At 63.9% G+C, this 50,747-nt stretch carries 74 protein-coding genes and 2 tRNA genes (2 of these 76 only partly in view); 26 read left to right on the forward strand and 50 right to left on the reverse strand.

Annotated elements, in window-relative coordinates:
• Positions 1-670, forward strand: partial view of an SDR family NAD(P)-dependent oxidoreductase gene (locus tag ACOOHP_RS05890; RefSeq protein ID WP_420465528.1) — the 3' portion only. Its footprint begins 179 nt before the window's first position; the window shows 670 of its 849 coding nt (coding positions 180-849); its start codon lies beyond the left edge, outside the window; its stop codon occupies positions 668-670.
• 25 nt (positions 671-695) lie between these two features.
• On the opposite strand, the gene ACOOHP_RS05895 is transcribed toward ACOOHP_RS05890, so the two are convergent.
• The 8 genes from ACOOHP_RS05895 to ACOOHP_RS05930 form a co-directional block, all read right to left on the reverse strand.
• Positions 696-1,367, reverse strand: a complete 672-nt coding sequence (locus ACOOHP_RS05895; RefSeq protein WP_420465529.1) for a transglutaminase-like domain-containing protein — start codon at positions 1,365-1,367, stop codon at positions 696-698.
• Complete coding sequence (locus ACOOHP_RS05900; RefSeq protein ID WP_420465530.1) at positions 1,364-2,338, reverse strand: pseudouridine synthase; 975 nt, start codon at positions 2,336-2,338, stop codon at positions 1,364-1,366. The genes ACOOHP_RS05895 and ACOOHP_RS05900 overlap by 4 nt, the downstream gene beginning before the upstream one ends.
• A complete protein-coding gene (locus ACOOHP_RS05905) occupies positions 2,338-2,544 on the reverse strand; it encodes a SlyX family protein (protein ID WP_420465531.1) in 207 nt (68 codons plus the stop codon). Before ACOOHP_RS05905 ends, ACOOHP_RS05900 begins: the two co-directional genes overlap by 1 nt.
• Positions 2,541-3,203 carry a LysE family transporter gene (locus ACOOHP_RS05910; protein ID WP_420465532.1) on the reverse strand — a complete coding sequence of 221 codons (663 nt, stop codon included), beginning with the start codon at positions 3,201-3,203 and terminating at the stop codon, positions 2,541-2,543. Before ACOOHP_RS05910 ends, ACOOHP_RS05905 begins: the two co-directional genes overlap by 4 nt.
• A 61-nt stretch (positions 3,204-3,264) precedes the next feature.
• Positions 3,265-5,088, reverse strand: coding sequence for a hypothetical protein (locus tag ACOOHP_RS05915; RefSeq protein ID WP_420465533.1), 1,824 nt, complete (start codon positions 5,086-5,088; stop codon positions 3,265-3,267).
• A gap of 110 nt (positions 5,089-5,198) precedes the next feature.
• Complete coding sequence (locus ACOOHP_RS05920) at positions 5,199-5,462, reverse strand: YcgL domain-containing protein (protein WP_420465534.1); 264 nt, start codon at positions 5,460-5,462, stop codon at positions 5,199-5,201.
• Positions 5,459-6,265 carry an ion transporter gene (locus ACOOHP_RS05925; protein WP_420465535.1) on the reverse strand — a complete coding sequence of 269 codons (807 nt, stop codon included), beginning with the start codon at positions 6,263-6,265 and terminating at the stop codon, positions 5,459-5,461. The genes ACOOHP_RS05920 and ACOOHP_RS05925 overlap by 4 nt, the downstream gene beginning before the upstream one ends.
• 108 nt (positions 6,266-6,373) lie before the next feature.
• On the reverse strand, positions 6,374-6,592 hold the full coding sequence (locus tag ACOOHP_RS05930; protein WP_420465536.1) for a hypothetical protein: 219 nt from the start codon (positions 6,590-6,592) through the stop codon (positions 6,374-6,376).
• Positions 6,593-6,613: 21 nt separating this feature from the next.
• On the opposite strand from ACOOHP_RS05930, the gene bamE reads away from it, so the two are divergent.
• Both bamE and ACOOHP_RS05940 read left to right on the forward strand, forming a co-directional pair.
• On the forward strand, positions 6,614-6,904 hold the full coding sequence (gene bamE / locus ACOOHP_RS05935) for an outer membrane protein assembly factor BamE domain-containing protein (RefSeq protein ID WP_420465537.1): 291 nt from the start codon (positions 6,614-6,616) through the stop codon (positions 6,902-6,904).
• Positions 6,905-6,974: 70 nt separating this feature from the next.
• Complete coding sequence (locus ACOOHP_RS05940; protein WP_420465538.1) at positions 6,975-8,327, forward strand: MBL fold metallo-hydrolase; 1,353 nt, start codon at positions 6,975-6,977, stop codon at positions 8,325-8,327.
• A gap of 377 nt (positions 8,328-8,704) precedes the next feature.
• On the opposite strand, the gene ACOOHP_RS05945 is transcribed toward ACOOHP_RS05940, so the two are convergent.
• The 3 genes from ACOOHP_RS05945 to purM are packed head-to-tail and all read right to left on the reverse strand — an operon-like array spanning position 8,705 to position 11,179.
• Positions 8,705-9,463 carry a DUF3108 domain-containing protein gene (locus ACOOHP_RS05945; RefSeq protein WP_420465539.1) on the reverse strand — a complete coding sequence of 253 codons (759 nt, stop codon included), beginning with the start codon at positions 9,461-9,463 and terminating at the stop codon, positions 8,705-8,707.
• Positions 9,460-10,158 (reverse strand): phosphoribosylglycinamide formyltransferase, encoded by a 699-nt coding sequence (gene purN, locus ACOOHP_RS05950; protein ID WP_420465540.1) that lies wholly within the window; start codon positions 10,156-10,158, stop codon positions 9,460-9,462. The genes ACOOHP_RS05945 and purN overlap by 4 nt, the downstream gene beginning before the upstream one ends.
• Entirely contained in the window at positions 10,151-11,179 is a 1,029-nt protein-coding gene (gene purM, locus ACOOHP_RS05955) for a phosphoribosylformylglycinamidine cyclo-ligase (RefSeq protein ID WP_420465541.1), read from the reverse strand. Before purM ends, purN begins: the two co-directional genes overlap by 8 nt.
• A gap of 182 nt (positions 11,180-11,361) precedes the next feature.
• On the opposite strand from purM, the gene ACOOHP_RS05960 reads away from it, so the two are divergent.
• Genes ACOOHP_RS05960 through ACOOHP_RS05970 form a run of 3 tightly spaced genes read left to right on the forward strand, consistent with a single transcriptional unit; the run spans position 11,362 to position 13,899 of the window.
• A complete protein-coding gene (locus ACOOHP_RS05960) occupies positions 11,362-12,012 on the forward strand; it encodes a DUF2066 domain-containing protein (protein ID WP_420465542.1) in 651 nt (216 codons plus the stop codon).
• On the forward strand, positions 11,993-13,177 hold the full coding sequence (locus tag ACOOHP_RS05965; protein ID WP_420465543.1) for an AI-2E family transporter: 1,185 nt from the start codon (positions 11,993-11,995) through the stop codon (positions 13,175-13,177). Before ACOOHP_RS05960 ends, ACOOHP_RS05965 begins: the two co-directional genes overlap by 20 nt.
• Entirely contained in the window at positions 13,174-13,899 is a 726-nt protein-coding gene (locus ACOOHP_RS05970) for an HdaA/DnaA family protein (RefSeq protein ID WP_420465544.1), read from the forward strand. Before ACOOHP_RS05965 ends, ACOOHP_RS05970 begins: the two co-directional genes overlap by 4 nt.
• On the opposite strand, the gene ACOOHP_RS05975 is transcribed toward ACOOHP_RS05970, so the two are convergent.
• Both ACOOHP_RS05975 and wrbA read right to left on the reverse strand, forming a co-directional pair.
• Complete coding sequence (locus ACOOHP_RS05975) at positions 13,796-14,176, reverse strand: DUF2069 domain-containing protein (RefSeq protein WP_420465545.1); 381 nt, start codon at positions 14,174-14,176, stop codon at positions 13,796-13,798. The genes ACOOHP_RS05970 and ACOOHP_RS05975 overlap by 104 nt on opposite strands.
• Positions 14,173-14,787: an NAD(P)H:quinone oxidoreductase gene (wrbA, locus tag ACOOHP_RS05980; RefSeq protein WP_420465546.1), complete on the reverse strand. Its 615-nt coding sequence runs from the start codon at positions 14,785-14,787 to the stop codon at positions 14,173-14,175. The genes ACOOHP_RS05975 and wrbA overlap by 4 nt, the downstream gene beginning before the upstream one ends.
• 231 nt (positions 14,788-15,018) lie before the next feature.
• Between wrbA and ACOOHP_RS05985 the strand changes: the two genes are divergently transcribed.
• Both ACOOHP_RS05985 and ACOOHP_RS05990 read left to right on the forward strand, forming a co-directional pair.
• Complete coding sequence (locus ACOOHP_RS05985; protein WP_420465547.1) at positions 15,019-16,287, forward strand: TCR/Tet family MFS transporter; 1,269 nt, start codon at positions 15,019-15,021, stop codon at positions 16,285-16,287.
• A gap of 223 nt (positions 16,288-16,510) precedes the next feature.
• The gene (locus ACOOHP_RS05990) at positions 16,511-17,161 is read left to right on the forward strand and encodes a LysM peptidoglycan-binding domain-containing protein (RefSeq protein WP_420465548.1); all 651 of its coding nucleotides are present in this window, start codon (positions 16,511-16,513) and stop codon (positions 17,159-17,161) included.
• Positions 17,162-17,168: 7 nt separating this feature from the next.
• Here the strand turns inward: ACOOHP_RS05990 and ACOOHP_RS05995 are convergent, their stop codons facing one another.
• From ACOOHP_RS05995 to ACOOHP_RS06015, 5 genes are all read right to left on the reverse strand, one after another.
• The gene (locus ACOOHP_RS05995) at positions 17,169-17,708 is read right to left on the reverse strand and encodes a lytic transglycosylase domain-containing protein (protein WP_420466951.1); all 540 of its coding nucleotides are present in this window, start codon (positions 17,706-17,708) and stop codon (positions 17,169-17,171) included.
• Positions 17,709-18,068: 360 nt separating this feature from the next.
• Positions 18,069-19,769, reverse strand: coding sequence for a proline--tRNA ligase (locus tag ACOOHP_RS06000; RefSeq protein WP_420465549.1), 1,701 nt, complete (start codon positions 19,767-19,769; stop codon positions 18,069-18,071).
• Positions 19,770-19,854: 85 nt separating this feature from the next.
• Positions 19,855-21,522, reverse strand: coding sequence for a cytochrome b5 domain-containing protein (locus ACOOHP_RS06005; protein ID WP_420465550.1), 1,668 nt, complete (start codon positions 21,520-21,522; stop codon positions 19,855-19,857).
• Positions 21,523-21,765: 243 nt separating this feature from the next.
• Positions 21,766-22,182: an MAPEG family protein gene (locus tag ACOOHP_RS06010; RefSeq protein WP_420465551.1), complete on the reverse strand. Its 417-nt coding sequence runs from the start codon at positions 22,180-22,182 to the stop codon at positions 21,766-21,768.
• A 197-nt stretch (positions 22,183-22,379) separates the two neighbouring features.
• On the reverse strand, positions 22,380-24,533 hold the full coding sequence (locus tag ACOOHP_RS06015; protein ID WP_420465552.1) for a PhoX family protein: 2,154 nt from the start codon (positions 24,531-24,533) through the stop codon (positions 22,380-22,382).
• Between the two features lie 155 nt (positions 24,534-24,688).
• On the opposite strand from ACOOHP_RS06015, the gene uvrC reads away from it, so the two are divergent.
• From uvrC to ACOOHP_RS06035, 4 genes are all read left to right on the forward strand, one after another.
• A complete protein-coding gene (uvrC, locus tag ACOOHP_RS06020) occupies positions 24,689-26,746 on the forward strand; it encodes an excinuclease ABC subunit UvrC (protein ID WP_420465553.1) in 2,058 nt (685 codons plus the stop codon).
• Between the two features lie 63 nt (positions 26,747-26,809).
• Positions 26,810-27,376, forward strand: a complete 567-nt coding sequence (gene pgsA / locus ACOOHP_RS06025; RefSeq protein WP_420465554.1) for a CDP-diacylglycerol--glycerol-3-phosphate 3-phosphatidyltransferase — start codon at positions 26,810-26,812, stop codon at positions 27,374-27,376.
• A gap of 84 nt (positions 27,377-27,460) precedes the next feature.
• Positions 27,461-27,536, forward strand: a tRNA-Gly gene (locus ACOOHP_RS06030).
• 80 nt (positions 27,537-27,616) lie between these two features.
• Positions 27,617-27,690 (forward strand) — tRNA-Cys (locus tag ACOOHP_RS06035).
• Between the two features lie 58 nt (positions 27,691-27,748).
• Here ACOOHP_RS06035 and ACOOHP_RS06040 read toward each other — a convergent pair.
• The 31 genes from ACOOHP_RS06040 to ACOOHP_RS06190 all read right to left on the reverse strand — a co-directional run bounded on the left by ACOOHP_RS06040 (position 27,749) and on the right by ACOOHP_RS06190 (position 43,575).
• Positions 27,749-28,735 carry a tyrosine-type recombinase/integrase gene (locus ACOOHP_RS06040; protein WP_420465555.1) on the reverse strand — a complete coding sequence of 329 codons (987 nt, stop codon included), beginning with the start codon at positions 28,733-28,735 and terminating at the stop codon, positions 27,749-27,751.
• Positions 28,735-28,962 carry a DUF4224 domain-containing protein gene (locus ACOOHP_RS06045; RefSeq protein WP_420465556.1) on the reverse strand — a complete coding sequence of 76 codons (228 nt, stop codon included), beginning with the start codon at positions 28,960-28,962 and terminating at the stop codon, positions 28,735-28,737. The genes ACOOHP_RS06040 and ACOOHP_RS06045 overlap by 1 nt, the downstream gene beginning before the upstream one ends.
• A complete protein-coding gene (locus ACOOHP_RS06050; RefSeq protein ID WP_420465557.1) occupies positions 28,959-29,216 on the reverse strand; it encodes a hypothetical protein in 258 nt (85 codons plus the stop codon). The genes ACOOHP_RS06045 and ACOOHP_RS06050 overlap by 4 nt, the downstream gene beginning before the upstream one ends.
• Positions 29,213-29,524, reverse strand: coding sequence for a hypothetical protein (locus ACOOHP_RS06055; protein ID WP_420465558.1), 312 nt, complete (start codon positions 29,522-29,524; stop codon positions 29,213-29,215). The genes ACOOHP_RS06050 and ACOOHP_RS06055 overlap by 4 nt, the downstream gene beginning before the upstream one ends.
• The gene (locus ACOOHP_RS06060) at positions 29,521-29,754 is read right to left on the reverse strand and encodes a hypothetical protein (protein WP_420465559.1); all 234 of its coding nucleotides are present in this window, start codon (positions 29,752-29,754) and stop codon (positions 29,521-29,523) included. Before ACOOHP_RS06060 ends, ACOOHP_RS06055 begins: the two co-directional genes overlap by 4 nt.
• Position 29,755: 1 nt before the next feature.
• A complete protein-coding gene (locus tag ACOOHP_RS06065) occupies positions 29,756-29,980 on the reverse strand; it encodes a hypothetical protein (protein WP_420465560.1) in 225 nt (74 codons plus the stop codon).
• A gap of 358 nt (positions 29,981-30,338) precedes the next feature.
• Positions 30,339-30,641: a hypothetical protein gene (locus ACOOHP_RS06070; protein ID WP_420465561.1), complete on the reverse strand. Its 303-nt coding sequence runs from the start codon at positions 30,639-30,641 to the stop codon at positions 30,339-30,341.
• Positions 30,638-31,318 (reverse strand): hypothetical protein, encoded by a 681-nt coding sequence (locus tag ACOOHP_RS06075; protein WP_420465562.1) that lies wholly within the window; start codon positions 31,316-31,318, stop codon positions 30,638-30,640. Before ACOOHP_RS06075 ends, ACOOHP_RS06070 begins: the two co-directional genes overlap by 4 nt.
• On the reverse strand, positions 31,315-31,455 hold the full coding sequence (locus ACOOHP_RS06080) for a hypothetical protein (protein ID WP_420465563.1): 141 nt from the start codon (positions 31,453-31,455) through the stop codon (positions 31,315-31,317). The genes ACOOHP_RS06075 and ACOOHP_RS06080 overlap by 4 nt, the downstream gene beginning before the upstream one ends.
• Complete coding sequence (locus tag ACOOHP_RS06085; protein ID WP_420465564.1) at positions 31,452-32,120, reverse strand: hypothetical protein; 669 nt, start codon at positions 32,118-32,120, stop codon at positions 31,452-31,454. The genes ACOOHP_RS06080 and ACOOHP_RS06085 overlap by 4 nt, the downstream gene beginning before the upstream one ends.
• Positions 32,121-32,149: 29 nt before the next feature.
• A complete protein-coding gene (locus ACOOHP_RS06090) occupies positions 32,150-32,626 on the reverse strand; it encodes a deoxycytidylate deaminase (RefSeq protein WP_420465565.1) in 477 nt (158 codons plus the stop codon).
• A 67-nt stretch (positions 32,627-32,693) separates the two neighbouring features.
• The gene (locus ACOOHP_RS06095) at positions 32,694-33,581 is read right to left on the reverse strand and encodes a DNA-methyltransferase (RefSeq protein ID WP_420465566.1); all 888 of its coding nucleotides are present in this window, start codon (positions 33,579-33,581) and stop codon (positions 32,694-32,696) included.
• Positions 33,560-34,942, reverse strand: coding sequence for a helicase-related protein (locus ACOOHP_RS06100; protein WP_420465567.1), 1,383 nt, complete (start codon positions 34,940-34,942; stop codon positions 33,560-33,562). The genes ACOOHP_RS06095 and ACOOHP_RS06100 overlap by 22 nt, the downstream gene beginning before the upstream one ends.
• The gene (locus ACOOHP_RS06105; RefSeq protein WP_420465568.1) at positions 34,942-35,355 is read right to left on the reverse strand and encodes a single-stranded DNA-binding protein; all 414 of its coding nucleotides are present in this window, start codon (positions 35,353-35,355) and stop codon (positions 34,942-34,944) included. The genes ACOOHP_RS06100 and ACOOHP_RS06105 overlap by 1 nt, the downstream gene beginning before the upstream one ends.
• Positions 35,355-35,975, reverse strand: coding sequence for a lambda exonuclease family protein (locus ACOOHP_RS06110; protein WP_420465569.1), 621 nt, complete (start codon positions 35,973-35,975; stop codon positions 35,355-35,357). The genes ACOOHP_RS06105 and ACOOHP_RS06110 overlap by 1 nt, the downstream gene beginning before the upstream one ends.
• Positions 35,968-36,579, reverse strand: coding sequence for an ERF family protein (locus ACOOHP_RS06115; RefSeq protein ID WP_420465570.1), 612 nt, complete (start codon positions 36,577-36,579; stop codon positions 35,968-35,970). Before ACOOHP_RS06115 ends, ACOOHP_RS06110 begins: the two co-directional genes overlap by 8 nt.
• On the reverse strand, positions 36,576-36,824 hold the full coding sequence (locus ACOOHP_RS06120) for a hypothetical protein (RefSeq protein WP_420465571.1): 249 nt from the start codon (positions 36,822-36,824) through the stop codon (positions 36,576-36,578). The genes ACOOHP_RS06115 and ACOOHP_RS06120 overlap by 4 nt, the downstream gene beginning before the upstream one ends.
• An 85-nt stretch (positions 36,825-36,909) precedes the next feature.
• Entirely contained in the window at positions 36,910-37,077 is a 168-nt protein-coding gene (locus ACOOHP_RS06125) for a hypothetical protein (RefSeq protein WP_420465572.1), read from the reverse strand.
• Positions 37,074-37,445 (reverse strand): hypothetical protein, encoded by a 372-nt coding sequence (locus ACOOHP_RS06130; RefSeq protein ID WP_420465573.1) that lies wholly within the window; start codon positions 37,443-37,445, stop codon positions 37,074-37,076. Before ACOOHP_RS06130 ends, ACOOHP_RS06125 begins: the two co-directional genes overlap by 4 nt.
• Positions 37,442-37,579 carry a hypothetical protein gene (locus ACOOHP_RS06135; RefSeq protein ID WP_420465574.1) on the reverse strand — a complete coding sequence of 46 codons (138 nt, stop codon included), beginning with the start codon at positions 37,577-37,579 and terminating at the stop codon, positions 37,442-37,444. The genes ACOOHP_RS06130 and ACOOHP_RS06135 overlap by 4 nt, the downstream gene beginning before the upstream one ends.
• On the reverse strand, positions 37,576-37,950 hold the full coding sequence (locus ACOOHP_RS06140; RefSeq protein WP_420465575.1) for a hypothetical protein: 375 nt from the start codon (positions 37,948-37,950) through the stop codon (positions 37,576-37,578). Before ACOOHP_RS06140 ends, ACOOHP_RS06135 begins: the two co-directional genes overlap by 4 nt.
• Entirely contained in the window at positions 37,947-38,264 is a 318-nt protein-coding gene (locus ACOOHP_RS06145) for a hypothetical protein (RefSeq protein ID WP_420465576.1), read from the reverse strand. The genes ACOOHP_RS06140 and ACOOHP_RS06145 overlap by 4 nt, the downstream gene beginning before the upstream one ends.
• The gene (locus tag ACOOHP_RS06150; protein ID WP_420465577.1) at positions 38,261-38,449 is read right to left on the reverse strand and encodes a hypothetical protein; all 189 of its coding nucleotides are present in this window, start codon (positions 38,447-38,449) and stop codon (positions 38,261-38,263) included. Before ACOOHP_RS06150 ends, ACOOHP_RS06145 begins: the two co-directional genes overlap by 4 nt.
• On the reverse strand, positions 38,446-38,745 hold the full coding sequence (locus ACOOHP_RS06155; RefSeq protein WP_420465578.1) for a hypothetical protein: 300 nt from the start codon (positions 38,743-38,745) through the stop codon (positions 38,446-38,448). The genes ACOOHP_RS06150 and ACOOHP_RS06155 overlap by 4 nt, the downstream gene beginning before the upstream one ends.
• Entirely contained in the window at positions 38,742-39,647 is a 906-nt protein-coding gene (locus ACOOHP_RS06160) for a pentapeptide repeat-containing protein (protein WP_420465579.1), read from the reverse strand. The genes ACOOHP_RS06155 and ACOOHP_RS06160 overlap by 4 nt, the downstream gene beginning before the upstream one ends.
• 2 nt (positions 39,648-39,649) lie before the next feature.
• Positions 39,650-39,847, reverse strand: a complete 198-nt coding sequence (locus ACOOHP_RS06165) for a hypothetical protein (protein ID WP_420465580.1) — start codon at positions 39,845-39,847, stop codon at positions 39,650-39,652.
• A 194-nt stretch (positions 39,848-40,041) separates the two neighbouring features.
• Positions 40,042-40,926 carry a hypothetical protein gene (locus ACOOHP_RS06170; protein WP_420465581.1) on the reverse strand — a complete coding sequence of 295 codons (885 nt, stop codon included), beginning with the start codon at positions 40,924-40,926 and terminating at the stop codon, positions 40,042-40,044.
• Between the two features lie 163 nt (positions 40,927-41,089).
• Complete coding sequence (locus ACOOHP_RS06175) at positions 41,090-41,491, reverse strand: hypothetical protein (RefSeq protein WP_420465582.1); 402 nt, start codon at positions 41,489-41,491, stop codon at positions 41,090-41,092.
• Between the two features lie 3 nt (positions 41,492-41,494).
• Positions 41,495-41,983 carry a hypothetical protein gene (locus ACOOHP_RS06180; protein ID WP_420465583.1) on the reverse strand — a complete coding sequence of 163 codons (489 nt, stop codon included), beginning with the start codon at positions 41,981-41,983 and terminating at the stop codon, positions 41,495-41,497.
• Positions 41,984-42,021: 38 nt separating this feature from the next.
• Positions 42,022-42,747 (reverse strand): hypothetical protein, encoded by a 726-nt coding sequence (locus ACOOHP_RS06185; protein ID WP_420465584.1) that lies wholly within the window; start codon positions 42,745-42,747, stop codon positions 42,022-42,024.
• A 36-nt stretch (positions 42,748-42,783) separates the two neighbouring features.
• A complete protein-coding gene (locus ACOOHP_RS06190) occupies positions 42,784-43,575 on the reverse strand; it encodes a S24 family peptidase (RefSeq protein ID WP_420465585.1) in 792 nt (263 codons plus the stop codon).
• On the opposite strand from ACOOHP_RS06190, the gene ACOOHP_RS06195 reads away from it, so the two are divergent.
• Entirely contained in the window at positions 43,574-43,795 is a 222-nt protein-coding gene (locus ACOOHP_RS06195; protein ID WP_420465586.1) for a transcriptional regulator, read from the forward strand. The two genes, ACOOHP_RS06190 and ACOOHP_RS06195, sit on opposite strands and share 2 nt — an antisense overlap.
• Before the next feature lies 1 nt (position 43,796).
• Positions 43,797-44,090, forward strand: a complete 294-nt coding sequence (locus tag ACOOHP_RS06200) for a hypothetical protein (RefSeq protein WP_420465587.1) — start codon at positions 43,797-43,799, stop codon at positions 44,088-44,090.
• On the opposite strand, the gene ACOOHP_RS06205 is transcribed toward ACOOHP_RS06200, so the two are convergent.
• Positions 44,062-44,301: a hypothetical protein gene (locus tag ACOOHP_RS06205; RefSeq protein ID WP_420465588.1), complete on the reverse strand. Its 240-nt coding sequence runs from the start codon at positions 44,299-44,301 to the stop codon at positions 44,062-44,064. The genes ACOOHP_RS06200 and ACOOHP_RS06205 overlap by 29 nt on opposite strands.
• A gap of 271 nt (positions 44,302-44,572) precedes the next feature.
• On the opposite strand from ACOOHP_RS06205, the gene ACOOHP_RS06210 reads away from it, so the two are divergent.
• The 12 genes in view from ACOOHP_RS06210 to ACOOHP_RS06265 are tightly spaced (at most 33 nt apart) and all read left to right on the forward strand, a layout consistent with a single transcriptional unit that may run on beyond the window.
• Positions 44,573-44,983 (forward strand): hypothetical protein, encoded by a 411-nt coding sequence (locus tag ACOOHP_RS06210; RefSeq protein ID WP_420465589.1) that lies wholly within the window; start codon positions 44,573-44,575, stop codon positions 44,981-44,983.
• Positions 44,980-45,204 (forward strand): hypothetical protein, encoded by a 225-nt coding sequence (locus tag ACOOHP_RS06215; RefSeq protein ID WP_420465590.1) that lies wholly within the window; start codon positions 44,980-44,982, stop codon positions 45,202-45,204. Before ACOOHP_RS06210 ends, ACOOHP_RS06215 begins: the two co-directional genes overlap by 4 nt.
• A complete protein-coding gene (locus ACOOHP_RS06220; RefSeq protein WP_420465591.1) occupies positions 45,197-46,078 on the forward strand; it encodes a DNA cytosine methyltransferase in 882 nt (293 codons plus the stop codon). The genes ACOOHP_RS06215 and ACOOHP_RS06220 overlap by 8 nt, the downstream gene beginning before the upstream one ends.
• 6 nt (positions 46,079-46,084) lie before the next feature.
• A complete protein-coding gene (locus ACOOHP_RS06225) occupies positions 46,085-46,300 on the forward strand; it encodes a hypothetical protein (protein ID WP_420465592.1) in 216 nt (71 codons plus the stop codon).
• A complete protein-coding gene (locus ACOOHP_RS06230; protein ID WP_420465593.1) occupies positions 46,300-47,154 on the forward strand; it encodes a hypothetical protein in 855 nt (284 codons plus the stop codon). The genes ACOOHP_RS06225 and ACOOHP_RS06230 overlap by 1 nt, the downstream gene beginning before the upstream one ends.
• Positions 47,151-48,581, forward strand: a complete 1,431-nt coding sequence (dnaB, locus tag ACOOHP_RS06235; RefSeq protein ID WP_420465594.1) for a replicative DNA helicase — start codon at positions 47,151-47,153, stop codon at positions 48,579-48,581. Before ACOOHP_RS06230 ends, dnaB begins: the two co-directional genes overlap by 4 nt.
• Positions 48,578-49,210 carry a recombination protein NinB gene (locus ACOOHP_RS06240; protein ID WP_420465595.1) on the forward strand — a complete coding sequence of 211 codons (633 nt, stop codon included), beginning with the start codon at positions 48,578-48,580 and terminating at the stop codon, positions 49,208-49,210. Before dnaB ends, ACOOHP_RS06240 begins: the two co-directional genes overlap by 4 nt.
• Positions 49,207-49,416, forward strand: coding sequence for a hypothetical protein (locus ACOOHP_RS06245; protein ID WP_420465596.1), 210 nt, complete (start codon positions 49,207-49,209; stop codon positions 49,414-49,416). Before ACOOHP_RS06240 ends, ACOOHP_RS06245 begins: the two co-directional genes overlap by 4 nt.
• A 33-nt stretch (positions 49,417-49,449) precedes the next feature.
• On the forward strand, positions 49,450-49,971 hold the full coding sequence (locus ACOOHP_RS06250) for a DUF1643 domain-containing protein (protein ID WP_420465597.1): 522 nt from the start codon (positions 49,450-49,452) through the stop codon (positions 49,969-49,971).
• Positions 49,961-50,257: a hypothetical protein gene (locus ACOOHP_RS06255; protein ID WP_420465598.1), complete on the forward strand. Its 297-nt coding sequence runs from the start codon at positions 49,961-49,963 to the stop codon at positions 50,255-50,257. The genes ACOOHP_RS06250 and ACOOHP_RS06255 overlap by 11 nt, the downstream gene beginning before the upstream one ends.
• A gap of 4 nt (positions 50,258-50,261) precedes the next feature.
• On the forward strand, positions 50,262-50,546 hold the full coding sequence (locus ACOOHP_RS06260; protein WP_420465599.1) for a hypothetical protein: 285 nt from the start codon (positions 50,262-50,264) through the stop codon (positions 50,544-50,546).
• On the forward strand, positions 50,543-50,747 hold the 5' portion of the coding sequence (locus ACOOHP_RS06265) for a hypothetical protein (protein ID WP_420465600.1). It continues 56 nt past the right edge of the window; the window shows 205 of its 261 coding nt (coding positions 1-205); its start codon is at positions 50,543-50,545; its stop codon lies beyond the right edge, outside the window. The genes ACOOHP_RS06260 and ACOOHP_RS06265 overlap by 4 nt, the downstream gene beginning before the upstream one ends.

Raw genomic sequence — 50,747 nt, forward strand, 5'->3', positions numbered from 1 at the left:
GCAGAAGCTGGACGTGGCCGACCGTGCCGCGGTGCATGCCTGGGCCGAGCAGGTGGTGGCCGATCACGGCCGTGTGAATCTGATCTTCAACAATGCCGGCGTGGCGCACGGCTCCACCATCGAAGCGGCGACTTACGAAGATTTCGAGTGGATCATGGGCATCAATTTCTGGGGCGTGGTGCACGGGACCAAGGCCTTTCTGCCCCATCTGCGCGCCTCCGGCGAGGGCCACGTGATCAACGTCTCCAGCGTGTTCGGCATCATCGGTGTGCCCACCCAGGGCACCTACAACGCGACCAAGTTCGCAGTGCGCGGCTTCACAGAAGCCTTGCGCCAGGAACTGGATATCCAACGCGGCCCGGTCAGCGCCACCAGCGTGCATCCCGGCGGCATCAAGACCAACATTGCCAACGCCGCGCGCTTCGATCGCAGCGCTGAATCGATCACCGGGCAGAGCCAGGAAAAGAGCAAGAAAGAATTCGAGAAGATGTTCAGGACCACGCCGGATCAGGCCGCGCAGGTCATTCTCAAGGCGGTCGAGAAAAATTCGCGTCGCGTGCTGATCGGCCCGGATGCCTACTTCATCGATGCCATGCAGCGGCTACTGCCTTCGGGCTATCAGCGGATCGTGGCCGGCATGACCCGGCGCAAGCCGAAGGACCGGGGCTGAGCGCGCCATCGGGGGCGCTGCACGTTCAGGATTTGGCCGCTGTTTCCCGCGCCACGTCCTGGTCGAAGTTGCCCTGGTCCAGCTTGGCCATGTGGGGGTAGTGCCGCGCAAACGCGTCCTGGATGTCAGCCAGCGGCACGTCGTCAAATTCGCCGCGCAGTTGCAGGTATTCCATGTGCCGCTGCCCCGCCAGGTCGTAAGGGTGGTAGATGGAATCCTCCAGGCCGTCGAATTCCAGCGGCTTGAGCCCGAACTTCTCGCACAGCGACAGGTTGAACGCGGGAGTTGCCTTGACCCAGTGGCCGTTGAGACCGATCGCGGTGTAGCCGTGGTAATAGAACACGTCGGTCTGCATGGTCTGGCGCATGCGCTCGGTCGACAAATGATTGCGTACGTCGGCATAGCCCAGTCGCGCCGGTATGCCCATGCTGCGACAGGCCGCGGCGAGCAGCACGGCCTTGTTCACACACCAGCCGCGGCCGGAATGCAGCACGGTGCTCGCCTTGAGGCCGTCGATGCTCAGATCAAGCAGATAAGGGTCGTAACGGATGTCGTCGCGCACCGCGTAGTACAGGCGCACCGCACGCCGGCGCGGATCGCTTTCCGCGCCCGTGGCACTGGCGGCAAACGCTCGGATATCGTCGCGGTCCGACTCGATGAAGGCAGTGGAACGCAGGGCGGCGTCAGGGTCGTTCATGATTGATTCCGGTGGTCGATGCATGTGGCGGCGTTCTCGTTCGGATCGGTCGCGGCTTCGTGCAATGCAGGCGAATCCGCCTGCAGCGTCAGCCGGCGCCGGCTTTCGAACACCCTGCGCTCGCCGCTCAAGGGGTCGTTAAAAGCCAGTCCGCGCGCCAGTAGCATCAGCGGATGGTGAGGATCGTCGGGCGCCTCTTCAAGGTTCACCGGATACAGCGGGTCGTTGAGGATGCCGGCGCCCAGGGCGGCCATGTGTACGCGCAACTGATGCTTGCGACCGGTCACTGGACGCAAGCGATAGTGGGCCAAGGCGCCCCACACCTGCAGGCATTCGATAAGCGTCCGGCTGTTGGGAGTGCCGTCGGCTTCACGCATGCGGAAGAACGGCTCGCCGGGCAGCAGCCGGCTGCAACGCTCGACGGGAAAGTCCTGTCCCGGCATTGCTGGTGCCAGCGCCTCGTAGGTCTTGTCGATGCACCGCTGCGCAAACAGCGACTGGTAACGGCCGCGTGTGGCGGGGTCGGCCGAAAACATCACCAAGCCGCTGGTAGCGCGATCGATGCGATGCAAGGGCGCCAGATCGGCCAGCGCGTAGCGTCGCCGCAGCCTTGCCAGCAGGGTCTGCTCCAGATATCTTCCGGCTGGCGCCACCGGCAGAAACGGCGGTTTGTCGACGATCAGCAAGTGCCGGTCGCGGTGGACTTCGTGCACCTCGCCGGGGATGTCAGGCTCGCGGTCCAGCTCGCGGAAATAGCGAACGGTCATGCCGACGCGATAGGCGCTGCCGGCGTCCAGCAAGCTGCCGCTGGCGTCGAGCACGCGGCCGCGCAGCAGACGGGAGGCCCATTCCTGGCGGCCGACGCCGGGGAAACGCTCGCACAGGAACTCGAACACCGTGCTCCAGGGCCCGGGCGGCAACTGCACCTGGCTGGCACCGACGCCATCCGGCGTCACGGCTGCGGTGGCCATCAGTAATGTGGCGGAACTTCGTCAGCCGGCGTGCTCTTGAAGGTGTCGGCAGACGCGTTGCGGACACGATCCGCGAGCTGGAGGCACAGGGCTTTCAGGCTGTCGATCTGCTGCTGCTGGGCGGCCACCGTATCGCTGAGCACGCGCAGGGTCTCGTCCTGATAGGCGTAACGGGTTTCGAGTTCGATGATTCGTTCTTCCATCATGGTGTCAGCATAGCGGTCTCCGCGCCGCCCATTCGGGCGTTGAGCAGTACGGCCAGGGCGAGCGCGATGAGCACCAGGCCCATGGCATGGTCGATGTGATGACTGATCGCCCCCAGACGACGGCGCAGGGCGGGATGTCCAACGGTACAGGCCAGGAACGAAAACCAGGCCACGGTCGCCAGCACCAGCCACAGGCTCAGACCCAGCCGCAGCCACACCGGCGTGTCGACGGTGATGACGCTGGAACACAGCGCCACGAAAAACAGCAGTGCCTTGACGTTGAGCAGGTTGGTGGCCAGGCCGATTCCGTAGTGCCGCCATGCACCCCGCTTGTTCAGGTGTGCAGTCAGCGGATCGGTGGTCTGTGCCGGGCGCGTACGCAGCGCCTGCACACCCATCCACAACAGGAACGCCGCGCCGCCGTAGCGCAGCAGCGGCAGCAGGCCGGGCAGATTTTCCACCGCCCAGCCCAGGCCGAACATGCCCCAGGCGACATGAAACACGATGCCACTGCCGATGCCGCAGGCAGTCAGCACTCCCCCGGTGCGACCGTGAGCGAGGGTCTGACGCATCACCACCGCAAAGTCGGGGCCGGGACTGGCGACGCCTAACGCGTGCGCCAGCGCCACCGCAGCGAACAGGGTCCAGGGATCGGTCATCGCGCACGTCGTGCAGGGGGACCACCATTGTGGCGTCCCGTGTATGCAGTCGCCGCGGGACCTATTCCGGCGACGTAGCAGCCGAAGCGGCCGGCTCGGCCGGCGCCGGCTCCGCGGGCACCTGAGGCGCCGCAGCAGGCGCCGTCGGGATCGCTGCTGCGGTGGCCTCGACCGCCACGCCCGGCTCCGACGGCGACAGGCTTGGATCAGCCGCGGGCGACGAAGACGGTGTCGTCTGCTCTTGCGGCTCGGCCGCTGGCGGTGCCTCCGTCGCCGCAGCAGAAATAGCGGCCGTGGTCGGCGTCCCGGGCGGCGGTTCCGGCGCGGGCGGCTCGCGCAGCCGTGCCACTTCGGCGCTGAGCATCTGGCGGCAGCTCATGCAGGCGCTGCGGGCGAAAAGATCGCTGAGACGCTCGGCCTGACCATCGAAAGTGTCGTCGGATTCCAGGATGCGCTCGGCGATGCGCTCGTAGGCCGGCAGCAGCATCTGCTGCAGCTGACCGTCCAGGCTGCGCAAGCTTTCCAGGCTGTCGGCATCCAGAGCACGCAGCTCCGGTACGGTCATGACCTGGCGCAGTTGCGCCAGCTCGCGCTCCGCCTTGCGCAGCACCGGCGCTTCCGGCGCGGCGTTGGCGGCCAGTTCCGCAGTCCATTCCGGATAGGACTGCGCGCGTTCGAACAAAGCGGTGCTGTGGTCCCAGATGGCGGCGTATTGCGACTGCCCGCGTACCGCGGCGGCGCGCACACAGGCCTCGATCTGACTCGCCCGCTCGCTGAAGTGCTTGACCCAGAACGCGTCGTCGGCGCTCGGCAGCAGCGCCGACTGCTGCGCGAACTGCAGCAGTCGGCCCGCGCGACGCCAGCTCGGGGTGTCGTCCTGCGCGCGACGCGCCTGCAGCAGCAGCTCGCCGCGCGCCAGCAGATAGCGCTCGTATTCGGTCTGGCGACGCGCAAGCTGGCCTGACGCCAGCAGCGCCCGGTAATCGGCCCAGACGCGCTCGTCGGCCTCGCAGGACACCGCGCTGCCGATGAAATCCTTGATCGACCGGAAATCCGTGACGTCCAGCTCGAAGCGCACATAGGCCTGTGCCGGCAGCCAGGGCTTGCCGTCGGCCTCGCACAACCCGGAGGGGGAATGGGCGCGCTCGCAGCGGCGCAAATTGGGCGCCGCGGCCTCGAATTCGATGGTGTTGGGGTTGAGCATCACCACGAACTGGCGTCCGTGCAGGGCGTCCAGCCCCTGGTCCGAGCGCAGGCCCAGCAGCGTTTTTTCCTCCCAGTTCTTTTTTTCGGTCTTGATCTCGTCGCTGAGCAGCTCGCCCAGTTTGGAACTGAGGCCGGACACCACCTGACCGCCCGGCACGAACCCCATGCCGAACTTGAGCATCGGCTCGCCGGTGGCGATTTCGAGCAGATTGGTGACCCACTTGGCCTTGTCCGCGGGCACGCCGCGCACCACGATCTGCAGATGCGGCGACTTCGACAGCGACTCGGGGTCCACCAGCAGCCCCTCGCTGAGCAGGGCGTTGTCCACCACCGAACTGACGGTCTTGCCGGCCTGCACGTCGTAGAGAAGCACCGGAATTTCGGGATCGGCGTCGGCGGCAAAGCTGGCCACCGTGCCTTTGCCGAAGCGCGCCGAGATCAGCAGCATGGCTGGACGGTCCGCCCCTTCGCCGAAATCGATGGTATGACCCTTGGCGTCGAGGTTGGAGCTGACGAAGATGCGCAGATAGCCGTCCGCAAACTTGGACGACAGATTCTCAACCGGATCCTGGGCCACTGGTGTGGCCACCGGTTTGACGAAGCGCCCTTGTTTGGCGCCGCACGCAGCGACGGCCCCGGCAACGGTCAGGGCAAGCAGGCAGCGGAGCAGGGTGGACATAGAGCGCGGTGGCATTCGAACGCCGCTTGGACCGTGCGGCGAGTCGGGAGTTTTGACAACAGACATCTTAGGCTAGCCGCAAACGGCAGGACGTTTGCTGAACGCGAGAGTCAGTCGCCGAAATGCAGATGCGCTTCGACCTGTCCGTTGGGCGGCAGTTGCAGGAACCAGCCGCAGGCTTGCAGTTGCGCCAGTACCGCCTGGGCGTCCACGCGGGCCAGCCGTCGCCGGGGCTGCAGGTCAAGTCGCATCACCTGCGTCAGCCGACCGGCACGCTGCAGCAGCCCAGCCGGCAGCTGCGCGGGATCCAGGTCCTCGCGCAGGTACAGGTACATCTCCGCCTGCCTGGCGCAGCGGTAGATCAGGCAATTCATGGTATGGGCGATTTCGCAGGCCGCTTGCGCCGGCTCTGGTGTTCGCGCTCGTTGGCCTGCACGGTCGCGCGAATCTGCTGCAGGTTTTCGCGCAGCACGTCGGCGATCAATTCATCGGTGCGCGGGTCCTGCAGCACCTGCTCGATCACGCGCATGACGGCGTTGATGGTGGCCAGGGTGAGGTCCTTGGCAAACGGCAATCGTGCTAGCCGGCCGGCCTGCGGGTCTTCGCGCAACTTCTCGACGATCATGGCGCGCAGTTGCGGCTGGTTCTCCTGCAAGGCGCGCGAAATGTTGTGTGCGTAGTGACCCTTGACCAACACCTCCTGCACCTCATCCAGTACCGCCACCGTCACTGCCGAACTGATCGATTCGACGATGGCGTTCTTGAAGCGGTTCACCAGACGGTAGGTGAACTCATCGCCCAGCGCGCGATCCGCCGCCCGCCCGAACCGCGCCAGCAACAGCACGATGCGGACCACCCGAAACAGGCGGAATGCCCGCAGTGCCGGCTCCTGCAGCGGAATCATGCCCAGCACTTCGTACCAGTTGCGTTTGACGTGATCGCCGGTCCAGCCGGCCGCGCGCCACCGCCAGATGAACTCCACGGCGAAGATCGCGCAGATCACGTAGTCGGCCAGCACGATCAGGTGTCGGGTGGGTTCGTCCACCTCGGCCCACATCTCCCAGGCCAGCAATCCCACCGAGATCAGGGCCAGCACCAACATCAGCCAGTCGACCGGTCCGACGCGGCCGGCCGCGCCGGACATTTCCTGGCGAATTGAAAGGAGCGGGGCGGCCATGGGCGCGCAGATAAGCAAGCGCGCCGGCCACGGTCAAGCGGCATCGACCGACGACGGCGTGCTGGCGGGCTTGCGTAGGGCGCGGTGTCGACCGCATTAACAACCGGTTCAGTGCTGCGCGAATGTAATGCGGGCGATTGCTGATCCTTCTTTCCGGAACCCTGTCATGAAGCCATGTAAATCGGTGGTTGCGTTCATCTGGTCCGATTCCGCAATGGCGTTGCCGGCACCTTCGCGGCGACGGTCCGCACGGTCGCGGCTCGGCAAGCCGCTGGTGCGCGCGTTCGTCGCGGCGCCCTGTCCCACCATCGGCAGCGAGCGCAACAAGAGCGATTAAGGGTGAACCCGGTGCTGCGCATTTTTGTCCGTTACGCGCTGCTGGCGCCATTGGCAGCCATCGTCCTTATCGCGGCCTGCACTTCGGTCAACACCAAGAACTACCAGCGCATCGAAACCGGCATGACCCGCGAACAGGTCTATTCCATCATCGGCAAGCCCGACCAGATCAACGGCGGCGGCATCGACGAACTCTGGGTGTCGGCGGAAACCTGGCGCGGTCGCAACCAGACCATACACGTGGTGTTCGGCGGCGACAGTGTGGCGGTGAAATCGATACGGCTGGGCGACGCCGCAGATTGATTTCTGTCGATCCGCGTCAGGGTTGGCGCGGCAGCGTTACACTGCCTGCTTCATTCAGGCCGAGTTCTCCATGGACCTGCCGATTCGCGAAGCCGTCACCGTGGTGCTTGAATGCGGTGACGATATTTTCATGGTGCGTCGACAACCGGGACTGGCCTCGTTCCCCGGCTACTGGGCGTTTCCGGGCGGCAAGGTCGATCCGGACGACGCGCTGCCGCCGCCTCGAGCTGGCGCACTGTTCCAGGGATTCGAAACGCGCCTGCTGGAAGCGCTGGCACGCGAGCTGCGCGAAGAAGTGGGTTTTGATCTGGATCACGCCGCCGCCGGCGGTGAAGTGACGGCGCTGCATCTTTTCGGCACCGCGCTCACGCCGGCGATCGTGCCGGCCCGCTTCAACACGTGGTTTTATCGCGTGCATCTGCGCAATCGGCCGCAGATCGTGCTGGACACCGGCGAGGTTGATCGCGGCCGCTGGGCGACACCGGCGACCCTGGCGCAGGAATACGCAGAGGGCCGCTTGCTGCTGGCGCCGCCGACGATCGCGGCGATCCGCCTGCTGGCCGCTGGCGGCGGCCGTCAGCCGGGCCTGATCGCGCTGGATACGCATCACGAGCAGCGCCTGCCGCTCATCGAATCCATCGCGGGGCTGCGCCTGATTCCCGTGCGTTCCAACACCCTGCCGCCTGCCATCCACACTAACTGCTTTGTGCTGGGCGACGAGGGGACTCACCGCGTGCTGGTCGATCCGTCGCCATGGAACGATGACGAACTCGACGCCCTTTACGAGCGAGTGCGCGGCATGGGAATCGGCGAAGTGTTTCTGACCCATCACCATCCCGATCACCACGAGCGCGCCGATGTGCTGGCACGCCGGCTCGGCGTCGGTGTGGCGCTCAGCGCCGACACCAGTGAGCGGATCGCGGAGTTTTATCCGCCCTTTTTCGAAGGCTTGACCCAGCGCATCGTCGGCGACGGCGAAGAGATCGTGCGCTGGCTGGGGCGCCCGGTACGCGCGCTGGCGGTGCCGGGACACGACCAGGGTCAGCTGGCGCTGATGCCGGATGACCGGGCCTGGTGCATCGTCGGCGATCTGATCCAGGGCATCGGGACGGTGGTCATCCACAAGCCTGAGGGCAACATGCGCGCTTATTTCGACTCTCTGCAGCGCATCATCGATCTGGACCCCAAGGTCATCGTGCCTTCGCACGGCATGGCCATGGGTACCGCGTTCCGGCTGCAGGAAACGCTTAGGCATCGGCGCCTGCGCGAGGCCGCCGTGCTGCAACTGCATCAGGCCGGCAACAGCTTGGACGACATGCTGAAAAGCATCTATCAGGGCCTGGATCCGCGCCTGCTGCCATTGGCGCGGCAGAACATCGAGTCGCATCTGGACAAGCTGCGCGAAGAAGGCGCGGTCGTTTGATGTACCGTTGATCTAGCCCGTATTTCTCACGGGTCGCCGGAGAATCCCTTGCCATCGCCAATCCGCACAGCGTTCTTCAACTTCGGTTCCGAATCGGACTCTCGGGAGATTCTCCGGCGCATTCGGCTAGAGCATTTTTGATTCAAATACAGATGTCTTCTTCTGTCATCCTGAGCGGAGCGAAGGATCTTCTCTCCGAGTGTGCCCGTGCTCTGAAAAAAGATCCTTCGCTCCGCTCAGGATGACAGCTGTCGTGATGTTATCTGCACATAAATCGAAACTTCTCTAGCACGGAGTAACTCAATGTCACTCTCCGCTAAGCCGAACGCCGCCCTCAACCTACGGCCATCGCTCGATCCACCCGTGAGAAATGCGGACTAGGGTGCCGCTACGACTGGCGTGTTGATCGCCTTGAGTTCCATTTTGAGCTGTTCGGATCCCTTGCGGATCTGGTCGACCTGGGCCACCAGGAAGTCCTGATCCGGGAGCAGCCAGAAGCGGGTGGACTTGTCGGGATCGTCGACACGCTCGACGCGTACGGTGTCGTAACGGCCCACCGGGACTTCGATGTTCTGGGTGCCGGTGATCCGGAAGCGGTAGACGCGGGTCTTGTCGTCTTCCACCTTGGTCGACGCGATCTCGGCCTCGCCGGGCTGTCCGCCTCGTTCCATCACCCACAGCTGCACCTGGATCTGCTGGGCCAGGCGATCGACCATGCCGGGCTCGAGCTGGCGCAACTCGCCACTGCTGGAGCGCACGACCTTCTCCGCCCAGTTGAAGTGCAGGGTGTAGTCGTCCTCCGATTTGTCGGTGCGTTTGAACTCGAAGTACTGCGACTGCAGCACGCCGTCGACGATGCAGAAGTCGGAACGTTCGGAGACATTGCCGATGAACAACCGCGCAATGCCGGATGGTTTGGCCTGGTATTCGTAGCGCCAGCAGCCCTCGCCATCCTGTGGCGTCAAGCGGAAGCGCGCCTCCCCAAGGGGGAGAATGCCGCGCGACAACGCGTACGTGGTGTCCAGGGGCGTCAGTCCCTGCGCTGCGGCGGGAAACGAGATGATGAAGCCCATGCACAGAGCCAGCCATCCGGTTATGGTCCGGGTGCGACGCGTCGGTGTGTTGTTCTTGGTCATCGAAATTCCTCTTGCAGGTCTTCGAGTTTCAGCGGTGTGTCCAGCGGGCGGTTGCCGAACCAGATTCTCCCCGTCCCCCAGCTCAGATCGCCGCGACAGAACCAGGCCAGGACCTGCGGATAAATCTTGCATTCCACCTCACGCATGACGCGGTTCGCCAAGGACTCGACGTCATCGTGCGGCTCGACCATGACACGCCCCTGAATGACGGCCGCGCCACCGTCGAGTTCCCGCGTGACGAAATGCACGGTGGCGCCGTGCTCGGCGTCGCCCGCTTCCAGCGCCCGCCGATGCGTGTGCAGGCCCGGAAAACGCGGCAACAGCGAGGGATGGATGTTGAGCAGGCGTCCGCTGTAGCGATCGACAAAGGCGTCGTCGAGGATGCGCATGTAGCCCGCCAGCGCCACGACCTGCGGCCGCAGCGTATCCACCGTTGCCAGCAGGGCCCGATCGAAGGCGGCGCGGGACGGATAAGCGGCGTGGGCCAGCACTCGCACCGGCAGGCCGGCTTCGGTGGCACGGGCCAGGGCGGGCGCGTCGACGACGTTGCTGACGACAGCGACGATCTTTCCGGCGATGCGGCCGTCGCTGCAGGCCTGGATCAGCGCCTGCAGATTGCGTCCCTGCCCGGACACCAAAACCACGATCCGCGGCAGTGGCGTGTGGTCATCGGTTGGCGCTGCCCTTTCAGGCAAGCCGCACGTCCTGTTTGCCCTTGGTGACTTCGCCGAGCACCCAGGGCTTGAGGCGCGACTTGCGCAACAAGGCCATCGCCTCATCGACCTTGCGCCGCGGCACCACCAGCGCAAAGCCGATGCCGCAGTTGAAGACGCGCCACATCTCGTCGTTCTCCACCGAGCCTTCGGCCTGCAGCCAGTCGAAGATCGCCGGCCGCGTCCAGCTTTGCGTGTCCAACACCGCGCCGGTGCCCTTGGGAAAGCAGCGCGCCAGATTGCCGACCACGCCGCCGCCGGTGATGTGCGCCATGCCGCGCACTGGAATTCCGGATTCCAGCAGCTTGAGGATGGGTTTGACGTAGATCTGCGTCGGGGCCAGCAGGGCGTCGCCAAGCGTCCCGCCGCCAAAAGTCTGATCCAGACCATGGTCACCGACCGACAGAATCTTGCGGATCAGCGAATAGCCATTGGAGTGCGGTCCGCTGGAAGGCAGGCCCACGATGACATCGCCGGGCGCGATCTTGCTGCCATCGATGATCCGCGACTGCTCCACCACCGCGACGCAGAAGCCGGCGATGTCGAAGTCGTCAGCGTTGTAAAGGCCGGGCATCTCCGCGGTTTCGCCGCCCACCAGCGCGCAACCCGCCTGTTTGCAGCCGCTGGCGACACCGCGAATCACCAGCGCCGCGGTACGCGGATCCAGCTTGCCGGTGGCGAAGTAATCGAGAAAGAACAGCGGTTCGGCGCCGGACACCAGCACGTCGTTGACGCACATGGCGACCAGGTCCACGCCCAGGCCCTCGACCTGTCCGGACTCGATGCCGAGCTTGAGCTTGGTGCCGACGCCGTCGGTGCCACTGACCAGGACCGGCTTGCGATATTTCTTTGGCAGGCTGACCAGGGCGCCGAAGCCGCCGACACCGGCCAGCACTTCAGGCCGATGCGTGGCACGGACGATCTTGCGGATATTGCCGACCAGCGCATCGCCGGCCTCGATATCGACGCCGGCATCTCGGTACGACAGGGGTTTGGCAGCCATGGGAAAAGGCGAGGGTGGGGTGGGGTATCGCAAGCCTTGATTTTACAGGGGCGCATCGCGCGCCCGCCATTTTCAGGATGGGGATTCAGGGTTGCGGATACGGCGCGGTGGATACACGCAAATGCCGGCGGGTCTTTCAACTTGCGGTGGCGGCCCCGGATAATCGGCGCATGATCCCGTCCATGCGTACTCGCGCCCGTCCTGCCTGGTGCCTCCGGCTGCTGTGTTTTGTCGCCCTGCTGCCTGCTGCCACCGGCAGCGTGGCGGTACGTGCGCAGGATGCCGTTGAAGCCGAATCGGCGGCGGCAGCCGACCCGTTTTCCGCGCGGGTGCCGGTGGCGGACGACAGCAATGCCACGCGCGATCAGGCCTTGCGCGAGGCGTTGTCGCGGGTGCTGGAAACGGTGGTGGGGCGCAAGGACCCGGCGTTCGCGCCGATGTTGTCCAGGGCGCCGCAATGGGCGCAGCAGTACGGACTGGTCAGCGATTCGGGCGAGTCGGGTCTGGCGCTGGTGGCGCGCTTCGACGAACAGGCGGTCAAGGATGCGCTCAGCGCGCGTGGTCTGCCGGTATTCGGTATCGACGCCAGCATGATCGAGGGGTGGGCGCTGCAGATCGCGGGCGTGCATGCGGCCAGCGACTACTCCCAGCTCATCGATTACCTCGGCTCGCTGCGAGGCGTGCGCCGGGTGGAGGTCGAGGAATTGCGCGACGATCTGCTGCGTCTGCGTCTGACCGTGGAAGGTGGCGTCGCCAGCGTGGCCGCCCAGGTCGAAGACAGCCGGGTGGTCCGCCGTGAAGGAGAAGGGTTCTATGTCTTCGTCGGAAGCTGAGCGCGCGCCTGCGGCGACGCCAATGCAGTCGTCGGCGCTGGACCGCCTGCACCTGCGCGATTCCTGGCCATGGCTGGCGGCTCTGGCTGGCTTCGGCGTGTTCTGCTGGCTGCTCGCGCCGATCCTGACGCCTTTTGTGCTGGGCGCCGGACTGGCCTACGCGGGCGATCCATTCGTGGACCGGCTGCAGCGCTGGGGCCTGTCGCGCACCGCCGGCGTCAGCCTGGTGTTCCTGTTCATCACGTTGCTGGGGCTGTTGGCGCTGGTCATGCTGGTGCCGATGCTGCACAACCAGCTTGCGGTGCTGCTGGAAAACATCCCGCAATGGCTGGCCTGGCTGCAGGACCGCGGCTTGGCGCAACTCGGCATCACCCTGCCGGAAGGCATGCGACTGGATGCCGAAAGTCTCAAGCAGGTGGTAGCCGACCACTGGACCCAGGCCGGCGGGGTGGTCAAGGAAGTCTGGCGGCACGTGTCGGCCTCCGGCGGCGCCTTGCTGGTGGCGATCGCCAATCTGCTGCTGGTGCCGGTGGTGACGTTCTACCTGCTGCGCGACTGGGACTTGCTGGTCGCGTGGATCCGCAACATGATTCCGCCGCGCACGCTGCCGACGGTGGGCACGATGGCGCGCGAAACCGACGAAGTGCTCGGTGCCTTCATCCGTGGCCAGTTGACCGTGATGGCCGCGCTTACCGTCTACTACTGGATCGCACTGTGGGCCGCCGGCCTGGACCTGGCGCTGCTGGTGGGACTGATCGTGGGCCTGATCAGTTTCGTGCCCTATCTGGGCGCCATCGTCGGCGTGCTGACTGCGGTCATCGCCATGCTGGTGCAGACCCAGGAATTGCTGCCTTTCGTGTGGCTGGCGGTGGTCTTCGGCGTCGGCCAGGTGCTGGAATCCAACGTGCTCACGCCCTGGCTGGTCGGCGACAAGATCGGCCTGCATCCCGTGGCGGTGATCTTCGCGGTGATGGCTGGCGGCCAGTTGTTCGGCTTCGTCGGCGTCATGCTGGCGCTGCCGGTGGCGGCGGTGCTGGCGGTGCTGTTCCGTCATGCCAAGCGGCAGTGGCTGGGCAGCCGCCTTTACGGGCATGGGGCCCCCGCCGAGCTGCCGTCGCAGGAAGCAGCGGCAACGCAAGCAGCGCCGACGCCGCCAAGCTCATGAAGGGCGACCAGCTCGCCCTGGCGGTGCAACTCAATCCGGTCCCCAGCTTCCAGAATTTTTTTGCCGGGCCCAACCGACTGGCCCTGGAAACCGTGCAGCAGGTCGTGCGCGCAGGCGGTCCTGCCGCGCTGTACCTCTACGGCGCTGCGGCAAGCGGCAAGTCTCATTTGCTAAAGGCCGCTGCGGGCGACGACCCGGTGCTGCTGTCCTTGAACGATTCGGGTCAATGCGCGCGCCTGCACGACCCGGCGCTGGATGCGGCGCCGCTGCTGGCGCTGGACGATATCGAGCCTGCGCTGGCCGATCCCGATGCGGCATTGCGCCTGCTGCGCCTGCTGGACCGGCGCCGTCAGCAGGGGCGGGCCTTGCTGGTCGCCGCGCGGTCGGCACCCGCCCGACTGCCGGTGGCGCTGCCGGATCTGCGCACGCGGCTGGAGTCGATGGTGTTGCTGGGGCTGAAACCGCTCGGCGAGGAACACCGCCGCGAACTGCTGCGTCTGCAGGCCCAGGCACGCGGACTGGAGCTGGCGGCGGACGCGGTGTCCTGGCTTCTGAACCGACTGCCGCGCGATGCCGGCAGCCTGATCGCGGCGCTCGAGCGCGTAGACCGCGCCAGCCTCAGCGCGCAGCGTCGTCCGACGGTGCCGTTTCTGCAGCAGGTGCTGACGCCCGTATCGCCGCCGCCTCCCGGCCACGAAAGCGCACGAACATCATCAGGCTGAGATAGTCCAGCGCGGCGATGCTGGCGACCAGGAACGATCCCACACGGGTGTCGGGTTGCGCGTAACCCTCGGCCAGGTAACCGGCGACATAGAACGCCACCAGCATCGAGGCCCAGGCCGCCGTGTAGGTGCGCGCGCGCAACAGGCCGGGCAGGGGCGCCAGCAGGATCGCCGCCAGGCTCAGGCTGAGCAGTCCGGGATCGTGCAGCACCACCGCCACGATCAAGGCGCAATGCGATCCCAGCGCCACGCGCTGCATGATCACGGGCGGGCTCATGCGGGCGTGACCTGAAGTCGCAACGCGGTCTGCGCAACGCGTTTGCCCAGGGCCTGGCACAGCGCAGTTTCTTCCCGCGACAGCGGTCGCGGTTCCGCACCGGTGCCGGAGACGTGCGACGCGCCATACGGGGTGCCGCCGCTTTGGGTCGACGACAGTTCCGGAAGGGCATAAGGCAGGCCCAGCAACAACATGCCGTGATGCAGCAGCGGCAGCATCATCGTCAGCAGGGTGGATTCCTGCCCACCGTGCAGGGTGCTGGTGGAGGTGAATACCGCCGCCGGCTTGCCGATCATGCCGCCGGAAAGCCACAGGTCGGAGGTGCCGTCGAGGAAATACTTCAGTGGCGCCGCCATGTTGCCGAAACGGGTGGGGCTGCCCAGGATCAGGCCGGCGCAGTCGGAGAAGTCGCGCGCCGCGGCGTACGGCGGTCCGTCATCGGGAATCGCGGGCAGGGCGGCTTCGCATTCGGCGGACACGGGCGGCACGGTGCGAAGCCGCGCGATGGCACCGCCGGCTTCCACGCCACGCGCGATCTGACGCGCCATGGCGGCGGTAGACCCCTTGCGCGAGTAATACAGAATGAGAATTTCGACCGGGACTGCGGTCATGGCTGGCTCCGGTTGCGAAACCGGCATTGTAAGTCCAGGTTCCCGCTCGCCAACCGGGCGATCCGGGATTTCGGCGACGAAGCCGCCTCAATCCAGGCTACGAGGCTCGGAATGCCAATTCCAACCCGAGACGCCACGCGGCTTGTGGTGTCACGCCCCTGGACCACGGCAGCGCATACACTCCGCGGCCGATGAACTGTATCCGCGTGTTGATGCCCGCATTCCTGCAGCATGTCTGCTGAGCCTGTACCCAAGGGCGGTCGTCGCGCGGCCATCGCCTTCATCCTGGTGACGGCGGCGCTGGACATCCTGTCCATGGGCATCATCATTCCGGTGCTGCCGGCGCTGATCGAATCGTTTGTCGGCTCCAACGCCCAGGCCGGCTGGATCAACGGCGTGTTCGTGGCGCTATGGGCGCTGATGCAGTTCCTGGCGTCGCCGGTGATCGGGTCGATTTCGGACCGCTACGGCCGGCGTCCCGTGATCCTGCTGTCCACTTTCGGTCTGGCCGCCGACTACGTGCTGATGGCGATGGCGCCCAACCTGTGGTGGCTGGCGCTGGGCCGCATCATCGCCGGCGTCACCTCGGCCAGTTTCACCGTGGCGTTCGCCTACATGGCGGACATCACGCCGCCGCAGCAGCGTGCACGCGCCTATGGACTGATCGGTGCTGCCTTCAGCGGCGGGTTCATCGCCGGGCCCCTGCTGGGTGGGCTGCTCGGCGAGATTTCGCCGCGCGCCCCGTTCTGGGGTGCCGCGGTGCTCAGCAGCCTGGCCTTTCTGTACGGCTGGCTGGTGCTGCCGGAATCGCTGCCGCCGGAGCGGCGCATGGTCTTTTCCTGGCGTCGCGCCAACCCGTTCGGTGCGCTGCAACTGCTGCGCTCTCACACCCAGTTGCTGGGCCTGAGCATCGTCAACTTCCTGCTGTATTTTGCCCACCATGTTTTCTCCGCGGTATTCGTGCTCTATGCCGGCTACCGGTACGGTTGGAGCGCGGGACAGGTCGGCGCGGTGCTGGCGCTGGCGGGGGCACTGGACATGCTGGTGCAGGGTTGGGCGGTGGGTCCGCTGGTGCGGCGCTGGGGCGATGGACGCACCATGGTGTTCGGTCTCTGCGGCGGCGCGTTGGGGATCGCCTGCATGGGGCTGGCGCCGAGCGGCGTCTGGTTTGCGCTATCCATGTTTCCCAATGCGCTGTGGGGCTTTGCGATGCCCACGCTGCAGTCGCTGATGACCCAGCGCGTGTCCGAAAGCCAGCAAGGCCAGTTGCAGGGCGCCATCAACAGTCTGGGCAGTGTCGCGGGCGTGCTGTCGCCGCTGTTCTTCGGTGCGGTCTATACCGTCACCGTCGGACCGCAGGCCTGGATGGATACGCCTGGCGCCGCGTTCCTGATGGCGGCGCTGGTGTTGGCAGCCGCAGCGGTCATGGGTCGTGCGGTGCTCAGCCGCACGCGTGATCTGCCGACGGCAGACGCTCTGGGGCCGGGTAGGCAGGACTGATGCGCTGGACCATCATGGCAGCTGGGCGATCGGGTTGGACCAGCGTCCCGGAATCGCAGTCCGGGGCCGAACACGGGGGCAATGGCCGGGAATGAAGGCGGGCTTACCAGGCTGCGCGACGTTGTTGCTGGCAGCATGCGGCGCGGGGTGCACGTTGCCGGCCTGGCGAATGCTGCCGCCCGAGCGTCCGCCTCAAGCGCCTGCCGTTGCACCGCCAACATCCATGCAGGCCGGCGAGTCGCAGGCGCGCGGCCGAGCGGCACAGGCGACCGCACTGGTGCAGCAGACCCAGGTGCTGGTGCCATCCTGGACCGCGGCCGACCTGACCCTGAGCACGGCACACGCGGCGTTGCTCGCGCAGGACTGGTCGCTGGCCCGACGCAAGGCCGACGAGGCCGCGGCTCTGGCGGAGCAAACCCTGTCGGATTTCTACGCCCGCCAGGCCAATGCCGAACTGCAACGGGCGCAGCAGTACACCGGCCTGGACGACGCGCAACTTCTACAGCTGCGGACGGCCGAGGAGATCATGGCCACCGGCAACAGCCGACTGGCCTACGGACAGTTGCGGCAACTCAACTGGCAGCTGGACAAGCGCATCAAGACCTATGCAGTGCGGTCCGGCGATAGTCTTTGGGTGATCGCCGCGCAGCCGGAGCACTACGCCAACCCCTGGCTATGGCCGTTGATCTGGCGCGCCAACTTGTCGGTGCTGCCCGACCCCGACCGCTTGCGCAGCGGACAGGTGTTGCGCGTGCGTCCGCACCCCAAGGTCGATGAAGTGGTGCAGGCGCTGAGCTACTCGCGCCGAGAAGCGGGAATCGAAGCTGGCGTGACCCCCGAGATCGGCGAGATCCGGGAAGCGCCCGGGCCCTGAGGAGCGCTTAGCCGCGATGCCAGCGCTGGTTGAGCGCACGCATCACGCGATCGGGGTACCAAGTCTTGCCGTAGCTGCCGTTGTAGCGCGCCAGCGCGCCGACCAGGTTGCCGCGCTCCTTGTCCAGGTAGAAGCGCAGGATGGTGCAGCCCATGCGCAGGTTGGTCTGGACGTGGAACAGGTTCTCGTCCGGGCCGGCAATCTCCCTGAGCCAGAACGGCATGATCTGCATGTAACCCTGTGCGCCGGCGCTGGAGATGGCGAAGCGATCGAAGCGGCTCTCCACTTCGATGACGGCCAGCGCAATCTCCGGTGGGATGCGCGCGCGCTGTGCCTCGCGGTGCAGCACCCGCAGAAAATGCAGGCGCTCGGCATCATCCTTGATGAAGCGTTCCAGACGGCCGGACATGTCGATCAGCCAGACCTCGGCGTCGAAGCGGTGTTCGAAGCTATCAGCTTCGGCGATAGCGGTTTCCAGCAGCACGCGCAGTTCGGGTTCGATCTCGCCGCTGGGGCCGGCGTGTGCGGGCCACGGACACGCGAGCATCAGGGCCAACAGCAGCCATGCGAACCCTAGCCGGCAGGGCGGCCCTTGGTCGCCGGCGGGCTCAGCCAGCCCTACTAGCCCACATTTCTCACAGGTCGCCGGAGAATCCATTGCCTATTCCCCTCCTCACTGCATTCTTCAAGCTTGCTTCAGAAACAGACTGTCGGCGGATTCTCCGACTGGATCGGCGCTGGCCTGTCTGCGGCGCGCATCGCTTGGGACTCACTCACCCCATAGAACCACTATGGAGTTCGCTCCGTCCGGGCGCGCTGCACTTCCTCGACGTACGGCCATCACGCGATCCCCCTGTGAGAAATGCGGGCTAGTGCTTTTGGCCCTTGCTGCGTTTGCACGGCAGATTCACGCCAATCGTTCCAGCACCGCCGCCACGCTGGCCTGGATCAGCTCCGGCTTGTCGCCATCGCGGCGCTTGTACTCGTAGTGGTTGTTGGCCAGGCTTTTTTCGCCGATGACGATGCGGTGTGGAATGCCGACCAGATCCGCATCGGCAAACATCGGCCCCGGGCGCAGACCGCGATCATCCAGCAGCGCGTCGACGCCGGCTGTACACAGATCAAGGTAGAGCTGTTCCGCGACGCTCTTCACGCGCTCCGACTTGTCGGTGCCGATAGGGCACACGATGACACGGAACGGCGCAATGGCGTCCGGCCAGCGCATGCCGTTAGTGTCGTAGCGCTGTTCGATCACCGCCGCGGCCAGACGCGATACGCCAATGCCGTAGCAGCCCATCTCGGGGGTGACCGCCTGACCCTGCTCGTCAAGCACGGTGAATTCCATGGCCTGGGTGTATTTCCTGCCGAGCTGAAAGATGTGGCCGCCCTCGATGCCGCGATAGAACTTGATCTCACCCTGACCGTCGGGGCTGGCATCGCCCTCACAAATTTTCCGCAGGTCCGCCGCGTCGGGAATTGCGCAGTCGCGTTCCCAATTGACGCCCTTGAGGTGATGGTCGTTGACATTCGCCCCGCAGACGAAGTCCGCCAGTTCCAACGCGGCATGATCGGCGATGACCGGTATCGGGCAGTCCACCGGACCCAGATATCCCACCTCGCAGCCGAACGCGGCCTGCACGTCTTCGATCTTCGCCATCTCGAAGGGGCTGGCGATCAGCGAATGCTTGGCCGCCTTGACCTCGTTGAGTTCATGGTCGCCGCGCAGCGCGATGCCGACCAGACCACCCTCGCGGGCCTTGGCGACGAGCAGTTTGACCTTGGCGGTGAGCGCTACGTTGAGGAATTTTGAAACCTGTTCGCAGGTTTTTTGGCCCGGCGTCGAGACCTGTTCCAGCGTCTGGCTCGCCGCAGGGCGTGCCCGACCCGAAGGCGGGCAGGCCGCGGCTTCGACGTTGGCGGCGTAGCTGCCCTCGGTCGCGACCGCGAGCAGGTCTTCACCCGATCCGGCGAGGATGTGGAACTCCTCGGATTTCGCGCCACCGATGTTGCCGCTGTCGGCCTGCACGATGCGAAAGTCCGCACCGATGCGCTCGAACACGCGCGCATAGGCACCGCGCATGTTGTGATACTCGCGGTCCAGATCCGCGGCGTCCATGTGAAAGGAGTAGGCATCCTTCATCAGGAATTCACGCGCGCGCATCAGGCCGAAGCGCGGGCGGCGCTCGTCGCGGAATTTGGTTTGGACCTGGTACCAGTTGAATGGCAACTGGCGATACGAGCGCACGTCCTGCTTGGCGTGATGCACGATCACTTCCTCGTGTGTGGGGCCATAGGCGTAGTCGTTCTGATGGCGGTCCTTGATGCGCAGCATCTCGGCGCCCATGGTCTGCCAGCGGCCGGATTGCTGCCACAGCTCGGCCGGCTGGATCGAGGGCATCAGCAGCTCGGCGGCACCGGCACGGTCCATCTCCTCGCGCACGATGTTCTCGATCTTGCGCAGCACGCGCAGACCCATCGGCATCCAGGTGTAGAGGCCGGCGCCGAGCTTGCGGATGAAGCCCGCACGCTGCAGCAACTGGTGGGAGACCACGTCGGCGTCGGCCGGGGTTTCCTTGGTGGTGGACAGCGGGAAGCGGGACAGGCGCATTGCAGGCGAGGGGCTTTCGGACGGGCGCAGATTGTAGCGGTGTCCCCGCGGGCAAGCCCCCGCCGCGCAAAGGTGTGTCGAACCGCTAAACCAGTTCGCCGACGCAGAAATGCGCCATGTGCCTTTCGGCAAGCTTGGAGTGATAGTCGCCGAACTCGGCGGTCGCGTCCTTGCCGGCATACATGCGCGCCACGAAGGGCCCACCGGGGTGGCGGTCCTTCCACTGGCTGAAGTCATAGACCTTGCCGCGGATGATGATCCAGCAGTCCTCGAAGCTGGCGTGCTGCGCCACTTCCGCGCGCGTGATCCTGCGATCGCCCTTGAGCGAAACCGGCGGCGCCCACAGGTTCTGCGCGATTTCCTTGCGGGTCTGCAGCGCTGCCGAGCGCGAGCGGAAATCCCAGGGCCCGAGCTTGCGCGCAGGCAACTTGTCGCCGATGTTCCGCGCGTCGAACGCGTAGATCCAGTTCATGTCATTGCCGGCGCGCTGCTCGTGGCTGAAGAACGGGTAGTCGCGCTCGTCGACGGCCGCGAGGATCGCGCGGCGCTCGGGGGAATCTTCGGGCTCCAGGTGCTTGAACAGGAACTTGGAGCCGAACTGGAAGCGCGTCGCGCGGTAGTGGCGCACCCGCTCGTAGTGAAGCAGCGCGGAGTACACGTCCTCGCGATGCAGCTTGAAGGCCATGCTCAGCGCGGCGCCGTCCTCGAAGCTCTGCGTGGCGGCCTGGCCCATCGTCGGCAGCATCGGGTGCGCAGCGTCACCGAGCACGCAGATGCGGCCGTCGGTCCAGTGCTCGAAGGCATCGCGGTCGTACAGGCCCCACTTGGTCGGCTTCTCGATACCGCCGACCAGGGCCAGCACATCGTCCAGGCGCACATCGCCGGCAAACGCGATGCCCATGCGTTCCCGCATCTCGGCCGGATCGGCCGCAAACCAGTCGCCCTCGTCGCCCTCGAATTCGGCCGAGTCGGGTTCGTGGTACGCCGACCAGACATTGAGCAGTTCGCCGCCGCGCACCCAGTAGGTGAGCGCCCAGGCCCGCTGGGTCTTGCGCACGTCCATGCTGAAGCTGTCGATGGGATTGTGGTCCATCGGGCTGCCGTCGGCCTTTCGCAAGGCGGCGACCTTGGCGCGCGGGATGAGGCCGCGATAGCAGGTCACCGCGGTCCAGCGCCGCTTCGGGTTGTTGGGCCATACCTGCTTGACCACTTCGGAGTTGATGCCGTCAGCACCGATCAGAAGTTCGCCGGTGGCCGCGGTGCCGTCGGCGAAATTGGCGGTGACGGTGTCGGCAGCCTGGCTCAGGCCGGTCAGACGCTTGTTCATGTGTACGCGGATCGGACAGTCCACGCCCGAGTCCGGCCCCAGCTCCAGCGCCCGCTTGTACAGGCACATCAGCAGATCCATGCGGTGCATGTGATGGAAGCCCGCACCGTCGTTGGCCGCGGTGTTGTGATCGATGGGCTTCCGCGACACCGTGCCGTCCGGGAAGATCTCGCGAGTCGCTTCGCGGATCGCGGCGCGGCCGCCGTCGATGGCGCCCTGCGGACCCTTGGGATCGCCACCATCCAGATCGATGCCGAGCCACTTGCAGAGCCGCGCACCATTGGGCGCGATGTTGAGACCGGCGCCGGCCGTGCTCGGTGTGCGAGTTTGCTCGTAGACGTCGATGGAGGTGAATACTCGGGCTTCGCGCAGCGCAATCGCAGCAAAAAGCCCTCCCATGCCGCCGCCCGCGATGAGCACTCGCATTCCGCCCTCCTTGTATGCGCAGCTCCCGGCGTAAGCCCCTCAGGTGTGAGGCCGGCCAGTCCTGCGAACAAAGCTGCTCACGCCGAGACCGGCGTCCCGAGTATCGCGGGCGAAATTTTGTGACGGAATACGGAATCGATTGGCATGTCGATTCATGCGGCCATGTTGCACATCATCGAAACCTGCGCTAACGAGCCCCCAAGGCACCAAGGCCAAGGGGGCTGTGTGCGAGGTGACGGGGCCTTACATGCCGACGGTTTTGAGCAGGCCCCAGGCCATGTAGGCGATCAGGCCGAGCTGGGCCAGGAAGAACGTGGCACGCAGCAGCACCAGGATGAAGGACGTGCCGATCAGATGGACGACGCCTTGCGCAACGCGGGCATACAGCACCCAGGCGGCAAGGCCGTCGACCACCGCACTTTGGCCCATGGCGGCGGCGGCCAGCACCACAGCGGCGAACAGCGGGATGTTCTCCACGCTGTTGGCGTGGGCGTGGCTGGCGCGTACGACGATGCCCGGATCTTCCACCGGCTTGCCACGACCCCAGGCATCTGCGGGCTTCTTGAAGGTGAGCACCAGCGGTATGCGATAGCCGGCGTAGAACAGCACCAGCACAATCATCCACAGAACGTAATACAGCAGCGCTTCGATTCCAGTCATTGGTCTTCCCCGGTTGTGATGGTTCGAGTCATGGGCAGCGCCGTTGGCGTGCTGGCGGATTATGCCCCTGTGATCCGGGTTGCGCGCGATGACCAGCGGAGTAATGGTTTGCCCGAGTCAGGTACTTGGGGGCGTACCAACGAATCAGGGCCCGCGAACGGGCCCTGATTCGGTTCTGCATCGGCTGGAACGAAACCTCAGAGCCCGATCTCGCCGCCATCGTCGCGGGTGATGACGATGGTTGCCGAGCGTGGCCGGTTGCCGGTCTCACCGCTTACCAGAGCGTTGCGCGAGTTGCTCGGCCAGGTGCTCCGGGGCTCGTCCAGGGAGCCGCCCTCGCCCGGATGTTGCACGTTGACAAACATGGTGCGGTTGTCCGGCGTCATGTCCACGCCGGTGATTTCGCAGCCCACCGGTCCGACCAGGAAGCGACGCACCGTGTCCGGCGTAGCAGGCGCACCGACCACCGTGGCCTGGCTGCCGATGGTGCGCGGCCCGCCGTCTCCGACGCTGCCCGGAAGCGCGGCAAGCATCTGATTGTTGCTGCGGCCGGCACCGGGGAATTCACCGTCATCGGTCTGGATCCACAGCACGCCGCGGTTGTCGAACCACAAGCCATCGGGGCTGGAGTGATCGTTGTCGTCGGTGAGGCCCGACACGTTGGCGAGGCTGGGGTCGGCGTTGGCGGGCGCACCGAACAGATAGATATCCCAGGTGAAGCTGGTGGCGCCGACGTTGTCGCCGTCCTCGCGCCAGCGGATGGTGTGGCCGTTGGGATTGCCATTGGTGGCGCCGGTGCCGCTACGGGCGTAGTTGCGCGGGTTGGCGGCGTCGGTGGCGTCGACTGCAGTGCGCGCGGTGTTGTTGGTCAATGTCATATAGACCTCGCCGTTGACCGGGTTGACGGCGCCCCATTCGGGTCGATCCATCTGGGTGGCGCCGACAGCGTCAGCGGCCAGGCGGGTGGCGACGCAGATGTCACCCTGGTTGGTGAAAGGGAACAGGCTGTTGTCGGCGTTCAGACCGTTAAGGCCGAAGCCCAATTCGATCCAGTCGCCGCTGCCGTCGGCGTTGAAGCGCGCGACATAGAGTTTGCCGTCATCAAGATATTTGTCGCCAGCGGTGAGCCCGGCCACCGCGTCGGCCGGGTCCCAGTTGGCATTGCTGACGTACTTGTAGATGTACTCGAAGCGCGAGTCGCAACCCATGTAGTACACGATGGGCTGGCCGGCACGCACCGGACCGACCCAGGCGCCTTCGTGCACGAAACGGCCCAGCGCGGTGCGCTTCTGCGGTGTCGAAGTCGCGCTATACGGGTCGATCTCGACGATGTAGCCGAAGGTGTTGGGCTCGTTGCGGTAATCCGCAGCGGCGGAGGCAGCCTTTACCGTGATGTCGAAGCGGGTATAGACGTCGCCCGACACCGTATCCCAGTCGCGATAGGAAAAGCCGCGGCTGTCGGGTCCCATGCCGTAGCGGGCAAACAGCGCGTTGTCGGCCAGGCTGCGCTGCGCCATGTCGTCGTCGCGGCGGAAATAGCTGAACCAGTTTTCTTCGCAGGTCAGGTAAGTGCCCCAGGGTGTGTAGCCGTGCCCGCAATTATTGAGGGTGCCGCGCGTGCGGGTGCCGCCGCTGGAGTAAGGCGTGGTCAGGCGCGCGTTGCCGCGGGCCGGGCCAGTGATGTTCATGTTGGTGAAGGCGGTGACGCGGCGGTTGAAGCTGGAATCCTGCACGTATTCCCAGCCACTGGCGCCGTCGCGAACCTCGATCACCGACACGCCGTGTGCGTTCATCTCCTTGACCACCTCGGCGGCGAGGCGGTTGCCGTTGGCATCCACATTGCGCTGTCCGTTGGCGTGGATGTAATCGTCGAGCACCTGCTCGTGATTGATGCACAGCAGGCCACGGCTGGAGTTGTTGTGATCGGCCGTGCCACTGTCCGACAGGCCGAAGTAGTACATGCCGTCGTGCTGGTCACCGGCACGCAGGGCCGAGTCGCCGTCGGTACCGTCGTTGGAGAAATCGCTGACGGTGGCGGAGATGGGATCGCCGAAGGCATAGAGCGCGCGGGCGGAATATCCCGCCGGCAGGGTGACGCGATCACTGAGATTCTTGGGGACGGCGCTGAAACCCAGTGCGTCTGGCGTCGCCACCGGATCGCCACCGCCGCCGCCGTTGCTACTGCCGCCGCAGCCGACCAGGGCGAAGCCGCCGAACATGGAGGTCGCGGCCACCGATAACCCGCCGCGCAGCACGTCGCGCCGCGCCAGTCGTTGCTGCAGGATCGATTCAAAGGTCGTGTTGCCGGAACGATTGCTGTTGTCGTCGGCGCTGTGCAGGGTGTCGCTCATGATGCTCCTTGCGAATTGCTTGAGGCTGGGATCGCTGCGGAGACTAGTTGCGCAATATGTCGATTACCTGACCGTTTGGTGAACATTGCAGCCCAATCGCCGCGGCAATGTCACCGCGCTGCCATAAAATCCTGCAGCCTTTGCTCGCAGCTCTCATGACGACGACCGCCGAATTCGACTCCCGCGCCTTCCTGTCCCAGCTCACCTTGCAGCCTGGCGTCTACCGCATGTATGGCGAAGGCGACGAGCTGTTGTACGTGGGCAAGGCGCGCAATCTGCGCAAGCGGGTCGGCTCGTATTTCCTGCGCGCTTCGGGCAACCCGCGCATCGAGGCCATGGTGTCGCAGGTGGTGCGGGTGGACGTGACGATCACGCATTCCGAGGACGAGGCGCTGATCCTGGAATCCAACCTCATCAAGGAGCTGTCGCCGCGCTACAACATCGTGTACCGCGACGACAAGAGTTATCCGTACCTGCGCTTCACCGATCACCCGTACCCACGCATCAGCAATTATCGCGGTGCGCGCAGCGGCAAGGATCGCTACTTCGGGCCATTCCCCAGCGCCAGCTCGGTGCGCGAAACCCTTTACACACTGCAGAAACTATTCCTGCTACGGCCGTGTCGCGACAGTTTCTTCGCCAACCGCCAGCGGCCCTGCCTGCAGCACCAGATCCATCGCTGCTCGGCGCCCTGCGTGGGATTGATCTCGCAGGAGGACTACGCGCGCGATCTGCGCAATGCCGCGCGCCTGCTGGAAGGCAAAGGCGACGAACTCGCCAGCGAGCTGGGCAACGAAATGGAACGCGCTTCAGAGGCGATGGAATACGAGCGCGCCGCGCGACTGCGCGACCAGATCGGCGCACTCAAGCGCGTGCGCGAAAACCGCACCATCACCGGCGGCGCGCAGGACCTGGACGTCGTTGCATGCGCCTCGCATGCGTCGGCCAGTTGCCTGGTGGTAATGAGCGTGCGCGACGGTCTCAACCTGGGGCATCGCAGTCATTTTCCGCGCCATCCGGCACACACCGCACCAGAGGAGTTGTTGGAAAGCTTCCTCGGCCAGCATTACCTGGAACAACCACCGCCGCCTGAAATCCTGCTCAGCCACGAGCTGGACGATCTGGACTGGCTGCAGCAGGCGTTGGGCAAGGCCGCCGGGCGCAAGGTGGAGATTCGCCGACCGCAACGCGGCGCCAAACTCAGGCTGCTCGAGATGGCGCAGAGCACGGCCGCGCAGGCCTTGTCCACCCGCCTGGTGGAAGCGGCCAGCATGGATCAGCGCCTGCTGGAATTGCAGCAGGCGCTGGACTTGGAGCGGCCGCCGCGGCGCATGGAATGTTTCGACATCAGCCATACCCGCGGCGAGCGCACCGTGGCGTCCTGCGTGGTGTTTAACGAAGACGGACCGCTGAAGTCGGCATATCGCAAATTCAACATCGAAACTTCGGAGGACGGGTGGCAGCCCCGAAAGAATGGGGAGTCGCCGGAAGCAGCGTCCGTCCCTTTGTCCGGAGTGCTGTCGCAGGACGGCCTCGGGGCCTGCGACTCCTCCCGACTGCCGATTCCCGATTCCCGCGCGGCGATCACCGCCGGCGATGACTACGCGGCCATCAAGCAGGCCGTGAAGCGCCGTTTCGCGCGCGCCAAAGCAGGTGAGGGCGCGACCGCGACCCGGAGCGTGCCTAGCACGTCGGAGCTCGAGCAGTCGCCGGAGGCGGCTCGTGTACCCGCGCTCGTATCCGCTCGCGACACCGCCGCGAAGCCACCTCTGCCCGACGTGCTGTTCATCGACGGCGGCAAAGGTCAGTTGCAGGCGGCTCTGGATGCGCTGGACGAATTGGGCATCGCCGATCTACGCGTGGTGGCCATCGCCAAGGGTCCGACCCGCAAGCCCGGTCTGGAGGAGCTCATCATGGCTGAGCGGGAGCATCCGCTGCGCCTGCCGCCCGATTCGCCCGCCCTGCACCTGATTCAGCGGATCCGCGACGAAGCCCATCGGTTTGCCATCACCGGGCATCGCGGGCGGCGCGACAAGGCGCGGCTGGTGTCTGGGCTGGAGAGCGTGGAAGGCCTGGGGCCGACCCGACGTCGCGCCCTGCTCAAGGCCTTCGGCGGGCTGGCGCAGGTCAAGCGCGCTGGCGTGGATGAGATCGCCAAGGTCGAAGGTATCAGCGCCACCCTGGCTGCCCGCATCCATGCCCATTTGCGCTGAGAATCGCTGCCGCTCGCACCGTACCTCAGTGGAAACTGCTGCCGGGAAGCCCGACACTGCAGCATGCCTCTGACGATACCCAACGTCCTGACGCTATTGCGCCTGGGCGTCATTCCGATTGTGCTGGGACTGTTTTACCTGCCCTGGCCGTATGCCCATCAATACGCGGCCGCGCTGTTTGCGCTGGCGGCGGTTACCGACTGGGTGGACGGCTGGCTGGCGCGGCAGCTGGGCCAGACTTCCAAGTTCGGCGCCTTCCTGGACCCTGTGGCGGACAAGCTGCTGGTGGCCGTCGCCCTGGTGATGCTGCTGTACGACCACCCGGATTCGGTGCTGGCGGTGGTGGTGGCGGTCATCATCGGCCGCGAAATCACCATCTCCGCGCTGCGCGAATGGATGGCCGAACTGGGCGCGCGCACCAGCGTCGCGGTTGGCTGGGTCGGCAAGATCAAGACCGGCTTCCAGATGGTGGCGATCCTGCTGATGCTGTGGGAGCGCCCCACCTTTGGTCTGCCCATCTACGAGATCGGCTTCGGCCTGCTGATCGTGGCGGCCGTGCTCACGGTGTATTCGATGGTGGTGTACCTGCGTGCGGCCTGGCCGTTCATGAAAGAGGACCATCCGGTCTGACGCCTGGGCATCGGTCACCCCCTCGCAGCGCCCGTCCGCAGGAGATTGACGGCGTGAATCGAGCCGTTACAATGCGCGTCCCGTGCGGGAATAGCTCAGTTGGTAGAGCGCAACCTTGCCAAGGTTGAGGTCGCGAGTTCGAACCTCGTTTCCCGCTCCAACGCTTCAGGAACCCCGGGCTGCTCCCGGGGTTTTTTGTTGGACTGGCGGTTCGCACGTGGTGCGACCGACCTCGACGAAGGCTGGGTGGCAGAGTGGTTATGCAGCGGACTGCAAATCCGCGTACGCCGGTTCAATTCCGACCCCAGCCTCCACATTTCATTAGGGTTTTTCTTCGGACAACCCCTACATCCCTACATCGTCCCTACATCGTCAACGCAAAGGTCGCACTTTGTCGCCTGCGCGCGCACGGACGTAATGCTCAGTCATCTTTCGGCTTTCATGGCCCAGAAGCTGTTGAGCGCGCGCTAAATTCTCGCTGTCCGATCCTGACTTTGCTCTGATGTCGCGAAACTGGAAATTGACCCCGGCCGCCTTCCTGGCTCGGTCGAACATTGCTCTCATGGTCCAGTAGTTCAACGGCTGTCCTCGCTCGGTCTGGACGACGTGCAAACACGACACCGGATACGCCGACGTGCGCTCCGCGCAGCGCTTGAGAACGTCCGCCAGCTCGCCCTCGATTGTGATCCGCATGCTCTTGCCGGTCTTGTTCTGACGCAGCCACAGAACCCCATCGCGAAGGTCGGGGCGGGTGATCTTGAGCACGTCGGCGGGCCGCTGCCCGGTCAGCAGGGCAATGTCCATCGCATCGCGTAGGGGCGGCTCTGCCTGCTGCCAGATGGCCATGTACTCGCGATCCTCGACGTAGCGGTTGCGGCCCGTTTCCTTGTGCCCCTTCACCCCGGCACAGGGGTTCGACGCCGTGGTCATGCCCCACTCGCGAGCGTGGTTGAAAATATGGCTGAGCAGGGCCTTTTCCCGGTTCGCCCGAATCTTGGCCACCGCGCCGCGTACGCTCAGATACTGCCGGACGTGCTGCGGTTCGATGTCGCCGATGGCCATCGCGCCGAATACCGCGAGCAGGTACTTGGCTTCCTTTCGGTTGTCGGACCGCGTGCGAGGGGCCTTCAGCGGCAGCGCATCGCGCTCGTATCGGGTCCAGGCCGCGGCGAACGTCACGGCATCGGATGGTGGGGCCGCTCCATCTAACCGCGCCCATTCCAACAGCGCGCCGGCCTTGTCTTTCCCGAGGTTGATCCAGCGCCTTGGCTTGCCGGTGGTGACGTAGTAGTACGCGCCGTCGCTGAAGTGCATCCGCGCCGGCAGATCACGATTCGCGCCCTTGCGCTTGGGGGGCATCAGGCCGCTCGCTGGATGTTGCGTAGGGCTTCCAGATTAGGCCCTTTCAAGGGGGCGGCGATAGTGCCGCCGAGCTTGCCTTGCATGTACGCGACGCTCACGACTGGCCAGCCGTTGGCCGTAGTCTCGAAGATCCATCCGCGCTCGCGCAGCCACCGGCACACGCCCGACCGGCGCTTACAGCCGGTGAGCTGTTCGAGTTCGTCGCGGGAGAGCAGCAGGCTCAATCCCGCCCCCGATCCGTAGTGCGCTCGGTCGCCTGCGACTCCCCCCACTCTGCGACCTGCTCGGGCGTCATCTCATCCGGGCAGTGTTCGAGCATGAGGGCGTCGACGCGGGCCTGCAGTCTCTCATTCTCCGCCAGCAGTTCGCGGATGAGGTCGGCCATCTCCGCCGTGAGCGCGTGCGGGTCCTGAAGCCAGTAGAGGTTTTGGTCGTCTCGCAGATCAAGGATGCGCTGCGCGCGTTCGGTCAGGGTCATCGCACGATCCCCTTGGCGCGGGCGAGGTCTAATGCCACGTCGAAAGCGAGCTGAGTTTCGTATCGTTTGTAGTGGCCGGGCCACGCCGACTTTGCGCCGCGCCGGTCGCACATGTGCTCGTAAGGCGGTCCCGAGATGATTGCCTCAAACTCCGCCCGCAACTCCTCCTCGCCCATCACCTCGACGGTGGTGGCCTTGCCATCAGCAATGGCTACTAAGCGTGCGTGCTGTCCGACTGTGAAATCGGGTTTAATCATTTCGGCTGCGTCGCTTGCTGTTATCAGCGGCACCTTGGGTTTGGAGGTCATGCGTCAGTCACCTCAATTCCAAGTTTGGCAAGCGCCGAAGCCAGCTCTTTCACGGTTTGGCTGCTGTCCATCGCAGAAAACAATTCGAAAAGTTTCACCCTCACCGGCTGCTGGCGGGAGGCGAGCCACGCGGAATGCAGCATGGTGCCTTGCATCGCCCCGGCGTTGGGCCACGTCTTTTCCTTCCACTGGCTAAACGCAATCGTCTCTTTCGCTTCGTCTATCTTCATGTCAGGACTCCGTGGGATCGGCGTAGAGAGGAGTTACATCTCTGTCGCCGAATTTGTAATCGCAGATAAATCCAGGAACCTCTTTGTCTTGCCACGCCAACGGCTCACTCGGCACGATGCGGAGGCCGACTTGCGCAAGGCGCTTCTCGAAATCAACTCCGTCGTCAAACGAGCCTGAATCTTCAAGCGCGGACATGAGTGCAGCGTCGAATTCTTTCTTGTTCACGTCCCCTCTCCTTCGCTCGCGGGCGGTTGGGGTACTACCCAAAACGGGGCCGGTTTACCTTCAAGCCATAGCTGCACTTCTGCCAGCACAAGGTCTACGTCGGCCGGGTCCGCAGGAATACGACGCGAGGCGTGCCCGTCGCTAATTCGCTGCGATGCAGCCTTCACGCGATCAAGCATCCCATCCGGCACCCTCGGCGCTGCGAGGGCGCGCGTGTTCCACTGATGGTCCCAGCACAGAAACTCACTTAGGCCCAAGGCACACGACTCATTTCCACATGCGACATGATGTGTAGTCGCCCACGTTGCAGGCTTTCCGCAAAACGGGCATGGCAGGGGCGGCGTCAGCTTGGGCGGGGTCATGGCTTATTCCTCGATTGCGTGTTGCGTATGACGCGACGAGCCAACCGAAACGCGCGAGCTTCTTTCATCGTGTCGGACTCCCCGAAATAGCGCTTGTATTCGTCGCGACCAGCGTAGGTCGCCGCCGTGTACCCATCTGACCAACCTTCGCGCGGAGTGTTGGCGACGACTCGCACGGCAAAGCCCATATCAATCAATTCATCACGGCCGCGCTTGCTCGGCACGTCGCCGTCCCACAGCGGGCCTTTCTCAACAAGCGCGACAAGAGTGTCGATGCAGATGATTGGCTCCTTGTTCATTCGCCGTCCTCCCGCCGCGCGAGCAGGGCGCGGACTGCTGCGATGGTTTTGTCTGAGCACTGGTAGTCGGTCGGCAGGTACGCAACGACATCGCGCTCATGGACGTATCCGTCGCCGCCGCGATCTTCAGCTTCCTCGGTCCAGCCGAAGCCACGGACAACGCCTTCGTCATCAGCGCGGTCGTCTTGGTCATCTATATCGTTGAACTCCCAATCGCCATAGCTGCACAAGGCGACATGTAGCGAGCTGTGACCCTTGTAGATCGCGACGTACAGGCCCGGGTCCGGCTGGCCGTCCGTGTCAACGAACTTCCAAGCCTCCACCTCCCCGCTCTGCGCGGGCTGCAATTCATCGAACCGCTGCTCGATACGTGCCTTCATGGTTTCCGCGTCTGGCGTGTGCCGATCAGGATCGTGGTCTGTGCAGTAGCGGTACTCGCCATCGCCGCCAGTCAGCAGGTCGATGTCCTGCACAGCCTCATCGTAGCCTTCGCGATAGCCGATTCCGTGTAGCTCGTCGTCGCCGCTCTGCGCGGGCGGCGGGGCGGCGAGTGCGGCAATCGCAAGGTCAAGCGCCTGCGTTATCTCAACCGGGTCCGGCATATCGGGGTAAGCAGGATCGTCTACGCGCCAACCGTTGTATGCGCGGAGAACCGCTAGCGCTACGTCGTTGTTCACTCGCACTGCTCCTTAATAGCCCGCACCAACATCGCCAGCGCCGCATGCACGGGCCGGCGGCTGCTTTCGAGCGCGACGATCAGCTCATCGCACGCGCGGGCGATCTGCTCGCGCTGGGCGGCGTGGTCGGGGGTCATGCGGCGGCCCTCAGCACGTCATCGACGTTTTGGCGGAGCACGTCGAACGACACGCACCAGACCCAGGGGTCCGCGTCCCATGAGCCGGGGCCGTTTATGGATTCCCAGAGCGTGCGGAATGAGTCACGCGCGTTCGTGCAGCACTGCGTCCCCGGCATCAGGTAGTCGAACCAGCCGTCGCTATCGCGCTCGACCCCCTCCGCGGCGGCATCCTTCTCGCTGATGTCCTGCAACCGCTGCACGCGCACGTCGGTGATGCGCAGGGTCAGGCGCGAGGCCCAGCGGGGCATGTGGATCGAAGAGCGCCAGCGGTATCCCGGCGCGCCCTCAAGTCGGCAATTCTCAAAGTTGTCTGTGTCGTCTTCGTGGCTCACGTCGGCGCGATAGAAAACTTTGCCGTCTTCATCGTCACGGCCCCACGTTTCCCGAACCCACAGCAGATCGCCGGGCATTCCGTAGGGGCAGGCCGACTCCCATCCCTCATAATTCGATGTCGTGCAGCGGTTCTGGCCCCTGCCGATATCGAGCAACATTGCGTCCGGCGGCAGCTCATCGCAGTGGCAAAGGATGTCGTGACCGTCGAAGTGGAACCCGTTGCCGTATGGCTGCGGCTTCATCACCCGCCGCGTCCGCGTCTTCCTGCCGTCGAGCAGGGCGCGGATCATCGGGGCGCTGAAGAGGATAGGCCTGGCGCTCATAGCGTCGGCAACTCCCGATAGCGAATGCCAGCTTCCTCGATCAACTGGCGCGACATCTTCAAGTCTTCGTGCCAGCGCGACGGAACGGCCTTCACCGGATACGACACGATCTCTCCGATCCCGACCTGGATGATCTCGACGGTGCAGCGCGTGCAGGGTGGTCCACCCCACACAAGGCCGGTGTCGTCGGTGGCTGCCAGGTAGAGCGTGCAGCCCTTCAACCGCATGCCGGTGCGAGCCGCGGCCAGCAAGGCATTCATCTCGGCATGCACGACCAACTTGAGCTTCGTGTCGCGGTCGTTGAGTCGGTCCTCGGTGTCGGCAATGCCGCGCGGAAAGCCGTTGAACCCGCCGGACAGGATCTCGCGATCAGGCCCGACGATCACAGCGCCCACCTGCGTGCTCGGGTCTTTCGACATGCGCGAGTGATACAGCGCCATGCCGAGAAAGTGGTTGTCCCATCGAGTGCTCATCCCTCCCCCCTCTTCATCCGCCGAGCCGCATCGCGCTGGCGGCGCTTGCTGTGTTTGCGGGGGCGTTTCATGCGGCCTCCATCTTGAATAGATCAGATTGAGCATTCGCGCTTTCTAGATTCGAGCACGCCTGCCGCCAGTACGATTCTTTCAGCTCGGTCCCGATGAACTTTCGGCCGGCCTTCAGCGAGCAATAGCCCTCGCTGCCGATTCCCATGAATGGCGACAGAACCACGTCGCCGGGATTGCTCCACATCACCAGGGCGCGCTCAATAACATCTAGCTGCAATGGGCATAGATGCTTTTCGTCGCCCTGCTCTTTGGCGTTGCGCACGTTCAAGACGTTGGTCTGGTTCACCGTGTCCCAAACGGGCGACGCCCATTCCTGCCACTGCTGCAGCGGGAAGTCCTCCGGCGTGTGGCGGATCGGGTCGGCGTTCTCGCCAGGCTTGACGAAGGTCATCAGGTAGTCAGGCATGCCGCCGCGCGACTTGATGCTGTCCTTCTGCAATTGCTTGTAGAGCAAGCCGACGTGCTTGGTGCGCGTCATCTCAACGACGGGGCATTTCCAGATGGTGCGGCGCGAGTGCAGAACCCATCCGGCTTCTTGATGGATGCGGATGATGTCGCCGCTGAAGTCCTTAATGCCGACCGCGCCCTCGCGCCATTTCGTCATCGGCAGGTCTGAGCAATGCACGGCGGTGATCCGGCCCGGCTTTGTCACGCGGAATTTCTCGCGCACCAGATAGCCGTAGTGCGTCGCGAAGTCTTCGTCGGAGTTATTGCCCATGTCTCGCTCACTCGGCGAGTAGACGAACAACTGCCCGAAGGGCGGCGAATACACGCTGAAGTCGATGCAGGCTTCCGGCAACTGCGAAACCACGTCGATGCAATCGGAGTGGTAGGCAGACCAGCCGTCGCCCTGCTTCTGGTTTAGGCAGCGGATCGAATCCATGTCGGCAATGTTCCTGTGTGAGTGGGGATGTAACTTGTCCTGACCTGTGCGCGCTGCTCACGCGAGCGACGCATGGCCTTTGCCATCGCAGCCTTCATGCCGCTGTGATCGTTCGCCTTGCGGTCAATCACGCGGCTGATTTGGTCCTCGCCCTCGGCGACGATCACGTAGCAATCGACCGGGCTGGTCTGTCCGAACCGCCAGAACCTGCGGACGGCTTGATACCAAGATTCATAGCTGAAGGTGCGCCCGACAAAGGCGGTGCGGTTGCAGTGCTGCCAGTTGAGCCCGAACCCTGTAAGCGAGGGCTTGGTGATCAGAACGCGCGTGGAGCCATCGGCGAACGCTTCCAGCACGCTTTCCTTTTTCTCGGGCGTCTGACTGCCGCGAATCTCTGCGATGCCTTCAGCGTCCTTGAGGGCGGCTAGGATCGCGTCGGCTTCGTAATCGGTGTCGCACCACAGAACCCATGGCTCGCGGTCGCTCATCGCAAGTTCTGCAACCGCAGCGGCTCGCGCTTCCGAAGTCGCGCGCTTAATCCGGTGCATGTCGGTCGCGCTGATGTGATGCCCGCCGAACAAGTCGCCACCGTCTACCGGCTTTGCGTTCTCGGTCTTGACGGTGTGGACGTTCAGCGGCGGCAGGCTGAATCCTTCATCGCTGAACCCAAGGTCTGACGGCATCTGAGCCATACGGGACCATGACGCCATCCAATCCCAAAACGCATCGACGCCGTGACGCTTCAGCCGCCATTCTTGACTGGCCAGCGAGGTGTCATTGATGAAGAACATCGACAGCATTTCATTCGACTGCATGACTCCGCAGAATTCCGAATGCTGGCCCAGCTCCATGTGATCGTTAGGCGCTGGCGTTGCGGTGCTGGACAGCTTGAATCGGTGCTGTCCGAACATCTCAATCAGGCTGCGCGTGATCTTGCCGCTGAAGTTTTTGATGATGCTCGACTCGTCCAGGGCGACGGCGCCGAATGAGTCAGCGTCAAGCATGTGGAGCCGGTCGTAATTGCAGACGTTGATACCCTCGGCGACTTCCGACTGATCACGTACGACTCGAATCTGATAGTCGAATCGCTTGCCCTCGCGTTCGATCTGCCGAGCGACTGCAAGGGGCGTCAGGATCAGCGCACATCCGTTGCTCGCCTCAGCGCACTGGCGTGCCCATTCCAGTTCGACAACCGTCTTACCCAGCCCGGTATCGAGGAACGCGCCTGCCGATCCGCAGCGGATGTTGTGTTCCAGGGTCGCCCGCTGGTGAGGGAACAGGTGCGACGGCATCGGCTCAGGTTCAAAGCCGCGCTCAACTGCGGCCGGCGCCTTCCCCTTCAAAAATTCGAGGTAGTCCATTAGAACGGGATGTCCCCTAGATCATCGTCCTGGATACCCGTGTCCGGCTCGCTCGCCTTCTGCGCCGAGCGCTGTTCCGATTTCTCCCGCCAGCTCAGAAAGTGCAGCCGGTCGGCGTGAATCTCGGTCACGTACTTAGTCTGTCCGTCCTTTTCGTACTGCCGCTGCCGGATCGCGCCCTCGATCAGCACGGCCGCGCCTTTGCTCAGGTACTGCTGCGCCAGCTCGCCGGTCTTGCCGTGGCAGACGATGTTGTGCCAGTCGGTGCGCTCCTTGGGATTGCCGTCGCGGTCCTTCCATTTCTCCGAAGTGGCGATGCTGAAATTGCAGACGCTGCCGCCGTTGGCGAAGGTCTTTGTCTCAGGGTCTTTGCCAAGGTGGCCGGCAATGGTGCAGCGGTTGATTGAGGGCATTAGGCGGCTTCCTTCATGTTTGAAAATCGATTGACCAGCGCGCTAAGTTCAGCCTCGAATCGCTCGATAGCCTCACTCAGCATCGCCATGTATTGGATGTCGCAGTGGACGCGCTTGATGAAGACGGGGAGGCCGGGCCAGTACGAAACGAAGTCGACCCATTCGCGCCCGGACACCAGCAGCTGCCCCTGCAGCTGCGCGAAGTGTTCGCTCGGGACTTCGCCGGACTCCAATACTTCGAGCTGGAGTCTCGGGAGCTTTGTCTTGATCTCCAGAAGGCCTTCATCGCCGACAAGCGAATCGGGACTGGCGCCGATTTTCCCGCGCTTCATAAACCCGATCAGCTTCGGTTCGTTGTCGGTCTGGAACGCGTACAGGTTCCGCGCGTCAGGCTCCATCGCGTGACCGCGTTCCGTGTGCCGATTGCCGCCCCATCCGTCCGCTACCTGCCCGGTGAGACGTTCGCCGGCCAAGTCGTACAGGTATTTTCTGCGCGTCTCTGACGGCTTCCCTGCGCGGCCATTGGCGATCAGGCAATGGAAGTTGCTCGCGGTGATAACGCCGACTCTCGCGGCAATCCATTCGGGGCTGTTCTGCTCGCAGTCGATAATCTCAAGCATCAGCCTTGCTCCGCTTGGATTCGAGCGCAGACTTGGCGGCGGCGAATGACTTGGCCGGAAGTTCTTCCAGGCTCGCAATCTTCAGATAGCGGAGAAACTTCCCACGGTCTGCCGACACTTCATCGATCAGCGACTCCAATTCATCAACCTGTTCTTCGCTGACGGTGCGCGTGTGCTCGACGCGGCTTTCATCGTTCTCGCCGGTTTCGAGCATCAGCACTTTCAGCAGCGCCGACTTCGTCGCGTAGGTGACGGCCTTGCCGGGGGCCTTGTCGCCGTTGTCATTGGCGTGCGCTTCGATCCGAACGCTGATGCGGTCGGCGGGCTCATCCATGTTGACGAAGTGGATCAGGTAAGCGCCCTCATACAAGCGCATCGGATCGGGAATCGTGCCGCTGCCGTCCTTCGCGGCCTTCACGCCTGCCGGGTTCATCACGCCGGAAACCTGCTCCGGATAAGTGACGATGCCGTGCTTCACGAATGCGTCCCGGCACAGCGCGACCACCATGTCATGCGACACGGCTTTGTAGTTCTGTACAGTCTTGTCCTTCTGGACATACAGAACCGCTTTGCGCACCTCATTGATGCGTTGATAGATGTTCACAGTCCCAACTCCTCAATAATCAACTCGCACTCCGCCGGCTCACAAAACGGCGCGTACTGCTCATGCGCCGCGTCGGCCGCGAACGATGCGTAGATGGCGAAGATCAGGCAGAGGACGGCGGCGACGACGCCCACGGCGTACCCGATGACTTCCCCGCGCGACACCCTCGGCGGGTAGTCGGCCCAGTCCTCGGGCGGCGCTTCGCGGAAGCGGCGGGCCTGTTCTGCGGCTTCGTTGCGGGTCATGAGACTGCCCCGAGCCATGCGACCCATCCCATGAAGGCGAAAAAGCCGACAACCAGAACACATAGAACAGTCGCATCTGATCGGTTCATGGCACGCACCACACGACGGCGTAATCGCTTAGCGGCTTGCGTCCCTCGGTCGTCTCGACGTAGCCGCGGCGCTTGAGTTCGTCGCAGCTAATCGAATGCTCGGTCTGCCAGTCGGCAGCGCAGCCGGATAGGAGCGTGGCGAGGAAGATCAGGGCGCGGGTCATGGCTTCACCTCGCGGGCCTTGAGCATCGCGTCGGCCTGCATGTAGCGGACTCGGGCGATGGCCTTCGCTTCTAGTTCCAGTCGCGCCGTTACCTTCCCTACCTCATCCAGAGCCGCCCAATCCGGGACCAGAGAAAGAATCCCGGTTTCAGTGATGTGCTCTTCACGTTCAGCGGTCGGGTGCAATGCGAAGATGGCGAGCGCGGTGTCATCCATCGCACGTATGCACTTGACGAGGCGGTCATCGGCCTGGACATGAGCAGCAAAGTAGTCGCGTAAGGTCATGCCGAAACCCGTCGTTTCTTGCTGGCCGTGGCCGTTCAATTCCCAAACCGGAAACGCCGGCCCGCCATCGTTCGGCGCGCTCACGGCATCACCCCGCTACCCGCCACCAGCAGACACCCGGCGCACGTCGATCCGCCGACGACCTTCGCGACCGGACTGGCGCAGCCGAACGCGAGGAACAGGCCGGCGAGGGAGAGGAGGTAGAAAAGAAGGGTCATGAGGCGCGCTCCAGGCTGGCGAGGGCGGTGCGGGCCATCGCAACGGTCTGAGCCGATCCTTTTATTTCAGATGCTGCGATCAGATTGACGCAGTAGCGCAACGCCGCCGCCAGTTCGTCGCGCTGACCGATGACCGCCGCAAGCACAAGGGGGAACACGCCGTAATCAGATCGCGTGACAACTTTCAGCGCTTGATCCGGAATGCCCGCACACGCATTCACGCAGGCGACGATGCGCTCGGCGTCGGCTAATGACTGTGCACTGGTGATGCGGACAGCGTTTGCATTTTCGTTCGGCTGCGCGGTAATTACGCTTCCGACAATGCCGCTGACGGGAGAGGCTTTCCACGGCTCTTTCGTATGCTCACTCACGGCAATTCCCCCGCATCGTAGTAGTGCTGCACCCGCTCTTTGATTCGCCGCCGCACCATCGCGACGAACTTGCGCCCGATCTCGGTTTCGTCGCCGGTCTTGTGCGCCTCAACAAACAGGGATCGCAGCTCGGCGAATTCGTCGACCATGTACTCGACGGCGATCTGCGCCTCGTCGCCGTCGGCCTCGATGTCGGCGTGGACGGCTTCCTCGGTGTCGGCCCAATCGTTCTGCGGCTGGCTGGCCCACTCGTGATAGCGGCTCACGGCCGCGTTCAGAGCGGCGGCGCTGTTGGCGTCGGGGTCCCAGGTCATGGCGCCTGCACCTCGAAAACCTCAAATGAGTGCTGTCCGTGCCAGTCCGCCTCTTGCTCTATGCGGGCTGATTCGCAAACCGCTTCGGCGGCCTGCTTAGTCAGATGCAGCCCAAGAGCACGGCTTTCTTGACCGCATTCAATGCAGCCGATGTCGAAGGCAAGCCAATAGGTCGCGCCGCTCATGCCGCGTCCCCGATCACGAATTCTTCGACCTCGCGGGTGACGGTGCGCTTCGCCAAGCAACGCTCGCGGTCGAAATGGACGGTCAGTTCAAGGCTGCTCAACTTCACGCACGGATAGCGGCAATCCATGGACCTGTAATTGACCGGGCCACCGGCAGCGGCGACGACCTGGGCAAGCTCTGTAGGCCCGGCGCTGTCCGCCATCCACGCGAACGCGCCGACATTGCGCAGGTGCTCGCCATGCTGGTCGAGCCAGTCCGCCAGTCGGCGCAGCTTTCCGCTGTCGGGGTGGCTCATGACTGAGCCTCCACGCCGGCAAGCCGGGCCATGTCGGCGAGGGCTTCGTCGTCGCCGCAGTAAAAATCAGGGATGCGCTCAAGCGACGGGTCGCTGGCCTGATAGATGAGCGCAGCGGCAGCAGGCGTGCCGTAGCAGCCCTCCATTACGCGGCCACCGTCGCCCGCCAGCGTCACGACCCAGCCGGCCCGGCAATGCGACGTGCCGCAGGCGTTGTGCCACCCGCCCATGTCCAGGGCGCCGGGCCGACTCGCAGCGGCGTAGATCGCGCGGTGAATGTCGGGGATGCGGGGCACAAAATCGGGGATGTTTTTGGCGTCGCTCAGGTTGGCGCCGCTCAGGTTGGCGCCGCTCAGGTAGGCGCCGCTCAGGTTGGCGCCGCTCAGGTAGGCGCCGCGCAGGTCGGCGTCGCTCAGGTAGGCGCCGCTCAGGTTGGCGCCGCTCAGGTAGGCGCCGCGCAGGTCGGCGCCGCTCAGGTCGGCGTCGCTCAGGTCGGCGTCGCTCAGGTTGGCGCCGCGCAGGTCGGCGCCGCTCAGGTAGGCGCCGCTCAGGTAGGCGCCGCGCAGGTTGGCGCCGCGCAGGTCGGCGCCGCTCAGGTAGGCGTCGCTCAGGTCGGCGCCGCGCAGGTTGGCGCCGCGCAGGTCGGCGTCGCGCAGGTCGGCGTCGCTCAGGTTGGCGCCGCGCAGGTCGGCGCCGCTCAGGTAGGCGCCGCTCAGGTAGGCGCCGCGCAGGTTGGCGCCGCTCAGGTAGGCGTCGCTCAGGTCGGCGCCGCTCTTCAGGGCCTCTAACACTGTCCGCCCCAACCTTCGGCCCGCCGTCTCGCCCGCGACCGTCTCAAGGTCGCAAGCGAACTGAGCCGCGCCGCTCCATCGGTTGTAGATCGTGAATGTCTCGGTCGCCATGTCTATGCCTCCCCATCCAAAATCATGTAGACGAGGTATGACTGGAACAGCTCATCACCTTTACTGATGACGAATGTCGCGCCGCTGCGTTGCGTGACGGACAAACTGCCGTCCGCTCGCTTGGCGATAGAGCTGACGCGGTTATCCGGCTGAACCGGAATGACCCGCGCCTGCCTCTGGAGATCCGTTGCGATGCTCATGTCTGCCCCCTCGGTTGGTGTGGGGGGACTTTACGAAAACGGTAAAGATATCGCAATACCGAAACGGTAAAGAAATCGGTCTCGTTAGTTAACCGTATGAATAAAAAAGTTATTTAGTTTCGAGGTCGTGTCGCCCCCCCGCCCACAAAAAACCCCGCCGGAGCGGGGTGGGGGAAGGCAGCGCGGGAGGGGCGTCAGAGCAGCGGCGTTTGCAACGGCGCTCGGTGTTCGATCACCTTCAGCACGCGATAGTCCACCTTGAGTTTTCCGTCGCCTTCGTATTGACGCTTTTCCAGTGTGACGAGTAGAACGTCGCCATTGCCGAACCGCTCCGATCCGGATTGCACACGCTGATTGAACTCGGCGTCTGCTATTTCAGCGTGGAATGATGAGGCCCCATCGGTGAACCGCCACTTGTTTCCTTCCGTGAATACAGCGGACTGAATGACCAGAAGCGTTTCGCCATGAGATTGATGCAACGGGTTCTGCAATGGGTCTGGCGCGGCAAACCACGCACGCTCGGTGGACGTGATCACCTCGGCGATGTCGTTGTCGGTCCCGAAAGCGACCTTGTCGATGCTTTCGCCATCCATGGGCTTGAGGGTGTCGCCGAGCTGGTTTCTGGTATCGCGGTCGGCAAACAGCACGTAAACCTCGCGCTCGACGACTAATCTCTCGCTCTCGATGTGGAGGATGACGTTCTGGTCGGCCGCCTCGATCTTTTCCGGAGTTCTTCCGCGCAGCTTGCGCAGCAGCCCGATCAGGCCGCCGCCGGCCACGCCGATGGCGCTCAAGATCGCCAGCGCATTCGCCGTAGCTGCAGCACTGTCAGACGCGAATATATCCTTGATGTTCTGCAGAAGGTCCTGCGCGACGATGAAATCGATCCCGAAAGATCCGGTTTTGAACGATCCACGCACGTTGACCCGAACGTCGGCCCGGTCGCCTTGAAGCGCCTTGTTTGCAGCTTTCAAAAGGCCCGATACCGCTAGCAGTGCAGGCGCAAGCTCACGAACGTCCATCTCGCCATTGGAGAGGGCCGGGCCGTCGTAGGTGATGCGGAACTGAGCAGTTGACATGGCGGTTCGATCATACCGCTGTCGGGTTAGTTGCGGCTACGCCTCCACCACGCCCCAAACCACGGCGACCGCTTCCCGCACCTGGCGCACAGCCACTTCGGGTCAGGCCGCCCCGTAGGCCGCCAGCGGTGGCCGCGGAACCAGCAGATGGGGCGGGAGAGGATTAGAGCGGCCATGCCTTGCCGCTGGCGGCATCAACCATGTATGCCTTTTGAGCCTTTCCGCCTCGGTACTCGACGCACTGCACCTCAAACAAGTCATCCCGGGATTCAGGGCGCCTAATGGACTGCACCTCGGCGCACAGATGCCCGTTCAGGTTTAACAGGGTCGCGGCGATTTCCTCAGGGCTTTGCCCCTCATTGTTTTTTGCCTTCGCCGCGGGGGCGGTTGGCGTCGTGTTAGGCGTCCCGAATGCGAACATAAGGACCATCACGAGAATGCCAAGCACGAGCACATGGCCAACGCCGACACGCCCCTGGCCTGGCTTAGATATCCCGCAGTTCGGACACGCCTTGGCGGCAGATGAGACGGCCGTCTTGCACTCCTTACACTTCGTCATTGCCATGGATTAGTCCCCCAAGATTTCCAAGACGTTCCCGCGCAAGTCCGTCCTGGCGGTCATCGAATTCAGAACCTTGCCTCCGAAAGCGTTCGCGCCGCGGAAGGTGGTTGTGACCGTGAGATATGACCCGTTGTCGGAATAGCGCGTCTCGACGTGCTCATATGAATCCGGATCGTTCATCGATCTTTTGATGAAGTCCGTAAGCCCGCGGTGTGACCCGTCCCATGCGCTGAAATGCTTTTCTAGCGTTTCTTTCCGCGTCTCTGCTGCGGTAGGAGGAGGGGCGTCTGACCCTGAGCAGCTATATATCGACAGTGCGGCGGCAAGAAAAATCAGGCCAATGATCCCGCCGGTCGCCCACTCCACGCCGCTGTGGCCTAGAAAGCCCGAACCTTGCTCGGATTTCTGAGCGACTACATCTGCCCCACAATGAGCGCACGAATGCTCATGGCTGGAAGTCTCCCCGCCGCAGGCCGAACAAAAAACGATTGCCATTTCAAAGTCTCCTAAGGGGCGCGGCGTGGTGCCTAGACTCATTGAGGCGTGACGGCCTCAAGAAACCCGGAAACGTAGGAGGCGGGGACCGTAAACACTTCCTCGCCCCCGCTCCCGCTGATCTTGAACGTGATCCCTGTTCCTCTGGCCGCTTCGAGATACTGCTGATCGACGTTGATGCCGAGCGTCTCGTAATGCGAGCAACCGCCGTATGAGTTGCAAGAGCCGACATCACGACTGATGCGCGTAGCGTCAAGGCGGGCGCCATGCGAGTCGTGGGCGTATTCGTAGAACCGCCAACTTGAGTCGTAGTAGTCGGTCACGTAGACCTGAAAAGTCGTGCGCCCGGTTGAGTCGTGCGCCCAGGCGCGGAGCATGAGGGTGTCGTTCTGCCGCGTAGCGATGTCCGGCCCTTCGTATTTTGTGAGTTTTTTGAATTCGTCTCGCTTGACGCCGGTCTTGGCCTTCACTGACAACGGATCAGATACATTCAAGGCGGCAACGCGCTTGTGCGCTGCATCTGCGTCGTCCCTGTCTGCGGGCGACATGGACTGCCACTTGGAATACGCCGCCGCGACTTCGGGGGCATCTTCAAAAATCTGCTGCCGGACATCTGCAGGCTGTTGATCTAACAGCGCTGCCATCCCTGCCAGATCGCCAGCCTGCACGTCGCCCCTTGCGTCACTGGTCAGGCCGCGGACTGGATTGCTGGCGCAGCCTGCAATCGTGAGCGCTACAACCACTGCCGAAAATCCCTTTGTCATCCCGCCCCTTTTCGCCTTTCCGCGCGTGCGGACATGTCACCGTTGGTGAATGTCATCTGGATCAAACGGCCCTTGGACCACGCATATGCGCTCGATCTCTTCCTTCAGAACGGTCATAGGCTTGTAGCCATTATTGACGCTCAGCAGTTCGAAGGAATCTTCCGTTTCTATTCCTAGCTTTTTCAGAAGCTTGCTGCCGTCTACTAGGCTGACAAAAACATACTTGCCCGGAGCATATGGGAGATTGGGGCAGGCGACGATGTATTCGCCGTGGTTGTATCTCGGAGACATCGAATCCCCTATTACGCGCAAGCCAAATGCGTTCGGGTCTCGGCCTCGGTAAGGGACTCTCAATTCACCGTCTCCGACTGCCATCGGCTCTTCTTCCAAGTAGCCGTATGGGCCGCCTTTAACCCTGCCAACCACCGGGGCCAACGAATATTGCCCGGGGTCAAGAAAATAATTGCTGGCCGCCTCTTCTACGTTGCTGCCGATGTAGTCCATGGGGATGTCCCATGAGCCCGCCGGATCGCCGGCAAATTTTTCGAATTGACGCGCGGCCTTCCCTCCCATGTTCTTCCGCTTGCTGGGGTTTTTGTTCCCCAAAAGCTGGCTGATCCTCTGCTCATTCATCTTGAGGCCAGCGGCCATCATCGCTTCTGCCAAGTGAACGGCCTTGCCGTGCTTGGCAACCAAAGCCATCAGTCGCGTGTGCCTGAGATGGTAAACGTCCATTCCCTCATTGCCCCATTTTTTACTATTTAAGTAAATAGACGAAACGATAAAGGGCTTGCATTGACTTAACCGTAACGGTAAAGTGCGGCTCATGACGTTAAAAGACTTCTGGGAATCGCTGGACGGGGCCGGGAAAGAAGCCTTGGCCTCCTCATGCGAAAGCACGGCGAACTACCTCTATCTGATCGCGCTCGGCCACAAAAAGGCCGGTCACCAACTTGCCCAACGGATAGAGAAGGCCACCAGCGGCCAAGTATCCCGGCACGATCTGCGCTCGGACATCTACGGCCCCGCCCCCCGCGAGGCCGCGTGAGATGAGCCTGATCGCGCTCAGCATCGAGCACACCCCCGATGGCGTCGTCGTGGCGTTTATGCCTGGCGACCTACCTGCATCAGAGATCGCGCCGACCTTGGAAGCCATGTGCGCGGTCGCTTCCGCCGGTGCAGGCATTGCACTTGCCGAATCGATCAATGAAATCCGTCGCTGCAACGCTGAGATAGCGAAGCAGCTCAAGGACCTGAGTCGAGGCTTCAGTCTCCTAAGCTCCGAGCGTGATGCCGCGCCAGAGCAGCGGAAATCTAGCTCCTGCTCAGGTGAGCGTCGATGATTTTCTTGACGTCGGATACCTCGTCGAAGGCATCTCTGAGCGCCGGAGCCCACTTGCGCCGGCGCCAGACTTCTCCGTCCGGTTCGGTCACCTCGACGATCTCGTCTTCCGGCGTATTGGCTGCGACTCGCCGGTGCTGCCCTGCACGTTCGATTAGCAGCAGCGCGCGAATGTCGCGCAAGACCTCCAAAGCGTCCTGTTCCATCTTCATCTCCGGTCGTTGGTTGTGACTCGCATCCCAACCATACATCCGGAGCTTGGCCGCCCGCTCGGCCTGCGCGATTGCCCCCTATCACTCGCGCAAACCGCTGGTAACAGATGCGGACCTCTCTCCCCAAGGCCGCCACGCGCGGCCCTTCGCCAGCGCGGTTCGGCTGGCGTTTCCTATTTGGTTCGTGCGCTGGGTTCGTCATGCCGTTATTTGGCGTCGCGGCTGACTTACAACGCAACGCAATTCCATTGTCACGCGCTGATGGTCGGACATGAGTGAGTCACTGGACCTGCGCGTGCGCCGGCCGAAGGTCGCGATTGATCCGTCGGTTATCCCCGACATCAAGAGCCTGCACCACGCCATCGCGAAGTGTGCGGAGCTGGTCGGCTCCATCGACAAGACCGTCGCTATCGACACCGGCATCGACTCGCCGACGTGGGCGCGCATCAAGCAAGGCGAGGCGGGCATCAAGGGCGATTTTCTCGACCGGCTGATGGACGCCTGCGGAAACGAACTGCCGTTGCTATGGCTGCTGCACAGCCGTGGCTATGACGTGGCATCGCTACGGCCACGCGAAACCGAGCTACAGCGACAAGTGCGCGAGGCGAACGAAAGGGCGGCGACGGCTGAGGCGAAGCTGGCGACGATCAAGGAGTTCATGAGGGAGGCGAGAGCCGCATGACCATCCAATGGCGCGAAGGCTCAGGCCGCTACCCCCTGCGCTCCGACGGCGACCTGTACTGGATCGAGCGTCTGGCATCTCCGGATCGGCACTGGGTCGCGTACTTCCGCGCCGCTATCGGGCACATGACGCCATGCGTGCAGGCCCCGCCGCGTGACTCGATAGAGCAGGCGCAGGCGGATGCTGAGGGGCATCGGGCGGGGTTGGGGAGCCATGAATGAGCTGGCGTTATTCGCAGGCGTTGGCGGCGGAATACTTGGCGGGCACCTGCTCGGATGGCGAACTGTCTGCGCTGTCGAAACGGATGACTACGCCGCCAGCGTACTGCTCGCCCGACAGAATGACGGCGTGCTCCCGCCTTTCCCGGTTTGGGATGACGTACGAACCTTTGACGGACGACCTTGGCGCGGACGTGTTGACGTGGTTTCTGGCGGGTTTCCCTGTCAGGACATCAGCGTCGCAGGGAAGGGCGCAGGACTCAGCGGCGAGCGATCCGGCCTCTGGTCCGAAATGGCTCGCATCGTGGGCGAAGTACGACCGCGCTACGTCTTCGTGGAAAACAGCCCAGCTCTCGTTTCTAGAGGACTTGGGCGCGTCCTCGGTGGCTTGGCCGCGCTCGGGTTTGATGCGGCGTGGCGAGTGTTATCCGCTGGCGACTGTGGCGCATGGCATGAGCGCGAGAGGATCTGGATTGTTGCCCACGCTAGTGGCCGACGACACGAGCTCGCGGACGAAGCCATATGCGCAGGGCGGAACGCCGCTGAGCCTGGCGGTGAAGCAATTGCCGACCCTGACGGTCTGCGGCAACTACAACCGCAAGGGCGCGAGCAAGAACAGCGGGGACGGCCTGCACACGATGCTGGCGACGCTATGCGCTCGGGACTACAGGCATCCCGGTCGAAGCGGCTTCGACCGGACTGGCAGCAAGGCGGGCGATCCATTGCCGCAGCAAATAGGTGGCCCGCTGAACCCAACGTGGTGCGAATGGTACATGGGAGTCCCGCTAGGGTGGACAGAATTCGCGGCCTTGGGAATATCCAAGTACCACGAGTGGCGGCAGCAGCATTCGCCGAACTCAGTAGAGCCGTGGAGTAACGCCGCATGACCATCGCTATCGCCAGGTCAGCGGCAAGCCGGCGGGACGCGCTCTGCGAGGCCGCCATTGCTTCCGTGAAGGCTTTCGCCGACGACATGGCCCGCAGTGACCCGGATCAAGCCGCAGCGGCCTACGTGCTCATGCGTGACCTGATCCTGATGCGGCGCGCGGCGGTGGCAGAGGGGATGGATCGGGAGCGGTTGGAGAGGGCGAGGGCCTAATGCGCGAATACGGACAGATTCAATGCTCTTTCTGGCAGCGTGCCTGCGAAGAGCAGTGGACCAATGATGCGATGGTGCTGGGGGCCTACCTTTTGACCGGCCCGCACTCGAACGGCATTGGCTGCTACAGGCTCCCGAATGGGTACGTTTGCGACGACCTTGGATGGGATTCGGAAAGGGTTTCGAAAGGGTTTGCGGAACTGTTCGGAAAGGGTTTCTGCAACCGTTTCGGAACGGTTGTTTTAATCCCAAAATTCCTACGCTGGAACCCCATTTCCAACGGCAATGTAGCCAAGGCCAGGGCGCAGGAGTTTGAGGCCATCCCTAATGAAGAGGCAAAACAGGCCGCAGCCCTTGCCCTGCTTACGTTTGGGAACCATTGGGGAAACCCTTTCAGAAACCGTTTGGAAACCCTTTCGAAAGGGTATGCCAAACAGAACCCAACCCAACCCAACCCAACCCAACCCGATAAATCACCTATCGGTGATTCGTCCCCGGCGGCGCCGGCTGACGACCAGCCACCGGATGACCACGCAGTAGCTGAAATCCAGAACTGCCCTCACGGCGAGATCATCGCGGCCTACCACGAAGCTCTGCCGATGCTCAGACGGGTTCGGGAGTGGACGGACGACCGGAAAACCATGCTCAGGGCGAGGTGGCGCGAGAAGCCGGAACGCCAGGACGTGGCCTGGTGGCGTGAGTTCTTCGCCTACGTCGCGACGTGCCCGCTGCTGATCGGGAATCACAGCAGCAAGGATCACCCCGGCTGGCAAGCGGACCTCGAATGGTTGGTGAGGCCGAAGAACTTCGTGAAGGTGATCGAGGGGAACTACCAAGCCCGGGAGGCCGCATGAGCCAGCTTCGCGCCGTCACTTCCTCGACTCGCCAGCCTCCCTACAGCATCGAGGCTGAGCAAGCAGTTCTCGGCGGCCTGATGCTGGATAACCGGCTCATCGATGAGGTGATCGAGATTGTCGATCCGACGGACTTCTACCGCGCCGACCATCAACTGATCTTCGCGTCGATTCGGCAGATGCTGGACGCCCGGAAGCCCTGCGACTTCGTGACGCTTTCGGAGCACTGCAAGCAGGCCGGGACCATCGGCGAGGTGGGCGGGCTGGCCTATCTCGGCTCACTGGCCAACGACACGCCGAGTTCCGCGAACGTCAGCGCCTACGCCAAGGTCGTTCGAGATCGCAGCGTCCTGCGGCGCTTGGTGGCTGCTGGCGGCGACATTGCCGAGCTTGGCTATCGGCCAGAGGGCAGGGAGGTAAGCGACCTGCTGGACGCTGCACAGCGCGCCGTGATCGAGATCGACGTATCTCAGCCGCAGGTCGCCGAATCGATGTGGGACTCGCTGCCCGAGTTCTACAACGCGATGGAGGCTCGAAGGGGTCAGCAGTCGTGGGGCCTGGAGACGGGGCTCATCGCCCTGGACAACAAGCTGAACGGGCTGCTGCCCGGAAACCTTGTCGTCATTTCGGGGCGGCCGGCGATGGGCAAAACCGCACTGGCGATGAACATCGCAGCGCACGTCAGCCGTGAGCATCAAGTCGGGTTTTTCTCGATGGAGATGCAGCGCGATGAACTGCTGAGCCGAATCCTGTCGGCGGAAACCGGCATTCCGGGCGTGAAGTTCCGTTGCCCGGATGAGCAGAGCAAGGACGAACAGAATCTGATCTTCGGGCGCGTTGCAGAGCTTCGCCGCCGCAAGATGTGGATTGACGACCGCGGCGGTTTGAGCGTCCTGCAGGTGCGCAGCAAGTCCCGCAAGATGCATCGGAAGTCGCCGCTGTCGCTGCTGGTGGTCGATTACATGCAGCTCATGTCCGGCGTCGGCGACACGCGCAATGAGCAGATCAACGACATCTCGCGTGGATTGAAGTCGCTCGGAAAAGAGCTTGGTTGTCCCGTCATCGCCCTGTCGCAGTTGAACCGCGGTTGCGAGTCGCGCGACAACAAGCGTCCGCGCCTGTCCGACCTTCGCGAATCAGGCGGCATCGAGCAGGACGCCGACATCGTGATCGGCTGCTATCGCGATGAGTATTACCACGAGAACAGCCCGCACGCCGGCATCTGCGAGGCCATCGTTCTCAAGCAGCGCAGCGGATCGACCGGAACCGTAGAACTGGCCTGGAACGCTGATATCTGCCTTTTCACGGATTACCACGGCCCGAACTTCGAGCAGCGCGCGCCGAAGCCCACGAAAAAGGAAACGGGGTTCACGCCTGGGAAGTTTGGCCGGCCTGCGGCGCCCAGCTACCACGAGGCCAACGCATGACCCACCTCGACCGCATCCGGGCCATGCCGTGCGTCGTGTGCGCTGCGTTACGCCAGCCGCAGACCACGCGCACGCATGCCCATCATCCGCGCACCGGCCAGGGCATGGCACAGAAAGCACCGGACCATTGCGCGATTCCCGTCTGCGAGGAACATCACACCGGCCGGCGCGGAATCCACGGCGACCGGTCCGCGTGGAACATGGCGCGCCTCGATGAGATGCAGGCGCTCGGGCTGACGATTCGGCGGCTGACCCGCGACATTCCGGATCCGGTCGAAGAGGTGCAAGGCGAGCCCCGCCGCGACCGCCAGAACCGTCGCATGTGGGCCGCCCTGGGCGACATCAGCCGTCAGGTGGAATGGCCCGTAGACGGCGAGCTACAGCGCCTGTCGCCCGAAGACTGGAAGCACGTCCTATCCGCCGGGCTGAAACGTCACCAGCGCGTCGCCAAGGGCGTTGACGGCGGCTTTGTGATCCTCGGCCAGCGCACCAGCCGGATGAAAGTCGCGGAGTTCGCCGAACTGCTGACGCTGATCGACGCATTCGGCGCGCAGCACGGCGTGAACTGGTCCGACCCGCAGTGGATTTCGATGATGGCTGAGCAGGCCAAGTTGCCGGAGGCTGCATGAACCTATCTGCCGATATCGCCCGCTGCGACGGCGTGCAATACGACGGCGAGTTCCGCGAGGGCTGCGACGACTGCCTGCGCCGGACTGCGCAGCGAGGTGATCGCGCCGTGATGATCGAGCCGCCCGCGCTGGTGGTTTTCGAGTGCGAGATGAGGGTTGAGGGTAACACCGAAGTTAAGCCGACCCGCGAAGCGGGTTCGGCTTGAACGCCTTGTTAGACCCCCAACCCCGAGGAAGCCATGCGAAACGGAGCCACATTGTCACCATGCCGGACCTACCGCTACGACCTGTGGCGCACGTGGATCGGCGGCGAGGGCTACGCGATGTTTGTGGGCCTGAACCCGAGCACCGCAGACGAGACGCAGGACGATCCAACGATTCGCCGCTGCATGGCGTTTGCCAAAAGCTGGGGCTACGCCGGGCTGTGCATGACCAACCTGTTCGCGTTCCGGGCGACAGACCCCGAGGACATGAAGCGAGCCGCCGACCCGGTCGGGCCGCAGAACGACCTGGTGCTGAAGGAGCGCGCGGGCCGCGCTGGCGTGGTGGTCGCTGCGTGGGGAGTGCATGGCACCTACAAGAACCGTGCGTGGGCGGTGCGGATGGCGTTGCCGCAACTGCACTGCCTGCGCCTGACGAAAGACGGACACCCGGGCCATCCGCTGTACCTGCCAAAAACGCTGGTGCCGGTGGAGTGGTCATGGGGGTCTAACGCAGAGCTAAGGGGCGTTTCCGCCCACGAGGTGAACAATGGAAAGTGAACAAACCGCGCAGGGCGGAAACGTCCCGCTTGAGCGCCGGGTTATGCCGCCGCTCACCGACGAGATTGAATGGATTCTCGGGCGACCGTGCTTTGCAGTTGCAGGAATCGCTCGCCGCCTGCACGAGCTGAAGCTGTACGACGTGGCGCGCAAGGCCGAAAGCGAACAAGCCGCCGCCCTGCACTGGATGCTGAACCTGTACTTCACTCACGGGCTGGCGTGGCGCGATGAAGCCGAGAAGGTTCTGCGGCATAACGCCAATTCATCCGCGAAACCTGCGGATTAACACCATGCGCCGAGCCGCCAAGACTGACGCCAACCACGCCGACATCGTTCGCGCGTTACGTGCTGCCGGCTGCTCTGTGCAGTCACTGGCGGCTGTTGGCTCAGGGGTGCCCGACATCATGGCCGGTAAGCACGGGCGGACGTTTTTGATCGAGATAAAGGACGGCCGGAAGTCGGCAAGCCGGCGCCAGCTCACGCCCGACCAGTGGGAATGGCTGGACGCATGGCGGGGCGGGCAGGTCCACATCGTGGAATCAGTCGAACAGGCTTTGGAGGTGGTGAGGGGATGAACATCAGCAAGGCCAAAGCGGAAGAACTGGAAAACGCCCTGATGGACTACCTCATGGACGGCGAGGCGACGCTGCAAGAGGCGTGCTTCGACTTGAAGGTCAGCACGCCATACCTGCACCGCATCGCCGGCTACCTGCAGGCGCAGGGCCTTGTCGATTCGCGTGTCTGCCATACAGGGTCGCGGATCGAGATCAGATGGT

This window comes from Panacagrimonas sp. (assembly GCF_965216805.1).
Lineage (GTDB): Bacteria > Pseudomonadota > Gammaproteobacteria > Nevskiales > Nevskiaceae > Panacagrimonas.

Bases quoted from the DNA above. Each gene is read 5' to 3' on its own strand.
- ACOOHP_RS05895 (WP_420465529.1), bottom strand. From the start codon at position 1,367: ATGAACGACCCTGACGCCGCCCTGCGTTCCACTGCCTTCATCGAGTCG.
- ACOOHP_RS05900 (WP_420465530.1), bottom strand. From the start codon at position 2,338: ATGGCCACCGCAGCCGTGACGCCGGATGGCGTCGGTGCCAGCCAGGTG.
- ACOOHP_RS05905 (WP_420465531.1), bottom strand. From the start codon at position 2,544: ATGATGGAAGAACGAATCATCGAACTCGAAACCCGTTACGCCTATCAG.
- ACOOHP_RS05910 (WP_420465532.1), bottom strand. From the start codon at position 3,203: ATGACCGATCCCTGGACCCTGTTCGCTGCGGTGGCGCTGGCGCACGCG.
- ACOOHP_RS05915 (WP_420465533.1), bottom strand. From the start codon at position 5,088: ATGTCCACCCTGCTCCGCTGCCTGCTTGCCCTGACCGTTGCCGGGGCC.
- ACOOHP_RS05920 (WP_420465534.1), bottom strand. From the start codon at position 5,462: ATGAATTGCCTGATCTACCGCTGCGCCAGGCAGGCGGAGATGTACCTG.
- ACOOHP_RS05925 (WP_420465535.1), bottom strand. From the start codon at position 6,265: ATGGCCGCCCCGCTCCTTTCAATTCGCCAGGAAATGTCCGGCGCGGCC.
- ACOOHP_RS05940 (WP_420465538.1), top strand. From the start codon at position 6,975: ATGGACCTGCCGATTCGCGAAGCCGTCACCGTGGTGCTTGAATGCGGT.
- ACOOHP_RS05945 (WP_420465539.1), bottom strand. From the start codon at position 9,463: ATGACCAAGAACAACACACCGACGCGTCGCACCCGGACCATAACCGGA.
- purM (WP_420465541.1), bottom strand. From the start codon at position 11,179: ATGGCTGCCAAACCCCTGTCGTACCGAGATGCCGGCGTCGATATCGAG.
- ACOOHP_RS05960 (WP_420465542.1), top strand. From the start codon at position 11,362: ATGCGTACTCGCGCCCGTCCTGCCTGGTGCCTCCGGCTGCTGTGTTTT.
- ACOOHP_RS05965 (WP_420465543.1), top strand. From the start codon at position 11,993: ATGTCTTCGTCGGAAGCTGAGCGCGCGCCTGCGGCGACGCCAATGCAG.
- ACOOHP_RS05970 (WP_420465544.1), top strand. From the start codon at position 13,174: ATGAAGGGCGACCAGCTCGCCCTGGCGGTGCAACTCAATCCGGTCCCC.
- ACOOHP_RS05975 (WP_420465545.1), bottom strand. From the start codon at position 14,176: ATGAGCCCGCCCGTGATCATGCAGCGCGTGGCGCTGGGATCGCATTGC.
- wrbA (WP_420465546.1), bottom strand. From the start codon at position 14,787: ATGACCGCAGTCCCGGTCGAAATTCTCATTCTGTATTACTCGCGCAAG.
- ACOOHP_RS05985 (WP_420465547.1), top strand. From the start codon at position 15,019: ATGTCTGCTGAGCCTGTACCCAAGGGCGGTCGTCGCGCGGCCATCGCC.
- ACOOHP_RS05990 (WP_420465548.1), top strand. From the start codon at position 16,511: ATGCAGGCCGGCGAGTCGCAGGCGCGCGGCCGAGCGGCACAGGCGACC.
- ACOOHP_RS05995 (WP_420466951.1), bottom strand. From the start codon at position 17,708: ATGCTCGCGTGTCCGTGGCCCGCACACGCCGGCCCCAGCGGCGAGATC.
- ACOOHP_RS06000 (WP_420465549.1), bottom strand. From the start codon at position 19,769: ATGCGCCTGTCCCGCTTCCCGCTGTCCACCACCAAGGAAACCCCGGCC.
- ACOOHP_RS06005 (WP_420465550.1), bottom strand. From the start codon at position 21,522: ATGCGAGTGCTCATCGCGGGCGGCGGCATGGGAGGGCTTTTTGCTGCG.
- ACOOHP_RS06010 (WP_420465551.1), bottom strand. From the start codon at position 22,182: ATGACTGGAATCGAAGCGCTGCTGTATTACGTTCTGTGGATGATTGTG.
- ACOOHP_RS06015 (WP_420465552.1), bottom strand. From the start codon at position 24,533: ATGAGCGACACCCTGCACAGCGCCGACGACAACAGCAATCGTTCCGGC.
- uvrC (WP_420465553.1), top strand. From the start codon at position 24,689: ATGACGACGACCGCCGAATTCGACTCCCGCGCCTTCCTGTCCCAGCTC.
- pgsA (WP_420465554.1), top strand. From the start codon at position 26,810: ATGCCTCTGACGATACCCAACGTCCTGACGCTATTGCGCCTGGGCGTC.
- ACOOHP_RS06040 (WP_420465555.1), bottom strand. From the start codon at position 28,735: ATGCCCCCCAAGCGCAAGGGCGCGAATCGTGATCTGCCGGCGCGGATG.
- ACOOHP_RS06050 (WP_420465557.1), bottom strand. From the start codon at position 29,216: ATGACCCTGACCGAACGCGCGCAGCGCATCCTTGATCTGCGAGACGAC.
- ACOOHP_RS06055 (WP_420465558.1), bottom strand. From the start codon at position 29,524: ATGACCTCCAAACCCAAGGTGCCGCTGATAACAGCAAGCGACGCAGCC.
- ACOOHP_RS06060 (WP_420465559.1), bottom strand. From the start codon at position 29,754: ATGAAGATAGACGAAGCGAAAGAGACGATTGCGTTTAGCCAGTGGAAG.
- ACOOHP_RS06070 (WP_420465561.1), bottom strand. From the start codon at position 30,641: ATGAACAAGGAGCCAATCATCTGCATCGACACTCTTGTCGCGCTTGTT.
- ACOOHP_RS06080 (WP_420465563.1), bottom strand. From the start codon at position 31,455: ATGACCCCCGACCACGCCGCCCAGCGCGAGCAGATCGCCCGCGCGTGC.
- ACOOHP_RS06085 (WP_420465564.1), bottom strand. From the start codon at position 32,120: ATGATCCGCGCCCTGCTCGACGGCAGGAAGACGCGGACGCGGCGGGTG.
- ACOOHP_RS06090 (WP_420465565.1), bottom strand. From the start codon at position 32,626: ATGAGCACTCGATGGGACAACCACTTTCTCGGCATGGCGCTGTATCAC.
- ACOOHP_RS06095 (WP_420465566.1), bottom strand. From the start codon at position 33,581: ATGGATTCGATCCGCTGCCTAAACCAGAAGCAGGGCGACGGCTGGTCT.
- ACOOHP_RS06100 (WP_420465567.1), bottom strand. From the start codon at position 34,942: ATGGACTACCTCGAATTTTTGAAGGGGAAGGCGCCGGCCGCAGTTGAG.
- ACOOHP_RS06105 (WP_420465568.1), bottom strand. From the start codon at position 35,355: ATGCCCTCAATCAACCGCTGCACCATTGCCGGCCACCTTGGCAAAGAC.
- ACOOHP_RS06110 (WP_420465569.1), bottom strand. From the start codon at position 35,975: ATGCTTGAGATTATCGACTGCGAGCAGAACAGCCCCGAATGGATTGCC.
- ACOOHP_RS06120 (WP_420465571.1), bottom strand. From the start codon at position 36,824: ATGACCCGCAACGAAGCCGCAGAACAGGCCCGCCGCTTCCGCGAAGCG.
- ACOOHP_RS06125 (WP_420465572.1), bottom strand. From the start codon at position 37,077: ATGACCCGCGCCCTGATCTTCCTCGCCACGCTCCTATCCGGCTGCGCT.
- ACOOHP_RS06135 (WP_420465574.1), bottom strand. From the start codon at position 37,579: ATGACCCTTCTTTTCTACCTCCTCTCCCTCGCCGGCCTGTTCCTCGCG.
- ACOOHP_RS06145 (WP_420465576.1), bottom strand. From the start codon at position 38,264: ATGACCTGGGACCCCGACGCCAACAGCGCCGCCGCTCTGAACGCGGCC.
- ACOOHP_RS06150 (WP_420465577.1), bottom strand. From the start codon at position 38,449: ATGAGCGGCGCGACCTATTGGCTTGCCTTCGACATCGGCTGCATTGAA.
- ACOOHP_RS06155 (WP_420465578.1), bottom strand. From the start codon at position 38,745: ATGAGCCACCCCGACAGCGGAAAGCTGCGCCGACTGGCGGACTGGCTC.
- ACOOHP_RS06160 (WP_420465579.1), bottom strand. From the start codon at position 39,647: ATGGCGACCGAGACATTCACGATCTACAACCGATGGAGCGGCGCGGCT.
- ACOOHP_RS06165 (WP_420465580.1), bottom strand. From the start codon at position 39,847: ATGAGCATCGCAACGGATCTCCAGAGGCAGGCGCGGGTCATTCCGGTT.
- ACOOHP_RS06170 (WP_420465581.1), bottom strand. From the start codon at position 40,926: ATGTCAACTGCTCAGTTCCGCATCACCTACGACGGCCCGGCCCTCTCC.
- ACOOHP_RS06175 (WP_420465582.1), bottom strand. From the start codon at position 41,491: ATGGCAATGACGAAGTGTAAGGAGTGCAAGACGGCCGTCTCATCTGCC.
- ACOOHP_RS06180 (WP_420465583.1), bottom strand. From the start codon at position 41,983: ATGGCAATCGTTTTTTGTTCGGCCTGCGGCGGGGAGACTTCCAGCCAT.
- ACOOHP_RS06185 (WP_420465584.1), bottom strand. From the start codon at position 42,747: ATGACAAAGGGATTTTCGGCAGTGGTTGTAGCGCTCACGATTGCAGGC.
- ACOOHP_RS06195 (WP_420465586.1), top strand. From the start codon at position 43,574: ATGACGTTAAAAGACTTCTGGGAATCGCTGGACGGGGCCGGGAAAGAA.
- ACOOHP_RS06190 (WP_420465585.1), bottom strand. From the start codon at position 43,575: ATGAGCCGCACTTTACCGTTACGGTTAAGTCAATGCAAGCCCTTTATC.
- ACOOHP_RS06200 (WP_420465587.1), top strand. From the start codon at position 43,797: ATGAGCCTGATCGCGCTCAGCATCGAGCACACCCCCGATGGCGTCGTC.
- ACOOHP_RS06205 (WP_420465588.1), bottom strand. From the start codon at position 44,301: ATGAAGATGGAACAGGACGCTTTGGAGGTCTTGCGCGACATTCGCGCG.
- ACOOHP_RS06210 (WP_420465589.1), top strand. From the start codon at position 44,573: ATGAGTGAGTCACTGGACCTGCGCGTGCGCCGGCCGAAGGTCGCGATT.
- ACOOHP_RS06215 (WP_420465590.1), top strand. From the start codon at position 44,980: ATGACCATCCAATGGCGCGAAGGCTCAGGCCGCTACCCCCTGCGCTCC.
- ACOOHP_RS06220 (WP_420465591.1), top strand. From the start codon at position 45,197: ATGAATGAGCTGGCGTTATTCGCAGGCGTTGGCGGCGGAATACTTGGC.
- ACOOHP_RS06225 (WP_420465592.1), top strand. From the start codon at position 46,085: ATGACCATCGCTATCGCCAGGTCAGCGGCAAGCCGGCGGGACGCGCTC.
- ACOOHP_RS06230 (WP_420465593.1), top strand. From the start codon at position 46,300: ATGCGCGAATACGGACAGATTCAATGCTCTTTCTGGCAGCGTGCCTGC.
- dnaB (WP_420465594.1), top strand. From the start codon at position 47,151: ATGAGCCAGCTTCGCGCCGTCACTTCCTCGACTCGCCAGCCTCCCTAC.
- ACOOHP_RS06240 (WP_420465595.1), top strand. From the start codon at position 48,578: ATGACCCACCTCGACCGCATCCGGGCCATGCCGTGCGTCGTGTGCGCT.
- ACOOHP_RS06245 (WP_420465596.1), top strand. From the start codon at position 49,207: ATGAACCTATCTGCCGATATCGCCCGCTGCGACGGCGTGCAATACGAC.
- ACOOHP_RS06250 (WP_420465597.1), top strand. From the start codon at position 49,450: ATGCGAAACGGAGCCACATTGTCACCATGCCGGACCTACCGCTACGAC.
- ACOOHP_RS06255 (WP_420465598.1), top strand. From the start codon at position 49,961: ATGGAAAGTGAACAAACCGCGCAGGGCGGAAACGTCCCGCTTGAGCGC.
- ACOOHP_RS06260 (WP_420465599.1), top strand. From the start codon at position 50,262: ATGCGCCGAGCCGCCAAGACTGACGCCAACCACGCCGACATCGTTCGC.